Below are 55,140 nucleotides of genomic sequence, written 5' to 3' on the forward strand. Positions count from 1 at the left end.
ATCGATTCGGTCCTGTGCTGCGGTAGGTCTCATTTTGGCGCTCTGATCCATCCATCCCGGATTGCCAGAGCGATGAAAACGTGAAACGCGGGTTCCCGTTTTCTCTCATTTTCAATGGCTTGCGCGCATGGAAAATGTCTGCACGTCCCTGTGCCGAAAGAAGCTCTGACCGAATCAGAGCTGCCGACGGATCATAGCAGCGGCACGATCATCAGGGCGACGATGTTGATGATCTTGATCAGCGGGTTCACGGCCGGTCCCGCGGTGTCCTTGTACGGGTCGCCGACGGTGTCGCCGGTGACCGCGGCCTTGTGCGCGTCCGAGCCCTTGCCACCGTGATTGCCGTCCTCGACGTATTTCTTCGCGTTGTCCCAGGCGCCACCACCGGTGGTCATGGAGATCGCGACGAACAGGCCGGTGATGATGGTTCCGATCAGAAGACCGCCCAGCGCCTTGGGTCCGGCGTCGCCGCCGAGCGCGAAGGCCATGCCGAATGCGACCACGATCGGCGCGAGCACCGGAAGCAGTGACGGGATGATCATTTCCTTGATCGCCGAGCGCGTCAGCATGTCCACGGCGCGGCCGTAATCAGGCTTTTCGCTGTGGTCCATGATGCCGGGCTTTTCTTTGAACTGGCGACGCACCTCGTTGACGATGCCGCCGGCTGCACGGCCCACGGCCTCCATCGCCATCGAACCGAACAGGTACGGGATCAGGCCACCGAGGATCAGGCCGATCAGCACAGCCGGGTCGGACAGGCGGAAGACCAGATCCTTGCCGGCTTCGGAAAGGGAGTTCGTGTAGTCCGCGAACAGCACCAGCGCGGCCAGCCCGGCCGAGCCGATTGCGTAGCCTTTCGTGACGGCCTTGGTGGTGTTGCCGACCGCATCGAGCGGGTCGGTGATGTTGCGGATCGACTCGTCGAGTTCCGCCATTTCGGCGATGCCGCCGGCGTTGTCGGTGATCGGTCCGTAGGCGTCCAGCGCGACGATGATGCCGGTCATCGAAAGCATCGAGGTCGCGGCGATCGCGATGCCGTACAGGCCGGCCATCTCGTACGCACCAAGAATCGAGGCGCAGATCGCGATGACCGGCGCAGCGGTGGATTTCATCGAGATGCCGAGGCCCGCGATGATGTTCGTGCCATGCCCGGTGGTCGACGCCGAGGCGATATGCCGGACCGGCGCGTAGTGCGTGGAGGTGTAGTACTCCGTGATCATCACCAGTGCAGCGGTCAGCACCAGCCCGATCACCGCGGAGGCGAACAGATCGCCGGTGGAATACAGGCCGTTGTCGGCCATGACCCAGTCGGTCACGAAGTAGAACGCGACCGCCGACAGCAGGCCGGCGACGATCAGACCCTTGTACAGCGCGCCCATGATGTTGGCCTGGCCCGCACGCATCTTCACGAAGAAGGTGCCGATGACCGATGCAATGATCGACGCGCCACCCAGTGCGAGCGGGTAGATCACGGATGCCGCGGAGGCGTCGCCCGTGAACGTCAGCCCGCCGAGCAGCATGGTCGCGATGATCGTGACCGCGTAGGTCTCGAACAGGTCTGCGGCCATGCCGGCGCAGTCACCGACGTTGTCGCCGACGTTGTCCGCGATCACCGCCGGGTTTCGGGGGTCATCCTCGGGGATGCCGGCCTCGACCTTGCCAACCAGGTCCGCGCCAACGTCCGCGCCCTTGGTGAAGATGCCACCGCCGAGGCGGGCGAAGATCGAAATCAGCGAGCCGCCGAAGCCCAGTCCGACCAGCGCGTGCAGGGCGTGTTTCTGTTCCACGCCGACCGCGGAGAGGATCGCGAAATAGCCGGCGACGCCGATCAGGCCGAGACCGATGACCAGGAGCCCCGTGATCGCACCACCGCGGAACGCCACGTCGAACGCCGCGGCCATGCCGTCGTGGGCGGCCTGCGCGGTGCGCACGTTCGCGCGCACCGAGATGTTCATTCCGATGTAGCCGGCCGCGCCCGAGAACACCGCGCCGATGAGAAAGCCGAATGCGGATGCCCAGGAGATGAACACGCCGATCAGGACGAACAGTACGGCACCGACGATGCCGATGGTCGTGTACTGCCGGTTGAGGTAGGCGGCAGCGCCTTCCTGCACCGCGGCGGAGATCTCGACCATCCGCGCGTTGCCGGTCGGCTTGGCAAGAATCCATTTGACCGACAACGCGCCATAGGCAATGGCGACGACACCGGCGATCAGTGCAAACAACAGTTCGACGGACATGGGATTACCCCCGGTTAATACAGATTAGGGAAACTCCGAACAGCTCAGAGTTTCACGTTCGCGGCAATCCTTCGTTGGATTGGTGAAAGCTTCGTCAAGCCGGCCCGGATCGCTCCGTGCGCTTGTGCCTATAACTCGAACGCAGGCAGTTTCTTGGCGACTGCGGCGTTTTTCAGCGTCACATATCGCGGCATGCCGTTTTCATAGGGTGGGTAGTCCTCGCCCAGCGTCAGCGGCATGAGGTAGTCGCGACATTCCTGGGTGATGCCGAAACCGTCGGGGCTGATGAATTCGCGCGGCATCATCTTTTCGACGTTGGCGACCTCCGACAGCGGGGCCTTGCCGACGGTCCAGGTGTACGGCTTGTTGGACGTGCGTACGACTGTGGGCATGATCGCGCTGTCACCGGCCAGCGCAAACTCGACGGCGGCCTTGCCCATGGCATAGGCCTGCTCGACGTCACTCTTGGACGCCAGGTGTCGCGCAGCACGCTGCAGGTAATCGGCCACGGCCCAGTGGAACTTGTAGCCAAGTGCGTCCTTGATCATGTTCGCGACGACCGGAGCCGCGCCGCCGAGCTGCGCATGTCCGAACGCATCGCGCGTGCCCTGTTCGGCGAGGAAGCGGCCATCGGGCCAGTGCGCCCCTTCGGAGACGACGACGGTGCAGTAGTCGTATTTTTCGACGTTCGCCTTGACCTGCGCGAGAAACTTTTCCTGGTCGAATTCGATCTCTGGAAACAGGATCACGACGGGAATGCCGTGGTCGGTCACCAGGCCGCCGGCTGCGGCAATCCATCCGGCATGTCGGCCCATGACCTCGATCACGAACACCTTGGTCGAGGTCTTGGCCATGGAGCGCACGTCGAACGACGCCTCCAGGGTGCTGACCGCGATGTACTTTGCCACCGAGCCGAAACCCGGGCAGTTGTCGGTGATCGGCAGATCGTTGTCGACGGTCTTCGGCACATGGATCGCCTGGATCGGAAAGCCCATGGTCTCCGACAGCTGCGAGACCTTGTGGCAGGTGTCGGCGGAGTCGCCGCCACCGTTGTAGAAGAAGTAGCCGATGTCGTGCGCCTTGAAGACTTCGATCAGGCGCTCGTACTCGCGGCGGTTCTTCTCGAGGCTCTTGAGCTTGTAGCGACACGAGCCGAACGCGCCGGACGGGGTGTACTTCAGCGCGGCAATCTTGGCGTCGGATTCTTTCGAGGTGTCGATCAGATCCTCGGTCAGTGCGCCGATGATGCCGTTGCGTCCGGCATACACGTTCGCAATCTTGTCCGGATGGCGGCGCGCGGTTTCAATGACGCCACAGGCTGAGGCGTTGATGACGGCGGTGACACCGCCGGACTGTGCGTAGAAGGCATTTTTGGCAGCCATGATGCTTCCCCTTTCGGTGTTCGTTTATGGCTTAACGTGGATCAAGTTCGGTCAGTCCCCGTGCCGGGCTGCGCCACGGCCTGATCTGACCCGGTTCGGCGGCGATGCGAACTTTGCGCAAGCTTCAATCATCGGCCTGAAGTTCGTGGCGAAAGATCGGCGCAAGTGGGCGCGCTGTGGGCCTGAGGACGGCGAAAAACCGGACATCGCCGGGCCGCTGCGGCCGCTACCAATCGGTCGCGAAGCATACCGCATCCGGGCCGGACGCAGGATGAGCCTGGCTTGATCGGGGTATAGAAAGAAAAAGGGCCCGCGTTGCGGGCCCTGGTGAGTGTCGCGCAGGGGTGTCTCAGGCGCGCGGCACGCGCACCGCGATGAACATCGGGCTGCCCGCGCGTTCCACGAGCACGGCCACCGAGCGGTCGGCCTTCAGGTCGTTGATGGCGGACTCGGCGTCGGACAGGGAGTCCACGCGGCGACCGTCGATCATGACGATCACGTCACCGCGCCGCAGCCCGGCCGAATCGGCCGCGCTCTCCGGGGTGACCTTGACGACGACGACGCCGTGATTCGCTTCGATCTCCGGATTGCGGCGCTTGGCGTCGTCCAGCGGCTCGATCACCAGTCCGAGCCGGTCGCTCGGCTGCTCGCGCGGCGTCTCGTCTTTGCGCGAATCGCGACTCGAAAGCTGGGTCTGGTCCTCGTTCGGCAGGGCGCCGATGCGCACCTGGACCTCGCGCGAGCGGTTGTCGCGCAGAACCAGCACGGTGGCGTTCTTGTCGACCGGCGCCGCGCCGACCAGGGGCGGCAGGGCCGCGGAATTGCCGACCTTGCGGCCGTTGAATTCCAGGATGACGTCGCCGACGCGCAGCTCGGAATCGCGCGCTGGGCTGTCGTCGAGAATCTGTGCGACCAGCGCCCCGTGCGGGTGATCCATGCCGAATGAGCGTGCCAGTTCGCGGTCGACGTCCTGAATCAGCACGCCAAGCCAGCCGCGAGAGACGTGGCCGGTGGTGCGCAGCTGGTCTGCCACGTTCATCGCGATCGAGATCGGGATCGCGAACGACAGGCCCATGAACCCGCCATTGCGGCTGTAGATCTGCGAATTGATGCCGACCACCTTGCCGTCCAGATCGAACAGGGGTCCACCCGAATTGCCAACATTGATCGGCACGTCGGTCTGAATGAACGGCACGTAGTTCTCGCTGGGAAGGTTGCGGCCCTTGGCGCTGACTATGCCCTTGGTCACCGTGTGCTCGAAGCCGAACGGCGAGCCGATCGCGAGCACCCAGTCGCCGGTGCGCAGGGTCGCATCGTCGCCGACCTTCACGGTCGGAAGGCCCCTGGCGTCGATTTTCAGGACTGCGACGTCGCTGCGCTTGTCGATGCCGACCACGGTTGCGGTGAATTCGCGGCGGTCGTTCAGCCGCACGACAATCTCGTCTGCATCGTCAACGACATGTGCGTTCGTCAGAACGTAACCGTCTTCCGAAATGATGAATCCCGAGCCCAGCGAGCGTGCATCGAAATGTCCGAACGGACTTTCTTCGCCGTCCTCGGGGTTGTTGAAAAAGTGCCGGAAGAATTCGTGGAACGGGGAATCCTCGGGCAGATTCGGAATCTGCATGTTCGGTTTGCGCTGCGCGATGTGCTGTTTCGTGCTGATGTTGACGACGGCCGGCGCATTGCGGTCCACGAGATCGGCGAACTGCGGCAGGCCGTCATGCGCACGCAGCGCGCCCGCCCAGATCATCACGATGGCAAATACGCTGTAAAACCTTGCTTGTCTGATCATCTGGCTACCTCGAATCTGAGCAGCGAAACCTGCGGTATGTATTGCGACACACCGTGCTGCCCACTCAGAGCTTGTTGTCCGGCGCAAAGTTCCGCGCATGGGCTGGCCGGGTGGAAGGTTCGGTTGCCGGAGCGATCCAGCGCTGCGCCCAGACCGGTCGGCGAAGCAATGAATGCGCGATCCACAGCCCCAGTCCGAGGCCCGCGGCGCCGGCAATCAATTCGATTCCGGTCGCTGCCGGCGCAAGCGCCATGCCCAGACAGAGTCCGGCGACCGGCAGACCATAGGCGATCACCGTCGAGGCGAGCAGTGCGGATTCGTCGATCGCCAGTTCGATCGGCGTGCCTGGCGCGGGTGTTGGTGACGGTGTGGCGACCTCGATCACACGGGCGGGCCGGACCAGCCAGCGCTCGATCAGCGAACCCCCACAGGCACCGGTGCTAGTACAACCGGTGCAGCCCGTTGCGTTTTGCTCCAGCGCCACCTGCATCCGCGCGCCGCAGAGCGCAATCACCTTGCCCCGCAGCCGCAGGTCGTCGCTCACTCGCCGCGGACCATGCTGGTCGCCACGGTACGCACGCTCAGCATGGGCACTTCGCCCATTGCGGTGACATGGTGTTCGTCGTCGAGCGGTGCACCGAAGGTGCTGACTGCGCCGAGGCGCGAGCCGCCGCTCAGGGGCTCTCCGGACCTGACCGACTCGATGTAGACCGAGATGGACGCGAGCCCGTCGGAGTAGACCAGCTGCTCAGCACCGCGGCGGTCTTCGTGCCCCGCGAGTCGCGCCATCGTGGTCTGCCGGAACCCGGGCGGAACCTGGCTCGGTGACCAGCTTGCACGGCCGTTCTGGATCAGGTCCGGGACGGGAGTCTGCACCTGACGGAAAGCGGCATTGGCACTGGACAGCGTCAGTTCCGCGGGGGCGATCGGGCTGTCGGTGTTCAGGTTCGTGAACTGGATGCGCTCAACGGGCTGCTTCGATTCGCTGAGCATTTCGACGCGCAGCGGCAGCGCGGTGTCCCGATCGAGCCAGAGTGAGTAGCCATAGCGGAATTCGTCGCGCGCTTCGATGTCGATGCGCTGCGCATCGCGCCCGGCAACGCGCTCGTCGCCGGCGAGCTGCACCACGTAGTTCTCATGCAGGCGTTGAAAATCGGCTGAGCCCAGTACCCCGAGCGTCTGGTTCGGGCGGCGTTGATCGATCACGATCGAAGCCCGGTCGGGCAGTACGCAGGTGACGCGTTCGTGATCGCGCAGGATCTCGCGCGCCGGACCGTCCAGCGAAATCAGGCGCTCGCGCTCGACCTCGCCTGTTCCGCTGTGCCAGATTCGCATCGATGCCAGCTTCTGGCCCTGCTGGACGACGAAGGTGCCCTCGTAGTCGAGGTTGTGGACGGCGGCGCGCATGCGCGCCAGCCACGCCAGCGCGAGGTCATTGCCAGCGGCGGCCGCGGCGGCGTGCAGGGCGGCAATGGCCACGGCCGCGGCGGCGAGGCCGCGACGGCGGCGTGGCTCAATCATTGGGCGTGAAACTCACGACACTCGTGTACGGCAGCAGACCCTTCATGTGCTGGGCGCCGGCCAGTTCGTTGTGTCGCAGCAGCAGGCTGTCCAGGCGGTCGCGTTCCGCGGCACTCGGCACGCTGGCCCGCGAGGTGACGCTGGCGGCGACCGGGCGGGTGTCCTGGATCGGAACCGAGGCGACCAGCTGGCCCGCAGCCGGCAGCGGTGCGTCGGCGCCGCGCCACTGCACGAACGCGATGGCGGCGACCGATGCGGCGGCGGCAAGGGAGGCCCAGGTCCAGCGCGGTGTGGAACGTCGGCGTGGCAAAGCCCGCGGTGCGAGGACCGTTGGTTCTTCGTCGATCGCGGTGGAAACCCGCGTGAGCAGGTCCGCATGCACGACCGGCCACTCGTTGCGCATCGCCGCGCCTACCGCGGCCAGCCGTCGTTGCTCGTTTGCAAGGCGGGCACGGTCGGGCGTGCCCTCGTACAGGGCCTGCAACTCCGCGACGGAGAGTTCCTCGTCGAGAAGGGCGGAAACGGTTTCTCGCAGATCATTCGCCATGCTGGCCACCCGCAGTCTGGTCTTCGTGATTATCCAAGCTAGTTCCCCGAAACTCGTCAGCCACCGAGCAGCGGATCGAGCAGTTTTGCGATCGCCTCGCGCGCGCGAAAGATTCTCGAGCGCACCGTGCCGATCGGGCAGTCCATGGTTTCGGCGATTTCCTCGTAGCTCATGCCGTCGAGTTCCCGCAGCGTGATCGCGGTGCGCAGATCATCCGGCAGGGACTCGATGGCCCGGTTCACGGTCTGGGCGATCTCTTCGCTCAGGAGCTGCCGCTCCGGCGTCGCGATGTCCTGTAGACCCGTGGCACCGCTGAATTGTTCCGCTTCCTGTGGATCGAGATCGTCACCCGGCGGCCGGCGGTTACGCGCGACGAGGGCGTTCTTGGCGGTATTGATCGCGATCCGGTAGAGCCAAGTGTAGAACGCGCTGTCGCCGCGAAAGTTCGGCAGTGCGCGGTAGGCCTTGATGAAGGCCTCTTGGGCGACGTCCTGGGCCTCGGTCGGGTCGCGTACGAAGCGGTAGATCAGATTGACGATCTTTTGCTGATACTTGAGCACCAGCAGGTCGAATGCCCGCTTGTCGCCACGCTGAACGCGCCGCACCAGGTCCTCGTCGGTGGTGTTGTCGGTCAAGGTCTTCAGGGTGAGGTTGGCGGCGTGCAGGGGCGCGACAGGCGCGCCATTGTCGCGTCGGGCGGCGGGATTGTAAATTCCGTCCTACGATTCCAATCTCCGGCCGGGCGCCTCTGGGGGCCGTTTCGACGATGCAGCCGCATTACGACGTTCTGATTCTGGGCTCCGGCGCGGCCGGTCTCAGTGTTGCCCTGGGTATCGACCCTGCGGCCCGAGTCGGCGTGATCTCCAAGGGCGACCTGGCCGACGGCAACACGCTGTACGCGCAGGGCGGGATCTCGGCCGTGCTCGACAACGCCGATTCTATCGACGCGCATGTACGCGACACGCTGATCGCCGGCGCCGGTTTGTGCGACGAGGCCGTGGTTCGTGGCGTGGTCGCGGAGAGCCGTGCAAGCGTGGAATGGCTGCTCGAACAGGGCGTGGTGTTCACGCCGGACACGAGCGGCGAGTCGAGCTTCGGTTACCACCTGACCCGCGAGGGCGGGCACAGCCATCGGCGGGTCATCCATGCTGCGGACGCGACCGGGCGGGCGGTCGAGACGACGCTGATCGGCCAGGCCCGGGCCCGCGCAAACATCGATCTCGTCGAGGGCCATATCGCGATTGATCTGATCACAGACCGCCGGCTGGGCGGCGATGGACGCCGCTGTCTGGGCGCGTACCTGCTCGAGCGTGCAACACGCACCGTTCACACCGTCTCGGCGCGTCACGTGGTGCTGGCCACCGGCGGGGCCGGCAAGGTCTATCTATATACCAGCAATCCGGATGTATCCACGGGCGACGGCATTGCGATGGCGTGGCGCGCCGGATGCCGAATCGCGAACATGGAGTTCGTGCAGTTTCATCCGACCTGCCTGTATCACCCGCGGGCGAAGACCTTCCTGATCACCGAGGCGATGCGGGGTGAGGGTGCCGTGCTGACGCTGCCCGGCGGCGAACGCTTCATGCCGCGGTTCGACGCGCGCGAGGAGCTCGCCCCGCGCGACATCGTCGCCCGTGCGATCGACCACGAAATGAAGCGGCTCGGCCTTGACTGCGTGTACCTCGACATCAGCCATCGCCCGACAGGATTCGTGCGCGAGCACTTCCCGACCATCCATGCGCAGCTGCTCGACTACGGCATCGACATCACCCGCGAGCCGATCCCGGTCGTGCCCGCAGCGCACTACTGCTGCGGTGGCGTGATGGCCGACGATCGCGGGCGCTGCGATCTCGATCACCTGTATGCCGCGGGCGAGACCGCCTACACGGGTCTGCACGGCGCGAATCGCATGGCGTCCAACTCACTGCTGGAATGCCTGGTGTACGGCAAGCGCGTGGCCGCCGACATCAACGCCGCGCTAGAACCGGGTGCGCCAGCGCCTGCCCTGCCGGCATGGGACGAAACCCTGGTCACGGACTCCGACGAGGAAGTGGTCGTCTCGCACAACTGGGACGAACTGCGGCGGTTCATGTGGGACTACGTCGGCATCGTCCGCTCGAGCAAGCGACTGGAGCGCGCGAAACGCCGCGTGGACCTGCTGCGCCACGAGATCGCCGAGTACTACGGGCATTTCCGTGTGACGAACGATCTGCTGGAACTGCGCAATCTCGTGGAGGTGGCCGACCTCATCATCCGATCGGCGTTGCGCCGGGAGGAGAGTAGGGGGTTGCACTACACCCGCGATTTCCCGCTGCCCAACGACGCCGAACCGCCGCGCAGCACGGTGCTGCGTCCAAGCGGATTCGTTGCCGGCGCGCGGAGCTGAAGTCAGCGGTTTGGAATCAGGCACGGCTGCCAAACCGCGTCGATAATCCGCGCTCAGTCCTCGATGCGGTTGCCGTTCGGCGCCTGGTTTGACTGCACGCGTGCCGGACCGTCGACCAGACGCACATTGTTCGCGCTCATGCGTCCGTCGTGCGTCGAGTCGGGCTCGTTCAGGTAGAACTCGACGATGTTGTCGCGGTTCAGCATGTCGTCGGTGGTCAGTGGCGAGGCAAGTTCATTGGCGTGACAGAACACCGGCTCATACGGCGAGTTCGGGTCGCGCGCATCGGTGATCCACAGTCCGCTGTCGATTTGGCGGATGAAGCGCAGAAACCCGAATCCCTTGTCCGTGAACCACTTCGTGCACACCCCGCGAACGCAGCCGCCCGGCGCGCCCCATTCGTTATGCGGCTCATGCACAAACGGCAGCAGGTTCGGCACCAGATAACCGTTGTGGAACGCATCGACCTGGCGCTTCAGCGCGCTCGAAATGTTCCGGAATGCAAGCAGCTCGACGCGAACACCGCGATTCTGAAGCGCGCCGACCAGACCAAGGAAGTCGCCGTCGCCGGTGACCAGAAGGACCTGATCCAGGTTCTCGACCTGCTGCATCGCATCGATGGCCAGGTCCAGATCCGAGTTGGCCTTGACGTTGATGTTGCCGTCATCGTCCACATAGCGTTTCACATTCTTGACGATGACTTTCCAGCCGAATTCCCGGACAGTCTGCTGGTAGAACTGCGCATTGCGCGCGTATTCCGCATCGTCCTTGGCGCGCTGCGGGTCGAAGTTCATGTAAGTGTTCATGCGCAGCAGCACACCACCGTCGCGTGCGGCGAATCGCCGCAGGGTGTCGTAGCGCATCTGATAGCCGCCGTTCAGGCGGATGTTTTCGGCATCGACGAACACGCCGATGCGCACGCTGTTGCTCATATTCCCGGTAAACTCTGGTGAATTAACGAAACGGCACCCGACCCTTGCGGGTCCATGCATTGAAACAGCGAAAACCCGCGACAGGTCAGGAACCGCAATTCGCGCTGATGCCATTGCCGGATGGCCACGCTGGTGTCTCGGCCAGGTGGCGGAATGTTCGACGTGCCTTCGAATGATCGTGCCCGGCGATCCGCCGCGTCGAGACTAGAACATAACCCAACGGACATGTCGTGAACAGACCTCCAGTGCGATTGCGTGTCTATTACCGTGAGTACTGCGGCCTTTGCGAATCGATGCTGGCCGAGCTCATCCCGAGGGCCAGACGAGGCGCGTTCGAACTGGAACTCGTCGACATCGACCGTGATCCGACGCTGGTGCGCCGTTACGGCGAGCGCGTGCCCGTGCTGACCGATGCCAGCGACCGCGAGCTGGCGAGTTTCCGGCTGACGCCGGAACTGCTGCGGGAATTGTCCGGCGATGCCGATGGCACGGTATGATCGCGCGTTTTGCGAGCGAACCCGGCCTGCGGCTGGGTCGCGATTCCGCACGAAAAAATACTCGTAACTTACTGTAATTTAACGACATAAATCATCCATAGCGGCGCCGTCATCGGCGCGCCGACGCCATGCAGCACATCCGCAACTTCTCGATCATCGCGCACATCGACCACGGCAAGTCGACGCTGGCCGACCGCTTCATTCAGATCTGCGGCGGGCTCAGCGAGCGCGAGATGGCGGAGCAGGTGCTCGATTCCATGGATATCGAGCGCGAGCGCGGCATCACGATCAAGGCGCAGGCCGTATCGCTGCGCTGGCCGGCGCCGGACGGCGTCGAGTACGAGCTGAACTTCATCGACACGCCGGGACACGTGGACTTCAGCTACGAGGTCTCGCGTTCGCTGGCGGCCTGCGAGGGTGCGCTGCTGGTCGTCGACGCCGCGCAGGGTGTCGAGGCGCAGAGCGTCGCGAACTGCTACACGGCGATCGATCAGGGTCTGGAGGTCGTGCCGGTCCTGAACAAGATTGATCTGCCGGCCGCCGAGCCAGAGCGTGTTGCGCGCGAGATCGAGGACATCATCGGCATCGAGGCCGGCAATGCCGTGCGCGTCAGCGCGAAAACCGGCGTCGGTGTCCCGGACCTGCTCGCGCAGCTCGTCGCGCGCATTCCGCCGCCGGTCGGCGATCCGGACGCGCCGCTGAAGGCGTCCATCGTCGACTCGTGGTTCGACCCGTACGTCGGCGTGATTTCGCTGATCCGCGTCGTGGATGGCGTGATCCGGCCGCGCCAGCGCATCCGCATCATGGCGGCCGGGCGCGATTACCAGGTCGAATCGGTCGGCATCTTCACGCCCAAGCGCGTCACACGCGACGAACTCGGCGCGGGCGAGGTCGGCTTTCTGATCGCTGGCGTCAAGGACATTGGCGGCGCGCCGGTCGGCGACACGATCACCGAGGCTTCCCGGCCAGCTTCCAAGGCGCTGCCGGGTTTCCGCGCGATCAAGCCGCGGGTGTTCGCGGGGCTCTACCCGATCGAGTCCGACCAGTACGAGGATTTTCGCGAGGCGCTGGCCAAGCTCAGGCTGAACGACTCGGCGCTGGTTTACGAGCCGGAGACCTCCGCGGCGCTGGGCTTTGGCTTTCGCTGCGGGTTTCTCGGAACCCTGCACATGGAAATCGTCCAGGAGCGCCTGGAACGCGAATACAACCTGAACCTGATCACCACGGCGCCGACAGTGCTCTACGAGGTGGTGGTCACGGGCGGCGAGGTCATCGAGGTGCACAATCCCTCGGACCTGCCGGATGTCTCACGGATCGTCGAGGTGCGCGAGCCGATCATCGAGGCCAATATCCTGGTGCCGCAGCAGCATCTGGGCGCGGTGATCGGACTGGTCGTCGAAAAGCGCGGCATGCAGAAGCGTCTGCACTACGCCGGCAATCAGGTGCAGGCGACGTTCGAGATTCCGATGAACGAGGTCGTGATGGACTTCTTCGACCGACTGAAATCCGTCAGCCGCGGCTATGCCTCGTACGAGTACGAACTCAAGCGTTTCCAGCCCGCACCGCTGATCAAGCTCGATGTGCTGATCAACGGCGACCGGGTCGATGCGCTTTCGATCATTGTGCATCGCGAACAGGCGCAGCGCCGCGGACGCGAGCTGACCGAACGCCTGCGCGAGCTGATTCCGCGGCAGATGTTCGAGGTCGCAATCCAGGCAGCCATCGGCTCGCACGTCATCGCGCGGTCTTCCGTGAAGGCGCTGCGCAAGAACGTCACGGCGAAATGCTACGGCGGCGACGTGACGCGCAAGCGCAAGCTGCTCGAAAAGCAGAAGGCTGGCAAGAAGCGCATGAAACAACTGGGTCGCGTCGAGGTTCCGCAGGAAGCGTTCCTCGCCGTACTCAAGGTCGGCGACTCGTGAAGCGGTCGTCGGCACGACCACTCCAGGCCCACGGAGACGATTGAATGAATTTTGCCCTGATCCTGTTTATTGCGACGGCCGGCACCGGCATCGTCTGGCTCGCCGACAAGCTGTGGCTGCGCAAGCGGCGTGGTCAGCGCAAGGAAGGCACGCTGGTCGAGTACTCGCGCGCGCTGTTTCCGGTGCTCGCAATCGTGTTTGCGTTGCGGTCGTTTCTGGTCGAACCGTTCCGGATCCCGTCCGGGTCCATGCTGCCGACGCTGCTGATCGGCGATTTCATCCTCGTCAACAAGTTCACCTACGGCATCCGGTTGCCGGTGATCGACAGGAAGATCATCGAGATCGGCGCACCCGAGCGCGGCGATGTCGTGGTGTTCCGTTATCCGCTGGACCCGCGCACCGACTACATCAAACGCATCGTCGGGGTGCCGGGCGACCGCATTGAATATCGCAACAAGACCCTGTTCATCAACGGTGAGCCGATGCCGCAGAGCATGGTGGACACCTACGTCGGGCAGGGCAGTGACCGGCGCGACAGCGGAGTGCAGCGTCGCCGCGAAAACCTGCTGGGCGTGGAGCACGACATTCTTGTCCAGCCCCGCGCGGCGGATTTTCCCGGCCAGTGTCTGGTGCTGTTCAACCGTCCGTTCATCGTCCCGCCGGGTCAGTATTTTGCGATGGGCGACAATCGCGACGGCAGTTCCGACAGCCGTTGCTGGGGCACCGTGCCGGACGAGAATCTGGTCGGACGTGCATTCATGATCTGGATGAATTTCGACTCGCAGCGTGACAGCTGGGTCGACTGGAGCCGCATCGGCAACAGCATCCGCTAGCGCTACCGGTCGCATTCGCGCTGCGACGGATTTGCTATTCTCGCGGCTCGGCACACGACGCATCTGGAGGACGATCGACATGGTTTCCTTGCATCGGCAACGCGGTGTCACCGCGCTCGGCTGGTTGGTGATTTTGTTCCTGATCGGCTTCTTCGTTCTGCTGGGTCTGAAGATCATCCCGATCTACATGGATCACTACCGGATCAAGGAAGTCATGGAGTCGCTGAAGGACGAGCCGCTGCAACTCGACCGCGGTTCGGACGAGATTCGCAAGCTAATGGAAAAGCGTCTGAAGATCAATTACGTGTGGGACCTCAAGCGGGAGGACGTCAAGATCGTCAAGACCCGCACCGGCTACGACGTCACCGTTGATATCGACTCGCGCGAGAACATCTTCGGCAATCTGGATGTCGCCGTGCGGCTGAACCACACCGTTTCGGTCGAACCGCGTCGTTGAGCGCGGAGCGCGGGTCGTCGGGCGCGCGTATCGGCCACAGGTTCGGCACTCCCGAACTGCTGGAGCAGGCGCTCACCCACCGCAGTGCCGGCAGCGCGAACAACGAACGGTTCGAGTTTCTCGGCGATGCGTTGCTCGGGCTGTTTGTTGCCCAGGCGCTGTTCGAACGCCAGCCCCGCGCCAGCGAAGGGCGCCTGAGCCGTCTGCGAGCGACGCTGGTGCGGCGCGAGACCCTCGCGAAGCTGGCGCGTGAACTCGAAATCGGCGGCGATCTGCGGCTCGGTCCGGGCGAACTGAAGAGTGGCGGGTTTCGGCGCGAGTCGATTCTGGCCGATGCCTTCGAGGCGCTGATCGCGGCGGTCTATCTGGATGCCGGCTTCGAAGCAGCGCGTGATTTCGTGCTGTCGGCCTATGGCGACCTGATCGACGAGGTTGCAGCCAGCGGCGAACTCAAGGATCCAAAAACGCGCCTGCAGGAACACCTGCAAGCATCCGGTCGCGCGCTGCCGGCGTATGATCTGGTCGAAACCAGCGGCCCGGATCATCGCATGCGTTTTGTCGTTGAGTGTCGGCTGACGGACGCTGACCTGGTCGAGCGCGCTCCGGGATCAAGCCGGCGCAAGGCCGAGCAGAGCGCTGCCGCGGCCATGCTCTTGCACCTTGGTGCGGAGGGGGGCGCGGATGGCAACTGACCAGACCACACGCAGCGCCTACGTCGCCCTGGTCGGTCGGCCGAACGTGGGCAAGTCCACACTGCTCAATGCAATGGTCGGCACGAAGGTGTCGATCGCCACGCGCCGACCGCAGACCACCCGCCACCTGATTCATGGCGTCGTCGAACATGGCGGCGCCCAGCTCGTGTTCGTGGACACCCCGGGCCTGCACGTGCAGGAACCGCGCGCGATCAATCGCGTGCTGAATCGTGCGGCGGCCGGCGCCATGCAGGATGTCGATGCCATCGTCTGGCTGATCGAGGCGCTGCGCTGGACGGAAGAAGACCGCGCGGTCGCCGAGCGTCTGTCCGGCCAGACCGCGCCGGTCATCGTTGCGGTCAACAAGGTCGACCGCGTGGCGGACAAGACGAAGCTCCTGCCATACCTCGGCGATCGCGCCGCCGAATTCAGTGCCGCGGATTGGATTCCGCTCGCGGCCCGCGACGGAACCAATGTCGATCGGCTGCTCGATCTGCTCGCTGCTCGCGCGCAGCCCGGACCGCTGCTGTTCCCGGACGGTGAAGTGACCGATCGGCCGGTGCGGTTCCAGATCGCCGAGATTCTGCGCGAAAAGCTCATTACGCAACTCGACCGCGAAATTCCCTACGCGCTGACCGTGGAACTCGAGCGCTATGACGACAACGGCCGGACCGCCCACATCGACGCAGTCATCTGGGTCGAGCGTGAGAGCCAGAAGGCGATCGTCATCGGTCACCAGGGCGCCGTGCAGAAGCGCGCTGGTACCCGTGCACGCGCGGAACTCGAGCGGCTGCTCGATCGCAAGGTCGTGCTGCGCACCTGGGTGCGCGTGCGCGAAGGCTGGTCCGACGACGAGCGGGCACTGGCGCAGTTCGGTTACTCGGAGTAGGGCTTGTCCAACCCGCCCGGCACGCTTGCAGTCGCCTGGGTTTTGCATGCGCGCGCCTACCGGGAAACCAGCCTGCTGCTCGACTGTCTGCTGAGGGCGCACGGCCGGGTCAGTGTCGTCGCGCGTGGCGCCCGATCGGCCCGCTCGCGCCAGCGCGCGCTGTTGCAGCCGTTCGTGCCGCTGCTGATCGATCTGCACGGGCGTGGCGAGGTGCGAACCCTGCGCACCGCGGAGGCCGCTGGCGCGGCGTATCTGCTCCAGGGCGAGGCGCTGGCCTGCGGCTTCTATCTGAACGAACTTCTCACCCGGCTGCTTCCGGCCCACGAGGCGCACGAGGCGCTGTTCGATGTCTATGGTCGGGCGCTGGAAGGCATCGCGGTGGCCGGGAGTTCGGCTGACCTGGCCCGCAGCCTGCGACTGTTCGAGCGCGATATGCTCGGTGAACTCGGTTACGCGCTGGTGCTGGATCGCGACGCCGTCACGGGCCGTTTGCTCCAGGCCGATGCGCAGTATTGCTACCGAGCGGATTTTGGACCCGTGCCGGACGGGGCGGGCCAGGTCGGTGCTTCGCACCTGCCGGGCAGGGCATTGCTGGACTTCGCCCGCGGCGAGATCGCCGATGCCGATCTTGCGGCCGTGCGCGCGCTGACGCGCGCAGCGATCGATATTCTGCTCGATGGCCGGCCGCTGGCCAGTCGCGCGCTGCTGCGCGGCGCGCACATGGCGCGATCGCCGACCCGCTGAGCACGGGGGTGCATGCATGGCGGTACACTGCGCGGCCCCGGACCAACCTCCCGAACTCCAGCCATGAAACTCGGCGTCAACATCGATCACGTCGCGACCCTGCGTCAGGCGCGTGGCACGCGCTACCCTGAACCACTGCATGCCGCATTGCTCGCAGAGCAGGCGGGCGCGGATGCAATCACGGTGCATCTGCGCGAGGACCGCCGCCACATCCAGCTGCGCGATGTCGAAATGCTCGCCGCCAGCGTGCAGACGCGCGTGAACCTGGAGATGGCCGCCACGGCGGAGATGGTCGACGTCGCCTGCCGGATCCGGCCCGCCGACTGCTGTCTGGTGCCCGAACGCCGCGAAGAACTGACGACCGAGGGCGGACTCGACGTGGCCGGACAGCGCGACGCACTCACCGCCGTCTGTGCCCGTCTCGCCGAGGCCGGTGTGCGGGTGTCGCTGTTTATCGACGCCGATCGCCATCAGCTCGATGCGGCGAAGGCGGTTGGCGCGCCCGTGATCGAACTGCACACCGGGCAGTACGCCGACGCGCCGCCCGGTACGGCGCGCGCGCAGGAACTCGCGCGGCTGGCGGACGCCGTCGACTACGGACTGGGTCTGGGCCTGATCGTGAATGCCGGACACGGGCTCGATTACCACAACGTCACCGACGTCGCGGCGCTGCCCGGAGTGAGCGAGCTGAACATCGGCCACGCGATCGTCGCGCGCGCGCTGTTCACCGGGCTGGGTCCGGCCGTCGCCGAGATGAAACGGCTGATGCTGGCGGCGGCAAGGTGCTGATCGGCGCGCCCAACGCCGAACTGGCCGGCGTGCTTGCGCGCGCCGAGCGCCTGTACACGGATGCCGAGATCGGCACGGCAATCAGCACACTCGCCGGGCGGGTGAACGCGCGTCTGGGCACCGAGGTCTGGACCGCGATGTGCGTACTGCACGGCGGGGTCGTATTCGCCGGGCGACTGCTGGGCCAGCTCACGGCGCCGGTGCGACAGGACTACGTCCACGCCTCGCGCTATCGCGAGCGGCTGGGCGGCGACCAGCTCAAGTGGCGGGCACACCCGGCGACTGAGATTGGAAGTGCGCGCATTCTGCTGCTCGACGACATTCTGGACGAAGGCATCACGCTGGATGTGCTGCGCGCGCAGCTCCTGGAAGCCGGGGCGGCCGAGGTCGTTTCGGCGGTGCTGGTGCGCAAGAATCGCGCGCAGCCGCCGGCCTGCGAGGCGGATTTTTTCGCCCTGGAGGTGCCGGACCGCTATGTCTTCGGCGCCGGCATGGACTACAAGGGCTGGTTTCGAAACGCGCCAGGGATCTTTGCCGCGAGTCTCGCGGACAGCTGAGTCGGCATGGGATCGCACGGCAAATCAACGCCGCGCCTCGCCCTCATCGGGGGCACGGGGCTTGACGCGATTACGGGCTTCGAGCCGCTCACCGACGCCGCACCGGTCACGGCGTTCGGTCCGGCCTCGGCGCCACTTGCGAGTGGAAGGCTCGGCGGACTGCCCGTCCTGTTTCTGGCCCGGCACGGGACCGCTCACAGCATTCCGCCGCACGCGATCAACTATCGCGCCAACATCGCGGCACTGCGCGAGGCCGGCGCGACCCATGTGGTGGCCGTGGCCGCAGTCGGTGGAATTGGCCCGAATTGCGGCGCTGGCGCCCTGGTGGTGCCCGACCAGCTGATCGACTACACCTGGGGCCGGGAGCACGCATTCGCTTCAACCGTGCTTGCACCGGACAGCCACTTCGACTTCACCGAACCGTATTGCGCAGAGCTGCGTGCGGCGCTGCTGGCAGCGGGTGCGGCCGCGGGTGTGGCCTTGGTCGACGGCGGGGTCTACGGCGCGACGCAGGGTCCGCGACTGGAGACTGCGGCCGAGATTCGCCGGCTGGCGCGCGATGGCTGTGACCTGGTCGGGATGACCGGCATGCCCGAGGCCGCATTGGCCCGCGAGGCCGGACTTTGTTACGCGACGCTGGCCGTGGTCTCGAACCGCGCCGCGGGACTGGGCGGCGAGATCACGATGGACGAAATTCACGGCGTGCTCGCCTCGGCGATGCACACGGCCGGACGGGTGCTGGAGGCCCTGGGGCAGGGGTGGCGAAGAAAAGGGCTCTGATAATCCTCTAGCCGCCGGCGCTACGCGTTCTCGCCTTCGCTCACCGGGGTGACCCGCACGATGATGCCGAGCACGGGATGATCCAGATAATGGGTCTCGCTGCTGCGCATTCGGCGATGCGCGTTCATTTCAAACCGCTCGGTTCCGGCGTTCGGGTCCAGACTGCTGCCGCTCAGGCTGAGTTCGGTGTTCACATGCAGGAACCGCTTGCGTTCAACGCGGATCTGGCCGTCCAGTCGATAGGTCTGTAGACCGAAACGCAGCGGCTGGACGTCGATTACCGGTACCGGTGAGCTGGTCTGTGCGTCCTGACGCCAGCCAAAATGCCGCAGCAGCCGATAGGCGCCGTTCGCGCTGATCGCGCTGGCGGCAGCCCCGAGCGTGAGCTGCCCGGGCAGCATCTGGGGGTATTGGGGTGCTGCGATCGTCGTCGGGAGGGGCAGGGGCTCGATGGTCTGCGGCAAGCCCTGAAACCCGGCAGGCTCGACCATGGTCCGTTCCTCGCCGGCCAACAGCCCGGCGACGTGCGCGAAGATGATGATTTCGACGTCGTATTCGCGTACCTCGGCGGCGCGCGCCGGAGTAACGGCAACCAGCGCCAGCAGCAGGCTGGCGCCCAGTGAACTGACGCTGGTTGCTTTGGTCACAGGCCGCCGGTGCGCTGCGCGGTCAGACGCTCGGCGAGCGTGCGCGCGAACAGGTTGGTTGCCTCCAGATAGGGCACGGTACCGTTCTTGCGCATGATCTCCTGGCCTTCGTCGCTGTAGGCGAATTCGATGAATTTCTTTACGTCACCGACCCGCGGGTTGTCAGGATTGTACGCGAGATACAGTGGGCGATAGAGCAGGTAGGCGCCACTGCGCACGTTCTCGTAGCTCGGCTCCTTGCCGTTCAGCGCGAGAATCTTGACGTTGCGCTTGCGCGCGCTGGAAATACCGGTCATCGCGATGGCTTCCGGATCGGCCTCCAGCGCCTTTTCCAGTGGCCCGGTCGAGGCGAATTCCTGCCCGCCGACGAACTCCTGGTTGACGTTGTCGAAGATCAGCTGGCGGATCGTGTAACCGACACCCGAGACCTTGCCCTTGCGGAAGTACAGCTTCAGCGGGCGATCCGGGCCGCCGACCTGTTTCCAGTTCGAAACCTTGCCGAGATAGATGTCGCGCAGGTTGTCGATGGTCAGGCTGTCGACGGGATTGCCCGGATGCACGATCGCCACCAGTGCGTCCCAGCCAACAGGCGCGAGCCGCGTGTTGGCCTCGGCGCCCTCACCGTACAGGGAGTGCCGGCAGCTGCCGCCGATGTGGGCCTTCTGCGAGGAGACCTCGCGGATGCCGCGTGTCGCCCCGCCGCCGTCGATGATGATTTTCTGGCCGGTACGCGCCTCGTAACCCTTTGCGAGGGCTTCGACGTACGCCTTCTTCGAGATACCACAGCCCACCCACACGAGCGCTTCGTCGGCGATTGCGGTCTGGCTGGCGGAGAAGATCAGGCTGGCCGCCACAACGGCCAGCAGGGGATGCTCAACTCGATGCACACTCATTTCGGCCACCTCGGGCTTTGTAGTAAGTAGGTCGCCCGGCCAGTATCCGTCCGGACTGTTGCGACCTGTTTCGGTCGTGGCGAGTCCATTCAAGAGCTGCGGTTCGGGCGCGCCCCCAAAACGCGCGCTCTCCGTGCTCAGAGAGGAAGTCTGGCAAAACGGGCGGGATTCTGTAAGGGTGTAGCGGTGTATGACCGCGATACTTTCGCCGGTTTTGTGAACTGGTTCACAGTTTACGGCGCCAGTTCTGCGGCGATTTGCCAAAAGCTCTCGAGCCGCTGCCGGGTGATCTGGCCTTCCTCGGCGGCCTCTCGTACGGCGCAGCCAGGCTCTTCGAGATGTCGGCAGTCCCTGAACCGGCAGCGCCCCAGGAACGGACGAAACTCGCGGAACCCGCGTGCGACCTCGCTGCGTTCGAGGGTTCCGAGCCGAAAGCTCCGCACGCCGGGCGAATCGATCAGCGCGCCGTCCTGCGGTTCAAGCCGATAGCGGACGGTTTCGGTCGTCGTGTGGCGGCCGATCCCAGTCGCCTGCGAAACGGCGCCGGTGCGGATGGAATCATCGCCCAGCAGTTCGGCGACGATGGACGACTTGCCGACACCGGATACGCCCACGAATGCGCTGACCTGAGCATGCAGGGAATCCAGCAGGGTGTTCCATCCCAGGCGCTCTGGAACCGAAACCCGGATCAGCTCGTAGCCGATCTCCGGGTACCCGGCCAGTGTGTCCGCCACCTCACCGGCCTTGGGCAGATCGCTCTTGTTCAGCACGATGACGGCCCGCAGCCGCTGGTTCTCCGCCGCGACCAGGTAGCGGTCGATCAGAGACAACGGGGTCGCCGGTTCGACGGCGACGACGATCACGAGCTGGGTGAGATTCGCCGCCAGTGGCCGGGATCGACCGCTGGCGGTGATGCGTTCCAGGAGATTGTTTCGGGGCAGCAGCCGTTCAATGACCGCCGTGCCGTCGCCGGTGACACGACACTCGACCCGATCTCCGGCGACCAGGTCGTCCGAACTGCGGCGGAGCAGACAGTCGAGGCGCTCGCCGTTCTCTGTTTCAACGATCGCCTGCGAACCGTGGCGTACGACCACGGTGCCGCGAACGACGGCGTTGTCAGCGTGCGGCGGGGAACTTGTAGTAGCTGGCATTCAGATGGTCGACCACGGCGACGATGTCGTCCTCGAACCATTTCAGTCCCAGTGACTGTTCGCACCGGCCGACCTGCGCGTGCAGCGCATCGCGCGTCGTAACCCTGCGGCTGGCGCGGGTGTACGGTGAACTGTCGTGACAGTGCATGCAGTTTTCGTCGTGCAATGTCTTGCCATCGGCCGCAAGCGCGGTAGGTCCGGCTGCGGTCGCCACGACGAGCGCGGCCGACAGGCCGATGAGATCGCGAAGAGTCGACATACGAGGGCTCCAGGGGGCGGGTGGGGGCGACATTGTTCGGGTAACGCTGGCCGGCGGCGAGTCGGGCTGTCAGGCGGATTCAAGTCCGGCAAGCCGATCGATGCGCTGGGATGCCGGCGGATGACTGTGATGAAACGCCGAATACAGTGGGTCGACGGTCAACGAGGACGCGTTGTCACGATAGAGCTTGACCAGGGCGTTGATCAGAGAGCGTGCCCTGGCATGTCGGGCCGCGAACGCGTCCGCGGCAAATTCGTCGCGCCGGCTGAGCCAGGAGAACAGCGGCTGCAACAAGACCATCGCGACGGGCGCAACGAGGATGAACAGGACCAGCCCGAGATACTGCGACGGCAGCTCGACGCCGAGGCCGCGCTGGAACGCCGGGCTTTCGATGAGATATGCGGCGAGTGCGAACAGTGCGACCGCGAGTCCGGCGATGCCGAGCAGACGTCGGGTGACGTGATGCAGCCGGAAATGGCCGAGTTCGTGCGCGAGCACGGCCTCGATCTCGTCGCCTTCGAGGCGCTCGAGCAGCGTGTCGAACAGCACGATGCGTTTGTTGCGCCCGAAACCCGTGAAGAACGCATTGCCGTGCGCGGAGCGGCGCGAACCGTCCATGACCTTGACGCCGCGGTCGCGAAATCCACAGCGTTGCAGAAGCTCGCCCAGGCGCGCGGCGAGATCGGCATCGTCGAGGCCGCGAAACCGATTGAACAGCGGTGCGATCACGGCCGGATACAGCCAGGTCATCAGCAGCGTGAAGGCGATCCACACCAGCGCCCCGGCGATCCACCAACGGTCACCGAGGGCGTCGATCAACCACAGCAGCAGAGCGACAAGCGGCGTGCCGAGCGCCAGCATCAGCAAGGTTCCAACCACCAGATCGCGAATGAACAGCATCGGGGTCGTGCGGTTGAATCCGAAGCGCTTTTCAGTCACGAATGTCTGCCATGCATTCATCGGCACGGCGAGAGCACCGTTGATCAGCAGCACGGACAGCAGCACGGCCAGACCGGTTCCAAGTGTGCCGAACTGGTAGGTCCGCCAGAAGACATCCAGCCAGGCCAGCCCGCCGCCGAGTGTCCAGCCGAGCAGGACCAGAGCGCCGAACACGAGATCGATCATCCCGAGCCGGGTGTTTTCGATCCCGTAGGCGATGGCGCGCTGGTGATCGGCCAGCGAGATCTCGTCGGAGAAACGTGCGGGCACGCGGTCGCGGTGTCGCGCGAGATGTCCGAGCTGTCGCGATGCCAGCCAGATCTGCACGATCGTCGTGGCCGCCAGCGCGACCGCAAACGTCACAGTCACGCCGAATTCACTCATGATGCGCAAGCACACTGCTTGGCCAAGCGGCTAGAATCACGGCCCGATTCCAGGCCACCCGCGAATACCCGCCGACGATGATGCAAAGCACGGAAAACCTGATCTGGATCGATCTCGAGATGACCGGGCTCGATCCGCTGAACGACCGGATCATCGAAATCGCCACCATCGTGACCGACAGTGAACTGAAACCGATCGCACAGGGCCCGGTGCTGGCCGTGCATCAACCGGCCGCCACGCTGGCCGCGATGGACGAATGGAACCGCACGCATCACGGTGCGTCCGGCCTCGTCGCACGTGTGCGCGAGAGCACGATCGACGAGGCGTCCGCCGAAGCGCAGACGATTGCATTTCTCGAGCAGTGGTGTCTGCCCGGCAGCTCGCCGATGTGCGGCAACAGCATCTGCCAGGACCGGCGCTTTCTGGCGCGCTGGATGCCCAGGCTCGAGGGGTTTTTCCACTATCGCAATCTCGATGTCAGTACGCTCAAGGAACTCGCGCGGCGCTGGGCGCCGCAGGCGACTGCGGGCTTTCGCAAGTCGGCTCGGCATCAGGCGCTGGACGACATCCTGGAATCCATCGAGGAGCTGCGGTTTTACCGCGAGCGGCTGTTCGTACAGGGGCTGAGCTGATCGCAGCGGGCCACCGCGTGATCATCATTTCCCGCGTCGGGTCGCGGCAAGTTGAGGCACCAGATCGCCGACGAAGTTCCGGTACAGCGCCAGCCAGATGACCAGCGGCGAAACCGCCGGCAGGATCAGGTAACCGAACTGGTAACCCAGCGCGATGAATTCTCGAGCCGTGTCGGTGATGCCGACGGCCGCGGTCGTGGCGACCGGCAACTTCAGTGCGATGACCTTGAGCACTTCGAAGCTCAGGCCCCAGGCCTGCACGGGCACCAGCAGCAGCACGCCCCAGAGCAGCTTGCCCCATTTGTCGTTCAGCGATTCCGGAACCGCCAGGATCAGCGCCGCCAGCAGCGGCAGGCTGTAACCGTACATCAGCGGATTCAGCGCAAAGCCGATGCGCGAGCCGGCGCCGTCGCCAAGTGCCGTGACCACCCGCAGCCGGTTGCCCTGCTGACCGATCTCCGTGATCACCTGCGGCATGAAGGTCGATAGCACCCAGTCGGTGACGAACACCACGGGGCGAATCAGCGCCGGCGCGAACAGGTACCAGGCCGCAAATGCGAGCGGCAGCCAGATCACGACACGCAGCAGAAAGCGATGAATGCCGGGCTTGTCGTCGGACATGGTTTCAGGCCTGCGCGGATTCGGGCGTGGAATCGCCCGCGGACGGGGTTTGCGTTTGTTCCGGCTCCTTCGGCAGCAGCCGCAGCCAGATCAGGAACACGATCAGCGCGTCCAGCATGATCAGGGCCTGCCACAGATACAGGTGCGCCCATTCAAAGACGTCCATGTTCCACTGGCCGATGTAGAACAGGCTGATCACGCGCACCAGGTTCAGTACATGGATCGCCGCGAAGCCCGCGAGCAATCCGTAAAACTTGTGTTTCCACGTGGAAGGAAAGGCGAGAATCGCCGCCAGCAGCACGATGCTCGCCTCGATGCCGTTGCAGCCGGCTTCGATCGAAACGGCGAAATGGTTCTTCGTGTGCTGCAGGATCTTCCCATAGGAGACCACGTCCGGATCGAACATGGTCACCAGGGTCGCGCTTGCCGCCGCGACCAGCCCGGTCCACGGCTCCACGACCCAGCGCTGTCCGAACGGCGTGAGTTCGCCGACGAACAATACCGCCTGAATCAACAGAAAAAGCAGGAAAAATCGCAGCATCGGCCCGGTACGCGGAAAGTTGGCGGGCGATTCTACCGGATCGAGCCGCGGCACTGGCGCGCCAGTGCCCAAGCGACGTGTTCGCGCACCAGCGCGGAGGGGTGATTTTCCCGGCGGCGCAACGCGGCCAGGACTGTGCCAGAGACCGGGGCATTGCCGAGTCCCACGGCGAGATTGCGCAGCCAGCCGACGTAGCCGGTTCGTCGCAGCGCGCTGCCGGCGGTGCGTTCCAGCCATTCGGCCTCGGACCACGCGAACAGTTCGACCAGCGTCGTGCTGTCCAGACCATGGCGGGGTGCGAAATCCGCCAGCGTCGCGAGGGCCGATTCACGGTTAAACGGACAGACCAGCTGGCAGTCGTCACAGCCAAACACGCGGTTGCCGATCGCAGCGCGCAGCGGTTCCGGGATCGGGCCGTCCAGTTCGATCGTCAGGTAGCTGATGCAGCGGCGTGCATCCACGCGCCACGGCGGGCCGATGATCGCCGCGGTCGGACAGGCGTCCACGCAGGCTTGGCAGGAGCCGCAATGCGCGCTCGCGGGCCGGTCAATCGGAAGTGGCAGGTCAACGAACAGCTCACCGAGCAGGAACCACGACCCGGCGTCCCGATGAAGCAGGTTCGTGTGCTTGCCGATCCAGCCGAGCCCGGCCTTCTCGGCGAGCGGTTTTTCCATGACCGGCGCGCTATCGGCGAACGCGCGGTAACCGAACGGACCGATCGCAGCCTCGATACGGGTGGCCAGCCGTTGCAGGCGACCGCGGATCAGCTTGTGATAATCGCGGCCCAGTGCGTAGCGTGCAACGAATGCCCGTGCGGGGTCGTCGATGACCTCCGCGCCCGGCCGGGCCTGCGCTGTGCGGTAGTCGACCCGCACGCAGATCACCCGCAGCGTGCCCGCAACGAGTTCCGCCGGGTCAGTGCGTCGCCTGCCGTGGCGGGCCATGTAGCCCATCTCGCCGTGCAGGCCGGCGGCGAGCCACGTATTCAGGCGATCGCCGGCCGGTCCCAGATCGGTGTCGGTGATCCCGAGCTCAGCGAAGCCGAGTTGGCGTCCCCAGCGGTGGATGTCTCGCGCCAGCGCGGCCCAGTGGGCGTGTTCGTCGGGCGCGGGACGCCGTGCGGTCTGCGCCTGTTTCGGGGCAGGTTCCATATCGTGCGGGAGTCTGCTATGAACAGCCTTGGGATTGCATTAGCATTGTCAATAAAGAACAATCACTTAAATGCCGTACTTCGAGCAAGCAGGTATCTTTCGACGCAGGTATGACCGTGGCCACCCCCGCTGAGACGATGGCCGCCGACGCTCAGGCCGCGGCGGCAGAAAGAACCTTGCCGCAGTCGGACAAGCTGCCCTACGCACTGTACCGCAGTGCACAGGTGCGCGAGCTCGACCGCATCGCGATCGAAGAATGCGGCATCCCGGCACGCGAACTCATGGAGCGGGCCGGTCGCGCGGCGTATTCGCGCCTGCGCCAGAGCTGGCCCTCGGCGGGGCGGATCCTGATCGTGTGCGGGCCCGGCAACAATGCCGGCGATGGCTTCGTCGTTGCGCGTCTTGCACGCAGGGATGGATTTTCCGTGCGGGTCGTCCAGCTGGGGCAGGTCGGGCGCATGCCGCCCACGGCATTGGCTGCCGGCACGGCCTATCTGGATGGCGGTGGTGAACTGCTGCATTTCGACGGCAGCCTGCCGCGCGATGTGGATGTCATCGTCGATGCTCTGCTAGGCATCGGTCTGGAACGCGAAGTCACCGGCGACTGGGCGCAGTGCATCACGGCGATGAACCAGCACTTCGCGCCGATCCTGGCGCTGGACATCCCGTCGGGTCTGCATGCGGACTCCGGCGTCATCATGGGCACTGCGGTGCAGGCGGCCCAGACCGTGAGCTTCATCGCGCTGAAGCAGGGCATGTTCACGGGCGACGGGCCCGATTGCTGCGGTGAAATCCACTTCGCCTCGCTCGAGGTGCCGGCGCGCATCTACGCGCGTGAAATCCTCGCGGCACGCCGCCTGGACTGGCCGAAGTTCGAACGGTTTCTCGGGCGTCGGCGGCGTTCCGCGCACAAGGGGCAGTTCGGTCACTGTCTGCTGATCGGCGGCGACCTCGGCTACCAGGGTGCGATCCGGCTGGCGGGCGAGGCCGCGCTGCGCACGGGCGCCGGCCTGGTCACGCTCGCCACGCGCGATGCCCACGCGGGCCTGATCGCCGCGGCCCGACCGGAACTCATGTGCGTCGGAGTCGACGACCCCGCGCGCCTGGATCCGCTGCTCGCGCGCGCCAGCGTCGTCGCCATAGGGCCCGGGCTTGGCTTGACCCGATGGGCCCAGGCGCTGCTGCGCAAGGCCTTCGATGCCGGCAGGCCGATCGTCGCGGATGCCGATGCGCTGAATCTGCTCGCCGCGCGTCCGGAGCAGCGGTCGGACTGGGTGCTGACGCCGCATCCCGGCGAGGCTGCCCGGATGCTGCGGTGTGACATTGCCGCCATTCAGCGCAATCGGTTCGCGGCCGCACGCCGGTTGCAGGAACGCTTCGGCGGTGTCTGCGTGCTCAAGGGTGCAGGGTCGATCGTGCAGGGCGCGCCGGATCGCCCGGTCGGGGTGTGCAGCGATGGCAATCCGGGCATGGCCACGGGCGGCGTCGGTGATCTTCTGACGGGCGTTATCGCGGCACTGATCGCGCAGGGGCTCGACCCCGGCGATGCCGCCGAGGCGGGCGTCGCGCTGCATGCCGCATCCGGCGATCGGGCCGCGGCGATCGGCGGCGAGCGTGGGCTGATCGCCAGTGATCTGCTGCCGTGGCTGCGGCGCCTGACCAATCCGCGCGAATGAGAATTGCTTGAGGCCGAAAACCTTCCGCGCCGCCACCGAGGCCGACACCGAGGCCCTCGCGGTGCGGCTCGCCGAACATTGCCGGGTCGGGGTGGTCTATCTGCACGGCGCGCTGGGCAGTGGCAAGACCAGTCTGGTGCGTGCGTGGCTTCGCGCGCGCGGGCATACGGGCGCTGTCCGCAGCCCGACCTACACGTTACTGGAAACCTACGCGATCGAGGGCGTGAGCGCCGCGCACCTCGATCTCTACCGGCTTGCGGACCCGGCCGAGGTCGAATACCTTGGCGTGCGGGAACTCGGCGGCAATGCAACGGCTCTCGTGTTCATCGAATGGCCCGAACACGGTGCCGGCTTTCTACCGCCGCCGGATCTGCGCATCACGATCGAAATCGACAGCAGTGCCCGGAAATTTTTCATCGAGCCTGAATCCCCCGCCGCCGGGCGCTGCGTCGCCGCGCTCTAGCCGGCGTGCCGCGCTGGCGCTTGGGTTCGGTGCCTGGCTTGCCTGTGGACCGGCAGCGGCCATCACCATCAACGGTCTGCGCCTGTGGCATGCGCCGGATCACACGCGCGTGGTATTCGATACCTCGGGGCCGGTCGAGCACACCGTGTTCACGCTCAAGGAACCGGACCGCCTGGTCGTGGACATCGACACTGGGGATCTAGCGGCCGAGCTTCCACAGCCCAGCGCCGACGACCGCATCCTGACCGCGATTCGCAGCGGCAAACGGGGCGACGAGGGCATCCGGGTCGTGCTCGATCTGAAGCGCCCGGTCGCGCCGCGCACCCTTGTGCTGAAACCCAACGAGCGCTACGGACACCGGCTGGTGCTGGATCTCTACGACCCGGAGCAGCGGCCTGCCGAGCCGGTGCTGCGCGCACCGGCCGACGCCAGTGCCCACCGCGCGCTGGTCATCGCCGTGGACGCCGGACACGGTGGCGACGACCCGGGCGCGATCGGCCGTGCGGGGACACACGAAAAGGACGTCGTGCTGGCGATCGCCCGGCGTCTGGCGACACTGATCGACCGCGAACCGTCGATGCGTGCGGTATTGATCCGCGACGGTGACTACTACATCCCGTTGCGCGAACGCTTCGAAAAGGCCCGGCTGCAACGCGCGGACCTGTTCGTTTCCATCCATGCCGACGCGGTCAATCACGGCGGCGCCCACGGTGCGTCGGTCTACACCCTCTCGCGGCGTGGTGCCTCCAGCGAGTTCGCGCGCCGACTGGCCGAGGGCGAGAACGCGGCGGACCTCGTCGGCGGTGTGACCCTCGACGATAAGGACGACATGCTGCGCTCGGTGCTGCTGGACCTTTCGCAGACCGCCACGACCGAGGCCAGTCAGAAGGCCGCCGATTTCGTCCTCAGCGAGTTGGGCGGGGTCGGAAGCCTGCACAAGAGTTCCGTCCAGCGCGCCGGGTTTGTCGTGCTGAAATCCCCGGACATCCCGTCGATGCTGGTCGAAACCGCGTTCATCTCGAACCGCAGCGACGAGCGGCACCTCAATGACCCGCGTCACCAGGATCGACTGGCCAGCGCCATCTTTGCCGGGGTGCGCCGGTACTTCACTGCCAACCCGGTGCCCGGAACCCTGGCGATGGGTCGCGAACACCGGGTCGTGGCCGGCGATACGCTTTCGACCATCGCACGGCGCTACCAGGTCAGCGTGGATGCACTGCGCAGCGCCAACGGGCTCAACGGCGATCGGCTGCTCGCCGGTCAGACGCTCGCGATTCCCTGAGCCGACGCGCGGACCCATGCCGATCGCGCGCCTTGCGCCGCAGCTCATCGACCAGATCGCGGCGGGCGAGGTCGTCGAGCGACCGGCGTCCGTGGTCAAGGAACTCGTCGAAAACAGCCTGGATGCCGGCGCCACGCGCATCGAGGTCGAGATCGAGGACGGCGGCCAGCGGCGCATCCGCGTGCGCGACGACGGCCGGGGCATCGAGCCCGCCGAGCTGCCGCTGGCGCTCGAGCGCCACGCGACCAGCAAGATCGCCAGTCTCGCGGATCTGGAACACGTCGCCACGCTCGGGTTTCGCGGCGAGGCGCTGCCGGCCATTGCATCGGTCTCGCATCTTGAACTCGTCTCGCGTACCGCCGCGGACCGCCACGGGCTGCGTCTGGCGGACGGGCATTCGGCGCCGGCCGCGCATCCGGTGGGCACCAGCGTCGAGGTCCGCGACCTGTTTTTCAATACGCCGGCGCGGCGCAAGTTTCTGCGCAGCGAGCGCACCGAATCGGGCCATGTCGAGACGCTGATTCGGCGACTCGCGCTCGCGCGGCCCGAGGTGGCCTGGCGATTCGTCCGTGACGGACGCGCCGTGCTGGATCTTCCCGCCGCAATGGATGCGACCGCGCGGCGGCGGCGGCTGGAGCAGTTGCTGGGTGCGGCCTTCGCCGAGCACGCCTTCGAGTTCGAACGGGTGCAGGCGGGACTGGCGCTGTATGGCTGGCTCGCCCGGCCCAGCTACTCGCGCGCCCAGGCGGACTCGCTGCACACCTACGTCAACGGCCGCATGGTGCGCGACAAGGTCTTCTCGCATGCCCTGCGACAGGGCTATGCCGACGTACTCGAACACGGTCGCCAGCCGGCCGCCGTGCTGTTTCTGGAAATGGACCCTGCCGCCGTGGATGTGAACGCGCATCCGACCAAGCACGAGGTGCGGTTCCGCGATTCCGGCGCGATTCACAGCTTCATCGCCAGTTCGGTCGGCGCGGCACTGGCCGATCCCGCGGCCGCCGCCGGCGCCGGGGTGCCCGGACACTCGGCGCTCGCAACCGCCGCCCGGCGTGCGGGTGGCGTGACCTACGGGCGTGGCGCCCCGCTGCAGGGCGGATTCGAACTCGGCATCCGCGAATGGGCGGCGGCCTATGCGCGTGAACCGGACTCCGGCGAACCGGAAGCACTGCGCCAACCCGGGGCGATGCCGCCGTTGCCGTCTGCGCCCGATGCCGACACGCCGCCGCTGGGCTTCGCCATCGCGCAGCTGCACGGCATCTACATCCTCGCGCAGAACGCCGACGGGCTGGTGATCGTCGACATGCATGCGGCGCACGAGCGCATTACCTACGAGCGCATGAAGACGGCCTTCGCGACCGGCGCCCTGCGGGCCGAGCCGCTGCTGCTGCCGCAGACCATCGCCGTGGCGCCGGCCGAGGCCGAATTCGTCGAACGCAACGAGGCCGCTTTGCGGTCCCTGGGTCTCGATCTGGATCGGGCCGGCCCGGAACGGGTCGTGTTGCGCAGCATCCCGGCCCTGCTGCACGCGGCCGATGCCGAGGCGCTGGTGCGCGATGTGCTGGGCGATCTGCTCGAACACGGCGCCTCGTCGCGTATCGAACATGCCGCAAACGAGATCCTCGCGACCATGGCCTGTCACGGCTCGGTTCGAGCGAACCGGCGGCTGGCGGTCGAGGAGATGAATGCGCTGCTGCGCGATATCGAGGCGACCGAACGCAGTGGCCAGTGCAACCACGGCCGGCCGACCTGGCTGGCGATGCCGCTCGGCGATCTCGACAAGCTGTTCCGTCGCGGGCGATGAACCCGGGCGAAGCGCGACCGCCGGTCGTCTGCCTGATGGGGCCAACCGCCGCGGGCAAGACCGATCTTGCGCTCGCACTGCATGCGCGGTTGTCCGTCGACCTGATCAGCGTGGACTCCGCCCAGGTCTTTCGCGGCATGGACATCGGGACGGCCAAGCCTTCCGTCGAACTGCGCGCGCGAGTGCCGCATGCGCTCATCGACATCTGCGACCCGGCCGAGGCGTATTCGGCCGGCCGGTTCCGCGCCGACGCAACGGCACTGATCGAGGCCAGCCACGCGGCCGGGCGGTTGCCACTGCTGGTCGGTGGCACGATGCTCTACTTCCGCGCCCTGGAACGCGGCCTCGCGGACCTGCCCGAGGCCGATCCCGGGCTGCGGGCGCAACTGGACCGCGAGGCCGCAGAGCAGGGCTGGGCGGCGCTGCATGCGCGGCTTGCCACGGTAGACCCGGCCAGCGCCGAACGCATTCACCCAAACGACCCGCAGCGCATCCAGCGCGCGCTGGAAGTCTGGCAGCTCACCGGGGAACCGCTCTCCGCGCTGCATGCGCGCGCCGGGGAGAACGCGCCGTTCCGGCTGATCAAACTCGTCGTCCCGCCGGCCGATCGTGAGCAGCTGTCCGCGCGGATCGCCGAACGCTTTGATGCGATGCTCGCCGCGGGGCTGGTCGACGAAGTGGCCGCCCTGCGCTCACGCCCGGATCTGAATCTCCAACGGCCGTCCATGCGCGCGGTCGGCTACCGGCAGGTCTGGCGCCACCTCGACGGTGAGTTCGATTGGGCCACGATGCGGGATGCGGCCATCATCGCCACCCGCCAGTACGCCAAGCGCCAGCTCACCTGGCTGCGCTCCGAGCCTGGCGTACAGCCGTTGAACCCGGCCGGCGATCGGCTGTCCGAGGCCTTGAAATTGCTCGCGGCGACCGGATGTAGCTGAGGTCCGGGCCGGTCGCTGTGCACTGCACAATTCTGGAATATGCGCGTATACTTATGAAGGCTCTGCCTGCGCATCACGGTGCGGGGCGGGCGGGCCAGCCGCGGACCGGAGCGGCTGATTAGGGCAGTTTCCCGGGTCTGAGTGCCCCGGACCGGGCAACGACCGTGCGCCAGGGCGATGCGGTCTGGACGACAACACAAGGTGTTCGACCCCTTACTGGCAAGTCGCCACGGTCGACACCATTACAACGATATTGCACAACAGGAGATAACACCATGTCCAAAGGCCAGTCTCTGCAGGATCCCTTTCTGAACGTGCTGCGCAAGGAGCGCGTTCCGGTCTCCATCTTCCTGGTCAATGGCATCAAGCTACAGGGTCAGATCGAATCGTTCGATCAGTTCGTGGTGCTTTTGAAGAACGCCGTCAGCCAGATGATCTACAAGCACGCGATCTCGACGGTCGTGCCTTCGCGCAATGTCCGCATCCCGTTCGCCGGTGACGGCGGGCGTGACGACGACGGCGACGTCGAGGGCGTCGTCGAGGACTGAGTCGAACCGCTTGTTCGAACGACCGGGCAGCGGAGAGCGCGCCTATCTCGTCCACGTCCGTTTCGGGCGTGATGCGGACGACGACGAAGGCGCCGAACTGGCGGAACTCGCGCGTTCGGCCGGCGCCGAGCTGGTCGGCGCGCGCAGTTTTTCACGGCCACAGCCCGATCCGAAAACGCTGATCGGGCGCGGTCAGGTCGAGATCATTGCGGCGGAGAAGGCCGCGACCGATGCGGAGCTCGTGATCGTCGATCACGAGCTGAGTCCCAGTCAGGAACGCAATCTGGAGCGCGAATTGCAGTGCCGCGTGCTTTCGCGCACCGGTCTGATTCTGGACATCTTCGCGCAGCGTGCGCGCACCGCCGAGGGTCGTCTGCAGGTCGAACTGGCCCAGTTGAAGCATCTTTCGACGCGACTGGTTCGGGGCTGGACCCACCTGGAACGTCAGAAGGGCGGTATCGGTCTGCGCGGGCCGGGTGAGACCCAGCTCGAGACCGACCGTCGACTGATAGCCAAACGCATCGAGGTGCTCGAGTCGCGCCTCGATCGCATCGGCACGCGTCGCGATCTGAGCCGACGCAACCGCCGCCGCGCCGAGGTTCCGACCGTTGCGCTCGTGGGCTACACGAACGCCGGCAAATCGGCGCTGTTCAACCGCCTCGTCGCTGACCACGTCTATAGCGCCGACCAGCTGTTTGCGACGCTTGATCCGACGTTGCGGCGGCTTCGAATCGAGACCGTCGGCGATGTGGTGCTGGCCGATACCGTGGGTTTCGTGCGCAAGCTGCCGCACGATCTGGTCGCGGCATTTCGCGCGACGCTCTCGGAGGTCGTCGAAGCCGATCTGCTGCTGCATGTCGTGGACGCATCGCGCATGGACGAACGCGAGCACCTGATCGAGCAGGTCGATGTCGTCGTGGAATCCATCGGCGCCGGGGACAAGCCCCAAATTCGCGTATTCAACAAGATCGACCTGCTGGCCGACGACAACGCACATCGCGGCCCCGGCGTCGATGAGCATGGAAATGTCTGGCTGTCGGCACTGACCGGCGAAGGCGTCAGTGCGCTGCTGCGCCGTATTCGCGACCGTCTGGGTGCCGGTTTCAGCGAACGCGAGGTGACGCTCGGCGTGACCGAAGGCGGGCTGCGCGCCCGGCTGATCGAACTCGGTGCGATCCGCAGCGAGACCCCCTTGCCCGAAGGCGGCTGGAGACTTCGCGTGTGCATGTCCGACGCCCGCTGGCAGCGGCTGTTCGGCGCATCCGCACACGGCGGCGCGCCATCCGCCGCGGGCGAACCAGTCGCCGGCGTGGCGGGTGGATAGGGCCCGTCGTTACTTGCTACCATTCGCGCCTTTCGCGCAGCAAAACCGCAGTGGTTTTGCATCCGTTCGGAGTACCTGATGGCCTGGAATGAACCGGGTGGCGGCGACAAGAAAGACCCTTGGACCGGAAACGGCGACAAGGGGCCGCCCGATCTCGACGAAGTCGTACGCAAGATGCAGGATCGCCTCGGCGGCCTGTTCGGTGGCCGTCGTCGTGGCGGGCGCAGTGGCGGCAACGGCAGCGGTGCGCCGCCGGCGCCCGGGCGCAATCGTGCCGCCATCGTCATCATCGCGCTGGTGTTGCTGGTCGCCTGGCTATGGACCGGCGTGTACACCGTGCAGCCGGCGGAACGCGGTGTGGTCTATCGCTTCGGCGCGTTCAACCGCATTACCAGCCCGGGTTTGAACTTCCATGCGCCCGTTCCGATTGAGTCGCACGACCGGGTTGACGTCGACCAGGTCCAGACCTTCACGCACAAGGGCCTGATGCTCACCCAGGACGAGAACATCGTCGATTTGGAACTGGCCGTGCAGTTTGTCGTACGCGATCCGGCGGAGTTCCTCTTCAATGTGCGCGATCCCGTCAGCACGCTGCGTGACGTGACCGAAGCGGCCGTGCGTGCCGCGATCGGCAAGAACAAGCTCGACTACATCCTGACCGAGGGTCGCGGACCGCTGAAAGTCGAGATCCAGGAGCGTATCCAGACCCTTTCGGATCGGTATCGCGCCGGCATCCAGGTCACCAGCGTCAACACCCAGCCGGCCAAACCGCCGGAAGAGGTCAAGAGCGCGTTCGACGACGCGATCAAGGCGCGTGAAGACAAAGAGCGGCTCGAGAACGAAGCCCATGCGTATGCCAATGAGGTCGTGCCGCGTGCCCGTGGTAACGCTGCGCGCATCAGTCAGGACGCCCAGGCCTACAGGGAACGCGTGGTCGCGCTAGCTGAAGGTGAGGCCGACCGCTTCAACAAGCTGCGCGAGGAGTACGAAAAGGCGCCGGAAGTCACGCGCCAGCGCATGTACATCGACGCAATGGAATACGTGCTGCGCAATACGAACAAGGTCGTGGTTGACGTGAACAAGGGCAATAACCTGCTGTATCTGCCGCTGGATCAGATCTCCGGCGGCTCGGGCGGGCAGACCGCCGACAGTGATTCGCGGCGTGGATTGCCGCCGCTACCACCGTCGCTTGCGGCGCCATCGAACTCGATGTCGAATTCGCCGGACTCGACTGATCGTGTGCGGAGGCCGCGTTGATGGAACCGAAAAAGCTGTTTGGTCTCGTGCTGCTCGGCGTCGCGTTGATCGTCGTGGCAAGTTCGGTGTTCATCGTCAAGGAAACCGAGCTCGCGTTGCGGCTGCGCTTTGGCCGCATCGTGCAGTCCGACTATCAACCTGGCCTGCATTGGAAATGGCCGCTGATCGACAACGTCGCGTATTTCGACAAGCGCATCCTGACGCTGGATGCGCCGCCTGCGCGCATTCTGTCGGCTGAGAAGAAAGACCTCATCGTCGATTCGTACGTGAAGTTCCGCATTGCCGATGCGGCGACCTTCTTCCGCGCCACCGGCGGCGGTGACGAGGGTCGTGTCGCACGGCTGGTTTTCGAAATCGTCAACTCCGGTCTGCGTGACGAGTTCGGTCAACGCACGGTGCAGGAGGCGGTTTCCGGCGAACGTCTGGAGATCATGGGCGAACTCACGCGCAAGGCCGACGAACTCTCGGACGGTCTCGGCGTGGAGATCGTCGATGTACGCGTCAAGCGCATCGATCTGCCCGGTGAAGTCAGCGACTCCGTGCACAGACGCATGCGCGCGGAACGCGAACGCGTCGCACGTGAGCTGCGCTCCAAGGGTGGCGAAGAGGCCGAGAAGATTCGTGCCGACGCCGATCGTCGCAGCACGGTCATTCTCGCCGAGGCCTCCCGCGAGGCCGAACGTCTGCGTGGTGATGGCGATGCCACGGCCACCCAGACCTACGCAGCCGCGCACCAGAAAAACGCTGAGTTCTACTCGTTGTATCGATCACTGACCGCCTACCAGCAGATCTTCGGCGGCAGCGGCAACAACATGATGGTGCTGGAACCGGATTCGGACTTCTTCCGCTACTTCGATCAGAAGCGCCCGGGTCGTGAGTGACCGGGTGAAACGCGATTGCGCAGGGCCGGGTTCAGCCCGGCCTTTTTGCGTCGGGACCCCGGAGTAGGGGCGTGTGGGATCAACTGCTTCCGGCGCTGGCCCTGGTGCTCGTGATTGAGGGTATCCTGCCGTTCATCAATCCGGACGGCTATAGCCGCATCATGGCGCAGATGTCGCAACTGGACCCCCGAACCATTCGCTTCGTCGGCCTGGGCAGCATGCTCGCCGGCTTGGCGATGCTTTATCTGGTGCAGTGATGGGCGGTTCTCCGGTCGAACGCAATCACTGGCTGCTGCCGGACGGCATCGAAGAACTGTTGCCGCCGCGCGCGCGCGTGCTGGAACTGGTGCGTCGCAGGCTGCTGGACGTGTTCGACAGCTGGGGCTATGAGCTTGTGATGCCGCCGTTTGTCGAGTTTCGCGACGGGCTGCTCAGTGGTGTGGGCGCGGATCTCGAAGTCGACACCTTCACGCTGACCGACCACGTCAGCGGACGTCTGCTCGGCGTGCGTGCAGACATCACGCCGCAGGCCGCGCGTATCGACACGCACCAGCTGCGCACGGATCGTCCGCAGCGCCTGTGTTACGCCGGAACGGTGCTGCGTGCGCGCGTGGAGGCGCCGGGTGCAGCGCGCAACCCGGTACAGATCGGCGCCGAACTGTTCGGTCATTCCGGGCTCGAGGCCGATCGCGAAATCATCGAGCTCATGCTCGCCGTGTGTCAGGCCGCCGGCGTGAGCGAAGTGTTCCTGGACATCGGCCATGTCGGGGTGTTTCGCGCACTCGCGACCGCGGCCGGGCTGTTGCCGTCAGTCGAAGACGCCCTGTTCGATGCCCTGCAGCGCAAGTCCATCGCGGACATCGAATCGCTGCTCGGGCAGGCAGATGTTTCGCCGGCACTGGCCAGCGCGATGGCCGCGCTTGCGCGGCTCAATGGCGGCGTTGAAGTCATTGCCGAGGCGCGAAACGAACTGGCGGCTGCGCCGGCGAGCGTCGGCGTGGCGCTGGATGAACTCGAACAGATCGCCTCCGCGCTGGTTGCCGACGGCGTCGCAGTGCACGTCGATCTGGCCGAGCTGCGCGGGTACCGCTACCAGACCGGGATTGTGTTTGCCGCCTACGTGCCGGGCACCGCGCGGGAGATCGCACGCGGCGGCCGCTATGACCAGATCGGCGCACAATTCGGCGTGGCTCGTCCGGCGACCGGGTTCAGCGCCGATCTTCGCGACCTCGCCGCCGTCGGTGGTGCATTCAATACGCCGGGCCCGGCAGAAGCAGTGTTTGCGCCCGCCGATGCCGATCGTGCGGCGGTAGCCGAGCTGCGCAACGCCGGTCGCAGGGTGGTCGTTGCGCTTGGCGCGGATGACTCTCCGGCCACCACCGGATGCACACATCAGCTGGTCGAACGCAATGGGCGCTGGGTCGCCAAACCGACTGAATAACTCACGAATCGGCGTGTGCCAAGGCACGCGACCGCACGCAACAGCAGAGAAACAACAGCCATGGGCAAGAATGTAGTCATCATCGGTACGCAGTGGGGCGACGAAGGCAAGGGCAAGGTCGTCGACCTCCTGACCGAACGTGCCGACGGCGTGGTGCGCTTTCAGGGCGGACACAATGCCGGGCACACGCTCGTCATAGACGGTCGCAAGACCGTACTGCACCTGATCCCTTCGGGCATCCTGCGCGACCGCGTGCATTGCTATATCGGCAACGGTGTCGTGCTCGCCCCGGGTCCGCTGCTGGAAGAGATCGACGGTCTCGAGGCCGCCGGTGTGACCATCGGTGACCGGCTGCACGTCAGCGTCGCCTGCCCGCTGATCCTGCCGTATCACGTGGCTCTGGACCGTGCGCGCGAAATCGCGCGCGGCAACAAGGCCATCGGTACGACCGGGCGCGGCATCGGACCTGCCTACGAGGACAAGGTCGCGCGGCGCGGACTTAGGCTCGGCGATCTCAGCGACGAGTCCCTGTTTGCCGAGCGTCTGCGCGAGGTCATGGCCTACCACAACTTTGCGCTCGAAAAGCAGTTTGGCGTCGAGCCGGTCGACTACGCGCAGGTGCTCGATTCGACGCTCGCAATGGCACCGCGCCTGCGTGCGCTGATGGCCGATGTCGCCGGCATGCTGCACGCCGCCCAGCGTGAGGGCAAACGGCTGTTGTTCGAAGGTGCGCAGGGCACGCTGCTGGATATCGATCACGGCACCTATCCCTATGTCACCTCGTCGACCACCACGGCCGGCGGTGCGGCGAGCGGTTCCGGCGTCGGTCCGCGCACGCTGGACTACGTGCTGGGGATCACCAAGGCCTACACGACGCGTGTCGGAGGCGGGCCATTCCCGACCGAGCTGTTCGACGAGGTCGGTCAGTATCTCGGCGAGAAGGGCGCGGAATTCGGTGCCACGACCGGCCGGCGCCGCCGCTGTGGCTGGCTGGACATCGTATCGCTGCGGCGCGCCGTCGCGACCAACAGTGTCTCGGGCCTGTGCATCACGAAACTCGACGTGCTGGACGGCCTCGACACCGTGCGTATCTGTACCGCATACCGGCTGGACGGCGAACTCTATGAGGAGCCGCCGATCGGCGCGGACGGCTACGAGCGGGTCGAGCCGGTGTATGAGGACCTGCCGGGGTGGACCGAAAATACGGCGCGGCTGACGGACAAGTCGCAGATTCCGGCCAATGCGATCGCGTATCTGAATCGCATCGAAGAACTGCTCGGATGCCCGGTGGACATCATCTCCACGGGACCGGATCGCAAGGAAACGATCATCAGTCGGCACCCGTTCGGCTGAGACATGGCGGCGGGCGAGGGCAACAGGCCCGACGCCGGACCGGGCTTGCGTGCGATCACGCATGTCAGCGTGATCGTCGCGGACACCGAACGCTCGCTGGCGTTCTATCGTGATGTCCTCGGGCTGAGTGTTGACGCGGCCCGCAATATCACCGCCTATCCCGGCGCCTGGCTGAAGGTCGGCGCGCAGCAGATTCACCTGCTCGAACTGCCGAACCCGGATCCGGTGGCGGGCCGGCCGACCCATGGCGGTCGGGACCGGCACGTGGCACTGACCGCGGTTGCCATCGATCGGGTCGTCGCGGCGCTGGAGCGGGCGCGGATTCCCTACACGCTCAGCCAGTCCGGCCGGCGCGCGCTCTTCTGCCGCGATCCGGATGGAAACGCCGTAGAAATCATGGAACAAATCAGTTAAAACATTTAGTTAAGAAGTATTGTTACAAAAATTGTTAAAGTCGTGGAACGCACACGAGTTCGCATGATCTGAGCTTCGGCCACTCGATGGATACAGGGCCTCCCGTGCTGAACGGCGTGTGCACCGAGCCCGGATTACAGGCTAGCGGTGGGAAGTCGCGGGTCCCGTGGCGGGATTGCAGCCGAACCGTTTCCGGATCTCCTTGCGCTCGTCAGCCGAAAGCGTAGCGGCGGTGGCAGTGTCGACATGGCCGGACTCCTCGCGGATCACCCGTGGCGGGTTGGCCGCATCACGCCACCAGACCAGATAGCCACACTCGAAGGCATCGGCCGCGAAACCCATTTCGTAGCTGGCCACCACATAGATGCCGGGCACGTTGACCCCCGGCGGATCGATGTGGGCCGTCAGGGCCCAGAGATCGAAACCCTGTATTCGGCCATGCAAGGCATGACGGCGTCGCTTCTCGGTCACCCCGGGTTCGTAGCGGGCAGGCTCGATCGGCTCCGCGTTGATGATCCGATACGCCGTGTCGTACTGGGCCTTGCCCAGCGCCTCGAAGTAACGGGCGGTCTGTTGCGCGACGTAGGACTCCAGTGAAATCGGCTGCATCGGGTTGGCGGTCTGGGAACCCGACAGAGATTTCGTTCTGGCCGGATCGAGGCAATGGATCGCCTGGACCAGGGTCAGCCGGGCAGGGTTCTTGTTGGCGCCCGATGCCGGCGCTACAGATCGCTCGAAGCGATACTTTCCAAACTCGGCGGGTTTGCCGTCGCAAAGCAACAGCGCGCGCTTGGACAGGATCTCTTGTGCTTCGGTTACCGAAGTCGCGCGATCGGTGGTGAGTGTCGCCGCGTATACATCGGGCTCGATCTGCCGGAGTTCGAGTCCGTCTGCTGCACTGGCGCTGCCCGCGGCCAGGGCCGCGAGCAAGGGGGCGATCGTCTGCGCAAACGTCCGCCGGATGAACGGTGCCGGCGATCTGGCCGGGTTGTCGAGTGAGTCCGGCCGCTGGTCCGGTTGTTCAAGCGACTTGGGTCGGCATGTGTTCATCGGTGCTCGGAGTCAGGGCCTGCGCGGGTCTGACGCAAGCGCCGGCGGTTGCGCAAGGCCCCATAAACCACAGACCGATCAGACTTCTCAAGCGTCTGAAGTTTCCTGCACCAAACGCAGAGCGGCGCCCGAGACGTTTGCGAGCGGCAAAAAAAGCCGCCCCGTGGGGCGGCTTTTGCTTTCTTTTGGCAAAGAGCCTCAGTTCGCCAGACTCTTGAAGCTCAGCACGCTCGGTCGCTCGAATCCGACGTAGTAGGGCAGCGAAGCCATGCCGATACGGGCGGCCTGGACGCTGTCGTAGCTGCCGAGCAGCAGCGCATAGCCGTTCTTTTGCGCAACGTAGGCCAGGTCCTGCTTCAGGTAGTGCGAGTAACGCTCGGCCGTCTTGTACAGATCCTGTTTCGTCGTAACCGTGGCGACGCGCACGGTGTAGCGCTCGGCCGGCTGTGCCGCGACCCATTCCGGACCATTGATGACGCTGCCGTTGCCGAACGTGCGGTGCGGACGGAGGTTGGTCACCCGGCCGTTGATGCTGTCGACGTGGTCGGTGATGGTCACCAGTTTCTGTTGCAGCTGCTCCAGCTCGCCGTGGACAGCGGCATCCATCTCGGTGACCCGCGTGTCGAGCTGCGACAGTTTCTGACCGGTGGCGGTGAGGTCGTCTGCGACGACGTTCACGGCCGCCTGGGTCGCAACGACCTCGCCCTGCACGCCCTCGATGTTCGTCTGCATCGCGGTGTTGGTTTCACCCTCGGTGCTCCAGTTCCGGTTCTGCATGTAGGCGAACACGGTAAGGGCCAGCAGCAGGACCAGGATGGATGCGCCAAGGCCGATCACGTGGCGCTTTTCCAGCTTGCGGAACGCGAGCAGGCTGCGATCGGTGGCTTCGGTGCGCACCTGCAGGTCGCCGATCTGGAGGTCATGTCCGTCGACGCGCGCCTGCAGCGCCTGGACTGCCGTACCAAGCTCGTCGGTACGCTTGGTCAGCATCGTCGTCGAGCGGGTGAGTTCCTTGCTGACCTTGCTCAAGGATTCTGCGGTCAGCTCCAGTGCCGACGCGCGCCGTTCCAGCGCCTCGTCGACCGCCTGCATCTTCAGGATGCGCGCCTGCTGGCTCTTCACGTCCTGGTTGGTCTTGTCCAGCTTGCTTTCCAGGTTGTCGTCGCGCTCGCGGGTCACCTGGGCCAGGCCGTTGATCTCGTCCTTCAGCTGCCGTTCCAGCTCGGCCATCGCCTGGCTGTTGTCCTTGATGCTCTTGTTCAGCGCCTGGGTGGTTTGCTTGGATTTCGCCGCCAGCTCGTCGGTGCGTGCCAGCAGGTCCTGGACGCCCGCGCCCAAGGCGACGAGTTCGGTATCGGAGCGCTCCGCCAGCTGTTTGATCTCTGCGGTAACGCTCTTGATGTCCTTGGTGATACGCGCGGAGGTGTCGGTGAGGGCCTGGTACGAGGTGTCCAGCTCGCCGAGGCGGCGGTAGGTTTCGGAGACCTTCGAGGTCAGATCCGCGTCCTGGTCCGACAGTTGCGCCAGGCTGGCCTTGACGCCCTTGCTGGTCTTCCTGATGTCGGCCTTCAGCTGGTCCAGGTCGGTATCCAGCGAGCCGAGCTTGCGATTCAGGTCATTGGGCAGTTCGATCGAGCGCAGGTTTTCGCGTTCGATCGAGGCCAGTTTGTCTTTCTGGGATGTGGTGCCGTCGGCATCGCGACGAACTTGTGCTTGGTTGGACATGGGGTTGCCTCACTAAAAGCTGGTCGCGCCGGCGAAATCCGCCGCCACAGGAAATAGGGGTTCAATACTCAGTATATTACCAAATACTTATATAGTGATCAATCCCCTTTCTGAAGGATCGTCCGATCAGGACACCACGGGTGTTGAGATAGCAGGGCAGCTGGCCCCCATCGAAAAGGATGGTTTCGGTAGGACGCCAGCGATTCAAGAGATCATCTTCTGCCAGCCCGGCACGGTGCAGGGGTTATGTAGCTGCTATCGAGACCTTCGAACTCGGTGACAGAAACGGGGTAGACGGGGCGAAAAGTGGGCTTGCCACGGCCGCGCGCTGCCGGGAACCTCGTCAGTCGGCCGTAACCGGGCTCAGAGAACAGAGGCGGGCGCCTGACCGGCACACCAGCGGAACGAGGACACTAACAGGCTGTTGACGGCGGCAACGCGATCGCCGTGCACACGAAGACCGAGGGGGCGGTTGGGCTGATCGCCGCCGAGACCGCGTTCATGCACCACGACGCCCTGGGATCGGTCGACACGGTCACCGACCTCAACGCGCGGGTCATCGACCGCCAGGGCTTCGATCCATTCGGCGGCCGGCGCACTGGCGAGTGGGCGCCGGACGGCGCGGGCCCGGCAGCACTGGCGCTCAAACCCACCAACCGCGGCTTCACCGGCCACGAGCAGATCGACGAGATCGGCCTCATCCACATGAACGGGCGGGTCTACGACCCGACCCTGGGCCGGTTTCTGTCCGCCGACCCCATCGTCGGCCAACCGCTGAACACCCAGGCCTACAACCGCTACGCCTATGCCCTGAACAATCCGCTCAAGTACACCGATCCGAGCGGGCATAGTCCACTCTTGATCGCCCCGGTTTTGGCTGCGCTCGCGAAGGTGGTGAGCGCGGAGCTTGCGTTGCCGGTCATCGCTCAGGTTGCGGTGGTGGCCACGGTTACCTACATCGGAACCTACATAGCAACGGGCGGAAATTCATCTGCGGCGCTCTCAGGGGTAGTCGTACTTTTGGCCGAATTTTTGGCGGTTTCTTCTGAAGCCGACCCAGCCTATCCGCCAGAGGCCGCGGAACTACCTGATTCTGTGGGCTTTTTCATCCATTCCTGAATCTTTCCAACCAGCTGGCTCTGGGCCTCATTGGCACCACGGGAGGCCGCCAGTTCGATCTCAAGCTGTTGGATGGTTGCCTGGTCTGCGCTTCGCCCGGACTCGAGTGTCTTGATCTGGCCCTGAGCATCGGCGATTCTTCGTTCTAGTTCGACCCCTGTTGTCCGAAGCTGGTCTCGCTGCTGACTAGCCGACGCCAACTGGTCCTTGATGCCCTCCAAGAGCTTTTTTTCAGACCTGGCATCGCGGAGCGCCCGCATACGCTGAATTGGGCAGCAATCCGTTGCCTACCCGCCATTCAGTCTCTGACCACGGTATCGGATCGAAGTCCACTTACGCGTAACTCTGCCATTGCCAAGCGGAGTGCCAACGCCTGAGAAGCATAAGGCCCCAGGGATCAAAGCCGAATAGCCGCACCTAGGTAAGCTGCGCATGGTGCAATCTGTGAATCCGACGGCCGAACGCTGGGACACCATTGGTCCGATTAGCCCCTATTCCACAGGGGTAAGCACCGTACCGCAGCCTGAACTCGGCACCAATTCGATATACAGAGCCTTTCGTCCGACGATGACAGCTAGCGTAGACCTCTTGTCCCGACGCTTCGCTGATAAGCAATTCCATTCCGATCTATCGAGGCCAGAAGGATGGGGATAGTCTTCCGGATGGGTGTGCCATTCGCCCAGATAGCGAACTATGCCCTGACTCGCCACCCATTGAGACAAAGCGATGACTTTGTGGCCAAAAGGCATCCGCTCGAACAAGTAGCGAAACCGTTTGTCCCATGCAGTGGGAACCGTTGCCTGCTCAATGAGCAGTTGTCGTCGCCGACCTCCGGGGTCATCCTGCCGACGCGGGGCAGTTCGTTGAGCACGCCGGTCTTGGTGGCGATCTCCTGGGTGACCTTCCTGGCGTAGTGCGGGGAGTCTGTAGCGATGTAGTCGAAGATGCGGTGCAGATCACGCTTGGCCTGATGCGACCACCTTACCACCGCTCGATCTCGCGCAGGAGATCCTCGTGGGGGGTGGTGCGGCCGGCCTCGACGTCCTCGCGGCCCTTGCGGACCTTGTCGAGCACGTAGAGCCGGTACATGATCTCGTCCATATCGGCGTCATCGGGCAGTTTGCCGATGGACTCCAGGGCTTCTTGTTTGGCGGGTTGCATGGCGGCCTCCTTCAGCCTCTTTTACGCGTTGACGGCCTGGTGGTCCAGGGCCGTGAGCGGCGTTTGCATCTTGTACTTGGCGATCATGCCGTCGATGAGCCGGATGATCGCCTCCTGGTCCTCGGCCTCGAAGCGCTCGACGGCCTGAAAGCGCCAAAACAGCCGGTTGTTGCCGAGCGGGCTTTCTTCGGCCGGATTGCCGGTGAGCAGGTAGTCCACCGTGGTGGCCAGCGCGTCGGCCAACTTGATGAGCATCGCCGCCGGCGGCAGGTTGAGTCCGCTCTCGTACTTGTTGAGCTGCTGGAAACGGATATAGACCTTGGCGGCGAGTTCCTTTTGCGCCCAGCGCTTTTGCTTGCGCAACTCCTTCAGGCGCGCCCCGAAGGCCTTGCGGAAATCGTCGTTCCGCATGGCGAGCAATACATCCAGGTTCATGGTGACCTCCGCAGTGTAGGGGCGTGTTCCAGATACAACCTAACGGATGCTCCAGTTAAGCATAAAAATAACTCCCCGAACGAGTCAACTCAGCCATTGATAGGGTGTAGGGGGTTGGTGTGGGGGGGCAGCCCTTTTAGACGTCCGCCAACAAGCCGATCCGGTTCACCAGGGGCTCGACCGGGGTGCGCTTTGCCTACGACGCGGCCCGAAACCGCTTCCTCAAGCAAACGGCGGCCGCGACGACCCACTACCTGGACAAGCTCTACGAGCGCAGCTTCGAGACCGACGACCAGGGTCAGCCCGTCACCAAGGCACGGCATTTCATCTACGTCGGCGGCAACGCGATCGCCGTGCACACGAAGACCGAGGGCGCGGTCGGGCTGATTGCCGCCGAGACCGCGTTCATGCACCACGACGCCCTGGGATCGGTCGATACGGTCACCGACCTCAAGGAGAGGGCGCTTGTAGGCGACGTCTGGCCTAGCGATCTGCGTCTTGCTGCACAGGCTCCAGCAGCTGCGCTTGGTCATTGGCCGGCCGATTGACGGCACGGCTGACCGGAAAGCCTTCCATGGCCTCAGCCGGATAGGGTGCAAGCATCGCCTGCAGCTCGTCGGGTTTCCTGAACTCGGGATCCAGCCACTTCGCGTAATCCTTTTGCGCCAGGATCACCGGCATCCGGTCATGCACCGCAGAGACACATTCATTGGCCGTGGTCGTGATCAGGGTGCAGGATTCCACGACGGGGCCTTCACGGTCCCAGCGCTCCCAAAGCGCGGCGAAAAAGAACGGCTCGCCATCGCGCATCCGGAAGTGATGGGGGTGCTTGCCGCCCGCAACGACGGCCCATTCATAGAACCCGTCGGCACACACCAAGGCGCGCCTGTGGCGAAAAGCAGCCCGGAACGCTGGCTTGGAGGCCACGGTTTCGGCTCTGGCGTTGATCAGTCGATTGCCGATGGAGGGCTCTTTGGCCCAGAACGGCACGAGCCCCCAACGCAGCATGACCAGTTGCGGACCGGCGTCCGAATCTTCACGCGCCGCCAGCACGTGGCTGCCCGGGGAGATGTTGTAGCGAGGCGGCAGATCAGGAACGCCTGATCCCTCGATCCCGAGGATTCTGGAAAACCGGTAGCTTGGAGTGTGATTGGTGTAGCGCCCGCACATGGAGCGCCATTGTGAGGCCTGGGCCAATCGAGCGCCGGGACACGGTGCACTGGACTCCCGATCCAGGGGTTTTCGCGAAACTTTCGTAGTTTGCGCGTACGACCAACCACCACCAACGTCGATTCGACGAGGTTCTAGATTATACTTTACATAATAAACATTATGCGCAATCTTGAAACGGGGGCAGACCGTTCGCGGAGGGATCGAAATCTCTAGCCCGCGCACCGCTCAATCAGGCGATACTAAAACTTTTAATACAATTGCTTACGCCACACATCGCATGCCAATTATTGGATCAATTCCTTTGCACCTAGTCCTCAGCGAAGAAGTTCATCACTGCTTCTGCTTCGGACAGGGTTGGCACCTTTTCAACTGGGTTCCCCCAGTCGTCGATCACGTCGAAATACTCATATCCGTCGCCAGTGTCGACGACGCGTTCGATCGTATAGGCACCGCGGGTCCGCACGATTTCCCGGGTGATCATATTTCGTCCGCCTTTGCGGGCAACACCTGCCCACTGGTGATCCCGGCTTCATAATCGCGGAGAGGCGGATCGCGTGAATCCCAATCCACGGATGGGATGGCAGGGATTGCGGTATGCGCCGCAACGCCGATACCTAGCCGGCAAAAGCCTCGAGGACGGCCTCGGCCTCTTCGATGGTTTCTAGCTTGTCGACGCAATTTCCCCAATCGTCAACAACCTCGAAAGACTCAAAGCCGTCGCTTGGGTCCGTGATGCGCTCGATTCGGTAACCACCGTTGCTCTTGATGAGTTCTCGTGACTGCATGTGGTCGGCAACTCCGGGCTCTGCCAGACCCTAGCATCGCTCGGGAGCGAGGGCCTTGGCGTGGGTCAATTTTTCGTGTTTGTCACAAGGGACCGATGCGGCAGATCGGGCTGATTGCTAGACGGCGGAGTCGGCGAGCCGCAGCGGCTTCTCGCTGCGGCAAAGGAGTTCGGGTTTTCGGTTCCGGAATGGCGCGGTCAGGTCCAGGCCTCGCCGTAGTCGTGCGTGATTTCGTCGCCGGGCTTTATTGCCCGCAGTGCGACCACGGTAAAGTCGTCGAGGTAGACGGCGTTGGGTCGTTTCGAATGGTTGATGAATCGCATCGCATTCAGTACGCGGTACCCTGCTTCGTTTCCGTCCTCATCCTCGATCCACAGCACGTAGGCCCCGTTTCGCCGCGCGGGCTGGACCTCGCAGGTGCCGATGACGGTGTCACGCGGAATCTTTTCCCCGGCAAACAGGCCGCGGCCATGAATGCCGCTGCGTGCGACGTAGGTGTTGGGTGGTTTCACAGCCTTCTTCGGTGCGGATTTTCGGGTCTTCATGAATCAGCGTCAGGTATCGGTGGCGGCGGAATGTGAAAGTCGCGCACGCAGAAGGCGAATCTGGTCAGGGTCTGCGCTGTCCCCGGTGAGAATGATGGTCCGGCGGCGTTTGTTTGCGACGCGAAATTGAAGCACGATCACAACGGCGGTGACAACGGAAGCATCCAGCAGACGTGCCGAATGTTCGCGGCCGTTGGCGAGAGTGAGCACCCATGTCCGGTCGTCGAGCAGCCGCATGCGGACGATGGCGCCCGGATGCGTGCGTCGGGCGTGCAACGACAGGTCGCGCCACAACAGCAATGCCAGCAGGATGGCGGCGATGGCGCGTGCCGCAACGCTTGTCTGCGGCAAGCCGAACGCCAGTGCGGCGAGCGCAAGGGAATACAGCGTCGCCAGCACGAACCCGGCCTGCTGCGACGGGAGAAGCTTCAGTTCAAACGCTGTTTCGGATTGCACGGACCAGACGCGCCATGTCTTGGTCGGCGGGAATCTGCTCGCCCAGCAGCCAGCCGGCGAGCACGTGGTCGTTGAGCCCAAGCAGGGTTTCGAAATGCTGCCGGTCCGATTCAGCAAGCGAATGCAGACCTCGAGCCAGAAAGGCGTTCAGCAGCAGATCGAGCTCGCGCATGCCACGGCGACACTGCCATTGCAGGCGCCGCAGATCGTGGGCGACATCGTTCAAATCGCCTTGCGCAGCATCAGGTTCTTGATGTTGCCGATCGCGCGCGTCGGGTTCAGTCCCTTGGGGCATACGTCCACGCAGTTCATGATGGTGTGACAGCGGAAGAGTTTGTAAGGCCCGTCCAGCGCATCGAGGCGTTCGTCGGTCGCCTGATCGCGGGAATCCGCCAGAAAGCGCCAGGCCTGCAGCAGCGCCGCCGGCCCAAGAAAGCTCTCGGGATTCCACCAGAATGACGGACAGGACATCGAACAGCAGCCGCACAGGATGCATTCGTAGAGCCCGTCGAGTTCGTCGCGTTGCGCGGGCGACTGGCGAATCTCGTGTTCGGGATCGGGGTCGTTGCGTACCAGCCAGGGTTTGACGGCGCGGTACTGTTTGTAGAACGGCGCCATGTCGACGATCAGATCGCGGATGACAGGCACGCCGGGAAAAGGGCGCAACTCGATGGGCTGTTTCAGGTCGGTCAGTGGCGTAATGCACGCAAGTCCGTTGCGACCGTTGATGTTCATGCCATCGGACCCACAGATGCCCTCCCCGCACGAGCGCCGGAAACTCAGCGTCTCGTCCTTTTCCTTGAGTTTCAGCAAGGCCTCCAGCAGCATCATGCCGGGCTCGATATCGGCATCGTCCAGCACGTGCCGCTGCATGTAGGGCGCGGAATCCACGTCCGGGTCGAAGCGATAGATCTGAAATTCCACGGGCTTTGCTCCAGGGGACGTCAGTACACGCGTGGTTTTGGCGGGAAGGTTTCCACCGTCAGCGGTTTGGTTCGAACCGGTTTGTAATCGACCGAGTCGGCATCGAGCGAATAAAGGCTGTGCCGCATCCAGTTCTGGTCGTCACGTTCGGGATAATCGATGCGTGAATGTGCGCCGCGGCTTTCCTTGCGTGACAGCGCGGCCGACGCCGTTGCGAGGGCGATGTCGATCAGATTCTCGAGTTCAAGGGCCTCGATACGCGCGGTGTTGAAGACGCGGCTGTGATCGCGCAGGCGCGCATTGGCGACTCGCGCGCGAATCTGCCGCACCTTTTCCACGCCTTCCGCCATGACCTCCTCATTGCGGAACACGCCGATGTGATCCTGCATCGCACCCTGAAGGTCGTGATACAGGGTGGAAACGTCCTCGCCATCCGGGTTGTTGCGCTCCCAGCGTTCGAGGCGACCGGTGATTCGAGCCAGTGCCGAATCCGGAATCGGTCGCTGGAAGGGATGCTCGGCCAGATACGCCAGCATTGCGTCCCCGGCGGACTTGCCGAACACGAGAATGTCGAGAACGGAATTGCCGCCGAGCCGGTTTGCGCCGTGAACCGACACGCAGGCGCACTCCCCTGCTGCGTACAGGCCCGGGACCACTTCTTCCGGTCCGGTGCCGACCGGCGCTACCACCTCGCCGAGGCGATTGGTCGGAATGCCGCCCATCGTGTAGTGCGCGGTCGGGAACACCGGGATCGGCTTGAAGGCCGGATCGATATGCAGAAAGGTCTGGCAGGTCGCGCGAATGCCCGGCAGACGCTTTGCGACGATTTCCTCGCCCAGATGATCGACCTTCAGCAGCACATGATCGCCGCGCTTGCCACAGCCGCGCCCCTCGCGCACCTCGGTGGCGATCGCGCGACTGACCACGTCGCGGCTCGCGAGATCCCGTGCGTTCGGTGCGTAGCGTTCCATAAAGCGCTCGCCATCCTTGTTGACGAGATAGCCGCCCTCGCCGCGCGCGCCCTCGGTAATCAGCATGCCCTTGCCGGCGATGCCCGTGGGGTGAAACTGGACGAACTCCATGTCCTGCAACGGGATACCGGCGCGCAGCGCCATGGCCATCCCGTCTCCGGTATTGATCAATGCGTTGGTATTGGTGCGATACATCTGACAGGCGCCACCGGTGGCGAGCAGTGTGGTTTTCGCCTCGATCAGATAGACGTCACCCGTTTCGATCTCGATCGTAACCGCGCCGACGATCACACCTTCCTCGTCGCGTAGCAGATCGACAGCGAAGAATTCATCGAAGAAATGCGTCTTCGCACGAATATTCTGCTGATAGAGCGTGTGCAGCACCGCGTGCCCGGTGCGGTCCGCCGCCGCGCAGGTGCGCATCGCCTGGGCGCCGCCAAAATTCTGGCTTTGTCCGCCGAACGCACGCTGATAGATTCGACCGTTGTCCAGGCGCGAGAACGGCACACCGAAGTGTTCGAGTTCGTAAACCAGCTGCGGTGCCTCATGGCACATGAACTCGATGGCATCCTGGTCGCCAAGGTAGTCACTGCCCTTGACGGTGTCGTACATGTGCCAGTGCCAGCTGTCCGGCAGCACGTTCGCGAGTGCGGCGTTGATTCCGCCCTGCGCGGCAACGGTGTGCGACCGCGTCGGAAACACCTTGGAAACGACGGCCACCCGGGCATTGCCCTGCGACAGATGCAGCGCGGCCCTGAGCCCTGCCCCGCCCGCGCCGATGATCAGGGCGTCAAAATGTCTGCGTTGTATATTCACTGAAGTTTCGGTCGCTACAGGGCTGCGATGCTGCGCAGAATCCAGAGTCCGCTGCCAGCCAGCACCAGGATGACCCCACCAAGCAGCGCCAGGCGGATCGGCAACGGTTTGATGTAATCGATCGCAATGTCGCGCATGCCGACCCACGCATGGATCAGCACGGAACCGACGAACAGCAACGTCGCCACCGATACCACCGGGCGTGCGAGCCACTCGCGCAGACTCTGGTACTGAACAGGGGCCGCCAACGCAAAGTGCACGACGACATAGATGAGAAACAGTGCGATGTAGATGGCTGTGGCGCGTTGCCACACCCAGGCGCGCAGCCCACTCGCCTGACGGCTCACCAGAGCACCGCCATGATTCCCGCGGAACAGAGCAAGCCGAGGATCATGACGGCCCATGCCGAGCGCCGCGCCGCAATGCGCTCGATTCCGACGTGTACATCCAGCAGCAGGTAGCGGATGCCGGCGAACAGATGATGCAGCAGGCTCCACAGCACGATGAACAGGGCAATTCGCCCGGGCCATGAGTGAAACACGGCACGTACGTACTCGAAACCTGCCCGACTATGCAGGGCTCGGTCGAGCAGCCAGGCGGAAATCGGCAGGACAAGAAACAGCAAGAACCCGCTCGCGCGGTGGCCGATCGACATCACGGCCGCAACCGGCTGGCGGATTTTCAGCAGGTTAATGAAAACCGGCCGCTTGCGTGCGAGGGTGGCATCATTCATTGAAATACGCCGTGCGCCCGCAGCATAGTATTGCGCATTGCAATAATCAACATTTGATAAATAATCTGTTAAAACAACTACTTATGTTTTATATCTCGAACCGGGTCACGCGCGCAAGGGGGTTTCAAGGGCACCGCGCACGGATTGTGCAAGTCCGGGTCCGCGGCGCGTCTGTCGCATCGAACGGCCCAAGAATAACGCTGTGATCCGATGCTGGTAAGCGGTCCCATCACCCACCTCGCGGTAGCCGTCGTGCGCGGCGCGGATCGTGCGCGTTTCCTGCATGCCCAGCTCACCAATGACGTCCAGTCACTGCAAACTGGCCAGACCCGCCTGACCGGTTACTGTACGGCCCAGGGCCGCGTATTGGCACTGCTGCGTATTGGTGCGCTCGCCGATGCATGGATTGTTGAGCTTGGACGCGAGCTTGCCGAGCCCACGCTGACGCGCCTGCGACAGTTCGTGCTCCGTGCCGACGTACGTTGTGCACTCGGCTATGAGTCCATCGCAGGTTTCGGTGTCGCGGGACCTGCGGCCGCAGGCTGGTTGAACGCGCGAGGGCTTTTACCCCCGCCTGCCGGGCAAGTTGCCGGGGTGCCGTTCGATACCGGCGGCACAGTGGTCCTCGCAGACGCACGCATGCCCGGCCGCTTTGCGGTGTACGGGCCGACCGAAGAGATCCAGCGGCTTCAATCCCTGCTGCCCATCAATGCGAAGCAGGTGCCCGCGGAGCGCTGGCGCTGGTTCGACATTGCGGCGGGCCAGCCGAATCTGTTCAAGGCGACCAGCGGCGAATTCATCCCGCAGATGCTCAATCTGGATGCGATCGATGCAGTCAGTTTTTCCAAGGGCTGTTACCCGGGGCAGGAAATCGTCGCGCGCACTCAATACCTCGGCAAGATCAAGCGGCGGATGTATCGGCTGCATGCCGATGCGTTTGAGTCGTTGCCCGAGCCCGGCGCACTGATTGCCGACGAGGCTCAAGCCACCGTTGGCAGGATTGTTGACGCTCAGCCGACCGGCGACGGGTCCGGAGCAGACCTGCTGGCGGTGATTGCGACGGAATCCGCCGATACGGGCGCACCGCTGTTCGCGGCGGGCACGAGCCCACTTCGCGTGTTGCCGCTGCCCTATCCCCTGCCCGCGCCGCGAGCCGAGTAGATGCTGGATGCACCTGGTCTGCGGCAATTGACGCGGGCCTTCTCCGGTGTGCTTGACGAGGATGAGGATCTGCGCGATCAACTTGCCTCCCGCGCGAGCCTTGTAACCCTTCCAGCCGGCGCCACTATCTGCAACGAGGGGGATATCTGCAGCACGCTTGCGCTTGTGCTTGAAGGCGTCGCGCGGGTCTACAAGCTTGGCGAGACCGGTCGGGAACTGTCCCTGTACCGGATCTATCCGGGCGAATCTTGCATCCTAACCGCGTCATGCATTCTGAGTCTGTCGCGATTTCCAGCGATCGCGGTCGCCGAGACGCCGCTGGTGGCTGCGGTAGTCCCGGCCACCGACGTCCGCGAGTGGCTGTCGCATTCGGTCAGCTGGCGCAACTACGTATTCCGGCTGATTGCCCAGCGAGTTGGTGCGATTATCGCAGTGGTGGAGGAAGTCGCGTTCAAGCGCGTTGACCGGCGGATTGGCGAGCTTCTGCTTGCTCGCTGCGCCGACCAGGACAGCCTCGCGATTACACATCAGGCGATCGCCGATGAACTGGGTACGGCGCGCGAGGTAGTCACCCGCATTCTCCGTGACCTGGAACTGCGCGGTGCGCTGGTGCTGGGACGCGGCATTGTTTCCGTGATTGACCGGGATCTTCTGGTCAGCGAGGCTGGCGGCTGAACCGGGAACGTCGGTGACAATGTTACAGACAGCACCGATTTCGGCGCCTATCATGACTAGGTGAGCTTCCAAACCCAACAGAGGAAATCGACATGAGTGCAAATGTTGGCGGTATAGATCGGGTGCTGCGCATCGTGGTTGGCCTGGCCATCATCGGCTGGGGCATCTACGCGAAGAACTGGTGGGGCGCGGTGGGCGCGATCCCCTTGGTGACCGCCCTGATCGGCTGGTGTCCACTCTACGCGCCGTTCGGGATCAGCTCGCGCAAGAGCGCCTGAGCCGCATCCACCTGGTGCAAAGCCCATGGACGGGCTTTCAGGCAGGAACGACCTGATCGTTCCGCCCGGGATGAGCGTTTCGGCCGCGTCGGACAGTGCGGTCACACTTGAAACGCGGCGCCGTTTGCGCTTGTATTACTCCTTAACGACGAAACTGTTACGGTTTCGTTTCAGAAGGAGGCGCGTACGATGCGGAATCAACTTTCCATCGGCGTTCTGGCCGCCGGCCCGGTCGCTGCGTTGGTGCTGGTCGCCGGCGTGATCGCGTCCTCCGCCAGTGCCGTTGCAGTACGCAGCCCAGATCGGCATGCGAACGATGCGTCGGCAGTGCGCGCCCTGGCCGCTCATCGCGCCCGTGCACGGGATCTGACCCAAAAGGCCAGGGTTCTCGAGCAGCTGACCTTGCGTAGCGCGGATCAAGGCTCGGTTCCTGCCCGTTCCCACGAAATGCTGTTCGACCTGATCGAAATATTCGCGCAGGATCGCTGGCCGGACCCCGATGAGCGGGTCGCGATTCTGAACCGGCTCTACGAGCGCGAACTGGAACTTGTCGAACTGCGCGTCAAGGGCTTCGACCACCGCGCTGACTATCTTGAACGGCGCAGCCGCCTGCTACTAGATCGTCCCGCCCTGTAGTGCTTGCTGCCGGCTATTCCGGCCGCATGTGGGGAAACAGCAGCACGTCGCGGATCGACGGCGCATCGGCAAACAGCATGACCAGCCGATCGATGCCGATGCCCTCACCCGCCGTCGGTGGAAGACCATATTCCAGGGCGCGGATGTAGTCCGCGTCGTAGTGCATGGCCTCGGCGTCGCCGGCGTCCTTCTCGGCGACCTGGGCGCGAAACCGTTCGGCTTGATCCTCCGGGTCGTTCAACTCGGAAAATCCGTTCGCGATCTCGCGGCCGCCTACAAAAAACTCAAAACGGTCCGTGACGAACGGATCGGCGTCGCTGCGCCGCGCGAGCGGCGACACTTCGGTCGGATATGCGGTGATGAACGTCGGATCCGTCAGGCGGTGCTCGACTGTCTTTTCGAAGATCTCGATCTGGATCTTGCCGAGTCCGTAGCTGTCCTTGATCTCGATCCCGAGCCGTTCAGCAACCGCACGCGCGCGGTCCGGATCGGCCAGATCGCCGGAGTCGATGTCCGCGTTGAATTGCAGGATCGAGTCGAAGACGCTGAGCCGGTTGAACGGTTTGCCGAAATCAAACGTCTCGCCCTGGTAGCGCACCTGGCTGCCGCCCAGCAGATCACGGGCCATGTTGCGCAGCAGGTCTTCGGTCAGATCCATGAGGTCGTGGTAGTTCGCGTAGGCCTCGTAGAACTCGAGCATCGTGAACTCGGGATTGTGCCGCGTGGACAGGCCCTCGTTGCGGAAATTCCGGTTGATTTCATAGACGCGCTCGATGCCGCCGACCACGAGCCGCTTTAGATACAGTTCCGGCGCAATGCGCAGATACATCTGCATGTCGAGCGCGTTGTGGCGCGTGATGAACGGCCGTGCCGTCGCGCCGCCCGGGATGACCTGCATCATCGGGGTTTCGACTTCCTGGAATCCACGCGTGTTC

At 64.6% G+C, this 55,140-nt stretch carries 65 protein-coding genes (2 of these 65 cut by a window edge); 32 read left to right on the forward strand and 33 right to left on the reverse strand.

Annotation, left to right across the window (positions count from 1 at the left end):
* The 3 genes from ppa to KDG50_10545 all read right to left on the reverse strand — a co-directional run.
* Positions 1 to 2: a 2-nt sliver of an inorganic diphosphatase gene (gene ppa, locus KDG50_10535; protein MCB1865858.1), read on the reverse strand. The gene continues 547 nt to the left of window position 1, outside the view; just 2 of its 549 coding nucleotides fall inside the window; only part of the start codon is in view: it crosses the left edge, with 2 bases visible at positions 1 to 2; the stop codon falls past the left edge of the window.
* 189 nt (positions 3 to 191) lie between these two features.
* Entirely contained in the window at positions 192 to 2,240 is a 2,049-nt protein-coding gene (locus KDG50_10540; protein MCB1865859.1) for a sodium-translocating pyrophosphatase, read from the reverse strand.
* A 128-nt stretch (positions 2,241 to 2,368) separates the two neighbouring features.
* Entirely contained in the window at positions 2,369 to 3,622 is a 1,254-nt protein-coding gene (locus KDG50_10545; GenBank protein ID MCB1865860.1) for a 6-phosphofructokinase, read from the reverse strand.
* Between KDG50_10545 and KDG50_10550 the strand changes: the two genes are divergently transcribed.
* Complete coding sequence (locus KDG50_10550) at positions 3,612 to 3,908, forward strand: hypothetical protein (protein MCB1865861.1); 297 nt, start codon at positions 3,612 to 3,614, stop codon at positions 3,906 to 3,908. The two genes, KDG50_10545 and KDG50_10550, sit on opposite strands and share 11 nt — an antisense overlap.
* Before the next feature lie 63 nt (positions 3,909 to 3,971).
* Here the strand turns inward: KDG50_10550 and KDG50_10555 are convergent, their stop codons facing one another.
* The 5 genes from KDG50_10555 to rpoE form a co-directional block, all read right to left on the reverse strand.
* A complete protein-coding gene (locus KDG50_10555; GenBank protein ID MCB1865862.1) occupies positions 3,972 to 5,417 on the reverse strand; it encodes a DegQ family serine endoprotease in 1,446 nt (481 codons plus the stop codon).
* Between the two features lie 64 nt (positions 5,418 to 5,481).
* Positions 5,482 to 5,961, reverse strand: coding sequence for a SoxR reducing system RseC family protein (locus tag KDG50_10560; GenBank protein MCB1865863.1), 480 nt, complete (start codon positions 5,959 to 5,961; stop codon positions 5,482 to 5,484).
* Positions 5,958 to 6,938 (reverse strand): MucB/RseB C-terminal domain-containing protein, encoded by a 981-nt coding sequence (locus tag KDG50_10565; protein MCB1865864.1) that lies wholly within the window; start codon positions 6,936 to 6,938, stop codon positions 5,958 to 5,960. Before KDG50_10565 ends, KDG50_10560 begins: the two co-directional genes overlap by 4 nt.
* Positions 6,931 to 7,485 (reverse strand): hypothetical protein, encoded by a 555-nt coding sequence (locus KDG50_10570; protein ID MCB1865865.1) that lies wholly within the window; start codon positions 7,483 to 7,485, stop codon positions 6,931 to 6,933. Before KDG50_10570 ends, KDG50_10565 begins: the two co-directional genes overlap by 8 nt.
* A 56-nt stretch (positions 7,486 to 7,541) precedes the next feature.
* A complete protein-coding gene (gene rpoE / locus KDG50_10575) occupies positions 7,542 to 8,120 on the reverse strand; it encodes an RNA polymerase sigma factor RpoE (GenBank protein ID MCB1865866.1) in 579 nt (192 codons plus the stop codon).
* Positions 8,121 to 8,251: 131 nt separating this feature from the next.
* Between rpoE and nadB the strand changes: the two genes are divergently transcribed.
* A complete protein-coding gene (gene nadB, locus KDG50_10580; protein ID MCB1865867.1) occupies positions 8,252 to 9,871 on the forward strand; it encodes an L-aspartate oxidase in 1,620 nt (539 codons plus the stop codon).
* Positions 9,872 to 9,924: 53 nt separating this feature from the next.
* On the opposite strand, the gene KDG50_10585 is transcribed toward nadB, so the two are convergent.
* Entirely contained in the window at positions 9,925 to 10,803 is an 879-nt protein-coding gene (locus KDG50_10585) for an NYN domain-containing protein (GenBank protein MCB1865868.1), read from the reverse strand.
* A 293-nt stretch (positions 10,804 to 11,096) separates the two neighbouring features.
* Here KDG50_10585 and KDG50_10590 point away from each other — a divergent pair, with 293 nt between their 5' ends.
* The 10 genes from KDG50_10590 to KDG50_10635 all read left to right on the forward strand — a co-directional run bounded on the left by KDG50_10590 (position 11,097) and on the right by KDG50_10635 (position 18,963).
* Entirely contained in the window at positions 11,097 to 11,300 is a 204-nt protein-coding gene (locus KDG50_10590) for a glutaredoxin family protein (protein ID MCB1865869.1), read from the forward strand.
* A gap of 128 nt (positions 11,301 to 11,428) precedes the next feature.
* Entirely contained in the window at positions 11,429 to 13,222 is a 1,794-nt protein-coding gene (gene lepA, locus KDG50_10595) for a translation elongation factor 4 (GenBank protein MCB1865870.1), read from the forward strand.
* A 44-nt stretch (positions 13,223 to 13,266) separates the two neighbouring features.
* Positions 13,267 to 14,055, forward strand: coding sequence for a signal peptidase I (gene lepB / locus KDG50_10600; GenBank protein ID MCB1865871.1), 789 nt, complete (start codon positions 13,267 to 13,269; stop codon positions 14,053 to 14,055).
* Positions 14,056 to 14,134: 79 nt separating this feature from the next.
* Positions 14,135 to 14,512: a DUF4845 domain-containing protein gene (locus KDG50_10605; protein MCB1865872.1), complete on the forward strand. Its 378-nt coding sequence runs from the start codon at positions 14,135 to 14,137 to the stop codon at positions 14,510 to 14,512.
* On the forward strand, positions 14,509 to 15,204 hold the full coding sequence (rnc, locus tag KDG50_10610) for a ribonuclease III (protein ID MCB1865873.1): 696 nt from the start codon (positions 14,509 to 14,511) through the stop codon (positions 15,202 to 15,204). Before KDG50_10605 ends, rnc begins: the two co-directional genes overlap by 4 nt.
* On the forward strand, positions 15,194 to 16,093 hold the full coding sequence (era, locus tag KDG50_10615; GenBank protein ID MCB1865874.1) for a GTPase Era: 900 nt from the start codon (positions 15,194 to 15,196) through the stop codon (positions 16,091 to 16,093). The genes rnc and era overlap by 11 nt, the downstream gene beginning before the upstream one ends.
* A 3-nt stretch (positions 16,094 to 16,096) precedes the next feature.
* A complete protein-coding gene (gene recO / locus KDG50_10620) occupies positions 16,097 to 16,837 on the forward strand; it encodes a DNA repair protein RecO (protein MCB1865875.1) in 741 nt (246 codons plus the stop codon).
* A 12-nt stretch (positions 16,838 to 16,849) separates the two neighbouring features.
* Entirely contained in the window at positions 16,850 to 17,626 is a 777-nt protein-coding gene (gene pdxJ, locus KDG50_10625) for a pyridoxine 5'-phosphate synthase (GenBank protein MCB1865876.1), read from the forward strand.
* A complete protein-coding gene (locus KDG50_10630; protein ID MCB1865877.1) occupies positions 17,620 to 18,183 on the forward strand; it encodes a hypoxanthine-guanine phosphoribosyltransferase in 564 nt (187 codons plus the stop codon). Before pdxJ ends, KDG50_10630 begins: the two co-directional genes overlap by 7 nt.
* Positions 18,184 to 18,189: 6 nt before the next feature.
* On the forward strand, positions 18,190 to 18,963 hold the full coding sequence (locus KDG50_10635) for an S-methyl-5'-thioinosine phosphorylase (protein MCB1865878.1): 774 nt from the start codon (positions 18,190 to 18,192) through the stop codon (positions 18,961 to 18,963).
* Between the two features lie 20 nt (positions 18,964 to 18,983).
* On the opposite strand, the gene KDG50_10640 is transcribed toward KDG50_10635, so the two are convergent.
* From KDG50_10640 to KDG50_10660, 5 genes are all read right to left on the reverse strand, one after another.
* The gene (locus KDG50_10640; GenBank protein ID MCB1865879.1) at positions 18,984 to 19,610 is read right to left on the reverse strand and encodes a hypothetical protein; all 627 of its coding nucleotides are present in this window, start codon (positions 19,608 to 19,610) and stop codon (positions 18,984 to 18,986) included.
* Positions 19,607 to 20,503: a substrate-binding domain-containing protein gene (locus KDG50_10645; protein MCB1865880.1), complete on the reverse strand. Its 897-nt coding sequence runs from the start codon at positions 20,501 to 20,503 to the stop codon at positions 19,607 to 19,609. Before KDG50_10645 ends, KDG50_10640 begins: the two co-directional genes overlap by 4 nt.
* Before the next feature lie 233 nt (positions 20,504 to 20,736).
* On the reverse strand, positions 20,737 to 21,597 hold the full coding sequence (gene rsgA, locus KDG50_10650) for a ribosome small subunit-dependent GTPase A (GenBank protein MCB1865881.1): 861 nt from the start codon (positions 21,595 to 21,597) through the stop codon (positions 20,737 to 20,739).
* Between the two features lie 22 nt (positions 21,598 to 21,619).
* A complete protein-coding gene (locus KDG50_10655; protein MCB1865882.1) occupies positions 21,620 to 21,913 on the reverse strand; it encodes a cytochrome c in 294 nt (97 codons plus the stop codon).
* 69 nt (positions 21,914 to 21,982) lie between these two features.
* Complete coding sequence (locus tag KDG50_10660; protein ID MCB1865883.1) at positions 21,983 to 23,236, reverse strand: M48 family metallopeptidase; 1,254 nt, start codon at positions 23,234 to 23,236, stop codon at positions 21,983 to 21,985.
* Positions 23,237 to 23,313: 77 nt separating this feature from the next.
* Between KDG50_10660 and orn the strand changes: the two genes are divergently transcribed.
* On the forward strand, positions 23,314 to 23,868 hold the full coding sequence (orn, locus tag KDG50_10665) for an oligoribonuclease (GenBank protein ID MCB1865884.1): 555 nt from the start codon (positions 23,314 to 23,316) through the stop codon (positions 23,866 to 23,868).
* Between the two features lie 24 nt (positions 23,869 to 23,892).
* Here orn and KDG50_10670 read toward each other — a convergent pair whose 3' ends face one another.
* From KDG50_10670 to queG, 3 genes are read right to left on the reverse strand one after another with little or no spacing between them, the layout of a single operon-like run.
* Positions 23,893 to 24,489, reverse strand: a complete 597-nt coding sequence (locus KDG50_10670) for a hypothetical protein (GenBank protein ID MCB1865885.1) — start codon at positions 24,487 to 24,489, stop codon at positions 23,893 to 23,895.
* A gap of 4 nt (positions 24,490 to 24,493) precedes the next feature.
* The gene (xrtH, locus tag KDG50_10675; protein ID MCB1865886.1) at positions 24,494 to 25,030 is read right to left on the reverse strand and encodes an exosortase H; all 537 of its coding nucleotides are present in this window, start codon (positions 25,028 to 25,030) and stop codon (positions 24,494 to 24,496) included.
* A 32-nt stretch (positions 25,031 to 25,062) separates the two neighbouring features.
* Positions 25,063 to 26,181: a tRNA epoxyqueuosine(34) reductase QueG gene (queG, locus tag KDG50_10680; GenBank protein MCB1865887.1), complete on the reverse strand. Its 1,119-nt coding sequence runs from the start codon at positions 26,179 to 26,181 to the stop codon at positions 25,063 to 25,065.
* Positions 26,182 to 26,318: 137 nt separating this feature from the next.
* Between queG and KDG50_10685 the strand changes: the two genes are divergently transcribed.
* The 13 genes from KDG50_10685 to KDG50_10745 all read left to right on the forward strand — a co-directional run bounded on the left by KDG50_10685 (position 26,319) and on the right by KDG50_10745 (position 39,562).
* A complete protein-coding gene (locus KDG50_10685; protein MCB1865888.1) occupies positions 26,319 to 27,857 on the forward strand; it encodes an NAD(P)H-hydrate dehydratase in 1,539 nt (512 codons plus the stop codon).
* 7 nt (positions 27,858 to 27,864) lie between these two features.
* A complete protein-coding gene (gene tsaE / locus KDG50_10690) occupies positions 27,865 to 28,320 on the forward strand; it encodes a tRNA (adenosine(37)-N6)-threonylcarbamoyltransferase complex ATPase subunit type 1 TsaE (GenBank protein ID MCB1865889.1) in 456 nt (151 codons plus the stop codon).
* Positions 28,256 to 29,602, forward strand: a complete 1,347-nt coding sequence (locus KDG50_10695; GenBank protein MCB1865890.1) for an N-acetylmuramoyl-L-alanine amidase — start codon at positions 28,256 to 28,258, stop codon at positions 29,600 to 29,602. The genes tsaE and KDG50_10695 overlap by 65 nt, the downstream gene beginning before the upstream one ends.
* A 16-nt stretch (positions 29,603 to 29,618) precedes the next feature.
* On the forward strand, positions 29,619 to 31,406 hold the full coding sequence (gene mutL / locus KDG50_10700; GenBank protein MCB1865891.1) for a DNA mismatch repair endonuclease MutL: 1,788 nt from the start codon (positions 29,619 to 29,621) through the stop codon (positions 31,404 to 31,406).
* Positions 31,403 to 32,344 carry a tRNA (adenosine(37)-N6)-dimethylallyltransferase MiaA gene (gene miaA / locus KDG50_10705; GenBank protein MCB1865892.1) on the forward strand — a complete coding sequence of 314 codons (942 nt, stop codon included), beginning with the start codon at positions 31,403 to 31,405 and terminating at the stop codon, positions 32,342 to 32,344. The genes mutL and miaA overlap by 4 nt, the downstream gene beginning before the upstream one ends.
* 275 nt (positions 32,345 to 32,619) lie before the next feature.
* Positions 32,620 to 32,892: an RNA chaperone Hfq gene (gene hfq, locus KDG50_10710; protein ID MCB1865893.1), complete on the forward strand. Its 273-nt coding sequence runs from the start codon at positions 32,620 to 32,622 to the stop codon at positions 32,890 to 32,892.
* Between the two features lie 10 nt (positions 32,893 to 32,902).
* Positions 32,903 to 34,216, forward strand: a complete 1,314-nt coding sequence (gene hflX, locus KDG50_10715; GenBank protein MCB1865894.1) for a GTPase HflX — start codon at positions 32,903 to 32,905, stop codon at positions 34,214 to 34,216.
* Positions 34,217 to 34,294: 78 nt separating this feature from the next.
* On the forward strand, positions 34,295 to 35,473 hold the full coding sequence (gene hflK / locus KDG50_10720; protein ID MCB1865895.1) for an FtsH protease activity modulator HflK: 1,179 nt from the start codon (positions 34,295 to 34,297) through the stop codon (positions 35,471 to 35,473).
* Entirely contained in the window at positions 35,473 to 36,354 is an 882-nt protein-coding gene (hflC, locus tag KDG50_10725) for a protease modulator HflC (protein ID MCB1865896.1), read from the forward strand. The genes hflK and hflC overlap by 1 nt, the downstream gene beginning before the upstream one ends.
* A gap of 71 nt (positions 36,355 to 36,425) precedes the next feature.
* Positions 36,426 to 36,611, forward strand: coding sequence for a DUF2065 domain-containing protein (locus KDG50_10730; GenBank protein ID MCB1865897.1), 186 nt, complete (start codon positions 36,426 to 36,428; stop codon positions 36,609 to 36,611).
* Positions 36,611 to 37,795 (forward strand): ATP phosphoribosyltransferase regulatory subunit, encoded by a 1,185-nt coding sequence (locus tag KDG50_10735; protein ID MCB1865898.1) that lies wholly within the window; start codon positions 36,611 to 36,613, stop codon positions 37,793 to 37,795. Before KDG50_10730 ends, KDG50_10735 begins: the two co-directional genes overlap by 1 nt.
* Positions 37,796 to 37,855: 60 nt before the next feature.
* Positions 37,856 to 39,148, forward strand: a complete 1,293-nt coding sequence (locus tag KDG50_10740) for an adenylosuccinate synthase (protein MCB1865899.1) — start codon at positions 37,856 to 37,858, stop codon at positions 39,146 to 39,148.
* Between the two features lie 3 nt (positions 39,149 to 39,151).
* A complete protein-coding gene (locus KDG50_10745; protein ID MCB1865900.1) occupies positions 39,152 to 39,562 on the forward strand; it encodes a VOC family protein in 411 nt (136 codons plus the stop codon).
* 141 nt (positions 39,563 to 39,703) lie between these two features.
* Here KDG50_10745 and KDG50_10750 read toward each other — a convergent pair whose 3' ends face one another.
* Entirely contained in the window at positions 39,704 to 40,492 is a 789-nt protein-coding gene (locus KDG50_10750; protein MCB1865901.1) for a hypothetical protein, read from the reverse strand.
* A 318-nt stretch (positions 40,493 to 40,810) separates the two neighbouring features.
* The gene (locus KDG50_10755; protein MCB1865902.1) at positions 40,811 to 42,337 is read right to left on the reverse strand and encodes a hypothetical protein; all 1,527 of its coding nucleotides are present in this window, start codon (positions 42,335 to 42,337) and stop codon (positions 40,811 to 40,813) included.
* Positions 42,338 to 42,784: 447 nt separating this feature from the next.
* On the opposite strand from KDG50_10755, the gene KDG50_10760 reads away from it, so the two are divergent.
* Positions 42,785 to 43,456, forward strand: a complete 672-nt coding sequence (locus KDG50_10760) for an RHS repeat-associated core domain-containing protein (GenBank protein MCB1865903.1) — start codon at positions 42,785 to 42,787, stop codon at positions 43,454 to 43,456.
* A gap of 491 nt (positions 43,457 to 43,947) precedes the next feature.
* Here KDG50_10760 and KDG50_10765 read toward each other — a convergent pair whose 3' ends face one another.
* The 3 genes from KDG50_10765 to KDG50_10775 form a co-directional block, all read right to left on the reverse strand.
* Positions 43,948 to 44,271 carry a Mov34/MPN/PAD-1 family protein gene (locus tag KDG50_10765; protein ID MCB1865904.1) on the reverse strand — a complete coding sequence of 108 codons (324 nt, stop codon included), beginning with the start codon at positions 44,269 to 44,271 and terminating at the stop codon, positions 43,948 to 43,950.
* 166 nt (positions 44,272 to 44,437) lie between these two features.
* Positions 44,438 to 44,617, reverse strand: a complete 180-nt coding sequence (locus tag KDG50_10770) for a hypothetical protein (protein ID MCB1865905.1) — start codon at positions 44,615 to 44,617, stop codon at positions 44,438 to 44,440.
* A 21-nt stretch (positions 44,618 to 44,638) separates the two neighbouring features.
* A complete protein-coding gene (locus KDG50_10775; GenBank protein MCB1865906.1) occupies positions 44,639 to 45,052 on the reverse strand; it encodes a helix-turn-helix transcriptional regulator in 414 nt (137 codons plus the stop codon).
* Positions 45,053 to 45,237: 185 nt separating this feature from the next.
* Between KDG50_10775 and KDG50_10780 the strand changes: the two genes are divergently transcribed.
* The gene (locus KDG50_10780; GenBank protein MCB1865907.1) at positions 45,238 to 45,600 is read left to right on the forward strand and encodes a hypothetical protein; all 363 of its coding nucleotides are present in this window, start codon (positions 45,238 to 45,240) and stop codon (positions 45,598 to 45,600) included.
* On the opposite strand, the gene KDG50_10785 is transcribed toward KDG50_10780, so the two are convergent.
* From KDG50_10785 to sdhC, 10 genes are all read right to left on the reverse strand, one after another.
* Positions 45,536 to 46,222: an SOS response-associated peptidase gene (locus tag KDG50_10785; protein ID MCB1865908.1), complete on the reverse strand. Its 687-nt coding sequence runs from the start codon at positions 46,220 to 46,222 to the stop codon at positions 45,536 to 45,538. The genes KDG50_10780 and KDG50_10785 overlap by 65 nt on opposite strands.
* A gap of 310 nt (positions 46,223 to 46,532) precedes the next feature.
* Positions 46,533 to 46,706 carry a hypothetical protein gene (locus KDG50_10790; protein MCB1865909.1) on the reverse strand — a complete coding sequence of 58 codons (174 nt, stop codon included), beginning with the start codon at positions 46,704 to 46,706 and terminating at the stop codon, positions 46,533 to 46,535.
* A gap of 133 nt (positions 46,707 to 46,839) precedes the next feature.
* Positions 46,840 to 47,010: a hypothetical protein gene (locus KDG50_10795; GenBank protein MCB1865910.1), complete on the reverse strand. Its 171-nt coding sequence runs from the start codon at positions 47,008 to 47,010 to the stop codon at positions 46,840 to 46,842.
* A gap of 197 nt (positions 47,011 to 47,207) precedes the next feature.
* Positions 47,208 to 47,555, reverse strand: a complete 348-nt coding sequence (locus KDG50_10800) for an SET domain-containing protein-lysine N-methyltransferase (protein MCB1865911.1) — start codon at positions 47,553 to 47,555, stop codon at positions 47,208 to 47,210.
* A 9-nt stretch (positions 47,556 to 47,564) separates the two neighbouring features.
* Positions 47,565 to 47,954 (reverse strand): hypothetical protein, encoded by a 390-nt coding sequence (locus KDG50_10805; protein MCB1865912.1) that lies wholly within the window; start codon positions 47,952 to 47,954, stop codon positions 47,565 to 47,567.
* A gap of 34 nt (positions 47,955 to 47,988) precedes the next feature.
* Positions 47,989 to 48,237: a succinate dehydrogenase assembly factor 2 gene (locus tag KDG50_10810; GenBank protein ID MCB1865913.1), complete on the reverse strand. Its 249-nt coding sequence runs from the start codon at positions 48,235 to 48,237 to the stop codon at positions 47,989 to 47,991.
* Positions 48,234 to 48,935 (reverse strand): succinate dehydrogenase iron-sulfur subunit, encoded by a 702-nt coding sequence (locus KDG50_10815; GenBank protein ID MCB1865914.1) that lies wholly within the window; start codon positions 48,933 to 48,935, stop codon positions 48,234 to 48,236. The genes KDG50_10810 and KDG50_10815 overlap by 4 nt, the downstream gene beginning before the upstream one ends.
* A 20-nt stretch (positions 48,936 to 48,955) precedes the next feature.
* Positions 48,956 to 50,722, reverse strand: coding sequence for a succinate dehydrogenase flavoprotein subunit (sdhA, locus tag KDG50_10820; protein ID MCB1865915.1), 1,767 nt, complete (start codon positions 50,720 to 50,722; stop codon positions 48,956 to 48,958).
* 14 nt (positions 50,723 to 50,736) lie between these two features.
* Positions 50,737 to 51,069 (reverse strand): succinate dehydrogenase, hydrophobic membrane anchor protein, encoded by a 333-nt coding sequence (gene sdhD, locus KDG50_10825; protein ID MCB1865916.1) that lies wholly within the window; start codon positions 51,067 to 51,069, stop codon positions 50,737 to 50,739.
* Positions 51,066 to 51,455 carry a succinate dehydrogenase, cytochrome b556 subunit gene (sdhC, locus tag KDG50_10830; GenBank protein MCB1865917.1) on the reverse strand — a complete coding sequence of 130 codons (390 nt, stop codon included), beginning with the start codon at positions 51,453 to 51,455 and terminating at the stop codon, positions 51,066 to 51,068. Before sdhC ends, sdhD begins: the two co-directional genes overlap by 4 nt.
* A 210-nt stretch (positions 51,456 to 51,665) precedes the next feature.
* Here sdhC and KDG50_10835 point away from each other — a divergent pair, with 210 nt between their 5' ends.
* The 4 genes from KDG50_10835 to KDG50_10850 all read left to right on the forward strand — a co-directional run bounded on the left by KDG50_10835 (position 51,666) and on the right by KDG50_10850 (position 54,205).
* Positions 51,666 to 52,616, forward strand: a complete 951-nt coding sequence (locus tag KDG50_10835) for a folate-binding protein YgfZ (protein MCB1865918.1) — start codon at positions 51,666 to 51,668, stop codon at positions 52,614 to 52,616.
* Complete coding sequence (locus KDG50_10840) at positions 52,617 to 53,291, forward strand: Crp/Fnr family transcriptional regulator (protein ID MCB1865919.1); 675 nt, start codon at positions 52,617 to 52,619, stop codon at positions 53,289 to 53,291.
* A gap of 92 nt (positions 53,292 to 53,383) precedes the next feature.
* The gene (locus KDG50_10845) at positions 53,384 to 53,569 is read left to right on the forward strand and encodes a DUF2892 domain-containing protein (GenBank protein MCB1865920.1); all 186 of its coding nucleotides are present in this window, start codon (positions 53,384 to 53,386) and stop codon (positions 53,567 to 53,569) included.
* Between the two features lie 189 nt (positions 53,570 to 53,758).
* Positions 53,759 to 54,205, forward strand: coding sequence for a hypothetical protein (locus tag KDG50_10850; protein MCB1865921.1), 447 nt, complete (start codon positions 53,759 to 53,761; stop codon positions 54,203 to 54,205).
* A 13-nt stretch (positions 54,206 to 54,218) separates the two neighbouring features.
* Here KDG50_10850 and lysS read toward each other — a convergent pair whose 3' ends face one another.
* Positions 54,219 to 55,140, reverse strand: partial view of a lysine--tRNA ligase gene (gene lysS / locus KDG50_10855; protein ID MCB1865922.1) — the 3' portion only. It continues 578 nt past the right edge of the window; only the last 922 of its 1,500 coding nucleotides appear in the window; the start codon falls outside the window, past its right edge; its stop codon occupies positions 54,219 to 54,221.

It is taken from the genome of Chromatiales bacterium (genome assembly GCA_020445605.1).
Taxonomy (GTDB): domain Bacteria; phylum Pseudomonadota; class Gammaproteobacteria; order JAGRGH01; family JAGRGH01; genus JAGRGH01.

Excerpts from the sequence above, each read along its gene's own strand:
- KDG50_10555 (MCB1865862.1), bottom strand. The coding sequence starts at position 5,417 with ATGATCAGACAAGCAAGGTTTTACAGCGTATTTGCCATCGTGATGATC.
- KDG50_10740 (MCB1865899.1), top strand. The coding sequence starts at position 37,856 with ATGGGCAAGAATGTAGTCATCATCGGTACGCAGTGGGGCGACGAAGGC.
- KDG50_10840 (MCB1865919.1), top strand. The coding sequence starts at position 52,617 with ATGCTGGATGCACCTGGTCTGCGGCAATTGACGCGGGCCTTCTCCGGT.
- KDG50_10570 (MCB1865865.1), bottom strand. The coding sequence starts at position 7,485 with ATGGCGAATGATCTGCGAGAAACCGTTTCCGCCCTTCTCGACGAGGAA.
- era (MCB1865874.1), top strand. The coding sequence starts at position 15,194 with ATGGCAACTGACCAGACCACACGCAGCGCCTACGTCGCCCTGGTCGGT.
- KDG50_10755 (MCB1865902.1), bottom strand. The coding sequence starts at position 42,337 with ATGTCCAACCAAGCACAAGTTCGTCGCGATGCCGACGGCACCACATCC.
- KDG50_10565 (MCB1865864.1), bottom strand. The coding sequence starts at position 6,938 with ATGATTGAGCCACGCCGCCGTCGCGGCCTCGCCGCCGCGGCCGTGGCC.
- KDG50_10835 (MCB1865918.1), top strand. The coding sequence starts at position 51,666 with ATGCTGGTAAGCGGTCCCATCACCCACCTCGCGGTAGCCGTCGTGCGC.
- hfq (MCB1865893.1), top strand. The coding sequence starts at position 32,620 with ATGTCCAAAGGCCAGTCTCTGCAGGATCCCTTTCTGAACGTGCTGCGC.
- KDG50_10775 (MCB1865906.1), bottom strand. The coding sequence starts at position 45,052 with ATGAACCTGGATGTATTGCTCGCCATGCGGAACGACGATTTCCGCAAG.
- queG (MCB1865887.1), bottom strand. The coding sequence starts at position 26,181 with ATGGAACCTGCCCCGAAACAGGCGCAGACCGCACGGCGTCCCGCGCCC.
- hflK (MCB1865895.1), top strand. The coding sequence starts at position 34,295 with ATGGCCTGGAATGAACCGGGTGGCGGCGACAAGAAAGACCCTTGGACC.
- KDG50_10745 (MCB1865900.1), top strand. The coding sequence starts at position 39,152 with ATGGCGGCGGGCGAGGGCAACAGGCCCGACGCCGGACCGGGCTTGCGT.
- orn (MCB1865884.1), top strand. The coding sequence starts at position 23,314 with ATGATGCAAAGCACGGAAAACCTGATCTGGATCGATCTCGAGATGACC.
- KDG50_10770 (MCB1865905.1), bottom strand. The coding sequence starts at position 44,617 with ATGCAACCCGCCAAACAAGAAGCCCTGGAGTCCATCGGCAAACTGCCC.
- KDG50_10845 (MCB1865920.1), top strand. The coding sequence starts at position 53,384 with ATGAGTGCAAATGTTGGCGGTATAGATCGGGTGCTGCGCATCGTGGTT.
- hflC (MCB1865896.1), top strand. The coding sequence starts at position 35,473 with ATGGAACCGAAAAAGCTGTTTGGTCTCGTGCTGCTCGGCGTCGCGTTG.
- miaA (MCB1865892.1), top strand. The coding sequence starts at position 31,403 with ATGAACCCGGGCGAAGCGCGACCGCCGGTCGTCTGCCTGATGGGGCCA.
- KDG50_10540 (MCB1865859.1), bottom strand. The coding sequence starts at position 2,240 with ATGTCCGTCGAACTGTTGTTTGCACTGATCGCCGGTGTCGTCGCCATT.
- KDG50_10585 (MCB1865868.1), bottom strand. The coding sequence starts at position 10,803 with ATGAGCAACAGCGTGCGCATCGGCGTGTTCGTCGATGCCGAAAACATC.
- KDG50_10645 (MCB1865880.1), bottom strand. The coding sequence starts at position 20,503 with ATGAGTGTGCATCGAGTTGAGCATCCCCTGCTGGCCGTTGTGGCGGCC.
- sdhC (MCB1865917.1), bottom strand. The coding sequence starts at position 51,455 with ATGAATGATGCCACCCTCGCACGCAAGCGGCCGGTTTTCATTAACCTG.
- xrtH (MCB1865886.1), bottom strand. The coding sequence starts at position 25,030 with ATGCTGCGATTTTTCCTGCTTTTTCTGTTGATTCAGGCGGTATTGTTC.
- KDG50_10635 (MCB1865878.1), top strand. The coding sequence starts at position 18,190 with ATGGGATCGCACGGCAAATCAACGCCGCGCCTCGCCCTCATCGGGGGC.
- KDG50_10795 (MCB1865910.1), bottom strand. The coding sequence starts at position 47,010 with ATGCAGTCACGAGAACTCATCAAGAGCAACGGTGGTTACCGAATCGAG.
- nadB (MCB1865867.1), top strand. The coding sequence starts at position 8,252 with ATGCAGCCGCATTACGACGTTCTGATTCTGGGCTCCGGCGCGGCCGGT.
- KDG50_10685 (MCB1865888.1), top strand. The coding sequence starts at position 26,319 with ATGGCCGCCGACGCTCAGGCCGCGGCGGCAGAAAGAACCTTGCCGCAG.
- KDG50_10545 (MCB1865860.1), bottom strand. The coding sequence starts at position 3,622 with ATGGCTGCCAAAAATGCCTTCTACGCACAGTCCGGCGGTGTCACCGCC.
- lepA (MCB1865870.1), top strand. The coding sequence starts at position 11,429 with ATGCAGCACATCCGCAACTTCTCGATCATCGCGCACATCGACCACGGC.
- KDG50_10790 (MCB1865909.1), bottom strand. The coding sequence starts at position 46,706 with ATGATCACCCGGGAAATCGTGCGGACCCGCGGTGCCTATACGATCGAA.
- KDG50_10735 (MCB1865898.1), top strand. The coding sequence starts at position 36,611 with ATGGGCGGTTCTCCGGTCGAACGCAATCACTGGCTGCTGCCGGACGGC.
- KDG50_10660 (MCB1865883.1), bottom strand. The coding sequence starts at position 23,236 with ATGAGTGAATTCGGCGTGACTGTGACGTTTGCGGTCGCGCTGGCGGCC.
- KDG50_10590 (MCB1865869.1), top strand. The coding sequence starts at position 11,097 with ATGCTGGCCGAGCTCATCCCGAGGGCCAGACGAGGCGCGTTCGAACTG.
- KDG50_10605 (MCB1865872.1), top strand. The coding sequence starts at position 14,135 with ATGGTTTCCTTGCATCGGCAACGCGGTGTCACCGCGCTCGGCTGGTTG.
- pdxJ (MCB1865876.1), top strand. The coding sequence starts at position 16,850 with ATGCATGGCGGTACACTGCGCGGCCCCGGACCAACCTCCCGAACTCCA.
- KDG50_10655 (MCB1865882.1), bottom strand. The coding sequence starts at position 21,913 with ATGTCGACTCTTCGCGATCTCATCGGCCTGTCGGCCGCGCTCGTCGTG.
- KDG50_10670 (MCB1865885.1), bottom strand. The coding sequence starts at position 24,489 with ATGTCCGACGACAAGCCCGGCATTCATCGCTTTCTGCTGCGTGTCGTG.
- mutL (MCB1865891.1), top strand. The coding sequence starts at position 29,619 with ATGCCGATCGCGCGCCTTGCGCCGCAGCTCATCGACCAGATCGCGGCG.
- lepB (MCB1865871.1), top strand. The coding sequence starts at position 13,267 with ATGAATTTTGCCCTGATCCTGTTTATTGCGACGGCCGGCACCGGCATC.
- KDG50_10850 (MCB1865921.1), top strand. The coding sequence starts at position 53,759 with ATGCGGAATCAACTTTCCATCGGCGTTCTGGCCGCCGGCCCGGTCGCT.
- KDG50_10785 (MCB1865908.1), bottom strand. The coding sequence starts at position 46,222 with ATGTGCGGGCGCTACACCAATCACACTCCAAGCTACCGGTTTTCCAGA.
- KDG50_10800 (MCB1865911.1), bottom strand. The coding sequence starts at position 47,555 with ATGAAGACCCGAAAATCCGCACCGAAGAAGGCTGTGAAACCACCCAAC.